We start from the raw sequence: 57671 nt of genomic DNA on the forward strand, positions 1-57671 counted from the left end.
CACGGCTTCGATCGCGCCGAGGCTGGCATCGTCCAGCGTCTCGACGCCGGTCATGCGGCGCGCCAGATCCAGCAGCGCGGAACGCTCCAGATGCGCGGCAAGTTCACCACCCTGGCTGGCCGCGAGGCCGGTCAGCGAACCGACCAGATCGCCATCGACGCAGAACGCCACGCCGCGGCTTTCGACCTGCCGGCACACGCCATCCGGCACCACGTCGGCGCCGCCGTCGGCAAGCACCTGCGCCGCGCTCATGGCCCAGGCATTCCACCACGCCTGCACCACGGCGCCCGCCTTCGCCATGACGGCGTGGCGGCGCGTTTCGCCCATCCAACCAAACGCCTTAGCCGCCACCGCCGCCTCCCGTGCTGGAATACAGCTGCTGCAGCATGCTGTCGGTCACGGTGAGCACGCGCGAGCTGGCCTGGTAGCCGCGCTGCACGATAATCATCTCGGTCAGCTCGCGGGTCAGGTCGACGTTCGACTGTTCCAGGCTGCCGCCCAGGATCTTGCCCAGATGGCCGGAGGTGGCCTTGCCGTAATTGAGCTTCACATCCGGCCCTGCGGTATAGAGCGCGCCGGGACCTAGCTGCAGCAGCTGCTCGTCGGCCACTTCGGCCAGCGCCAGCTGCGGGCCGGTCTTCTTCTCGTTGTCCGAGTAGGTGATCTGCAGCAGGCCAGCACTATCGAAGCTCACCTGCGACATGCCCACTACGGCGTGGCCGTCGACCGCATGCGCACCGATATTGGAGCTCGCGCCGGTAATCTGCGTCGCGCCGGAGAACCCGCCCGGCGTACCCGCATTGAAGGTCACCTGCTGGCTCGCGCCGTTGCCGCTGATGGTGACGTTGAAGCTGTTGAAACCCGGCGTCGGCGTACCGCTGGTATCGAAACGCAGCTCGCCGCTGCCGACCACGTTGCTGCCCTCCTTCACGGAGACTAGCCAGTCGTTGGCGGTGACGGCCTTGTTGTTGGTCAGCGTCACCGTCAGCGTGTGCAGGCCGCCGGAAGCGTCGTACACCTGCAGCCCGGTGACCTGCTGAGTGGTGTCGTTCGGCGAAAGATTGCCGCTGAAATTCACCGAGGTGGTGGCCTGCGGCGGCAGCGTCTGCAGATCGGCAATGCTGAAATCCGCCAGCCCGCCAGCATCGTTGAGCGCGGCCACGCGGTAGCCGGTGACGTCGTCGATCAGCTGGCCGCTGTCGTCGAAACGGAAATGGCCGCCCCGCGTGTAGAACAGATTGCCGTTGTCGTCCCGCAGCACGAACAGGCCCTTGCCCTGGATCGCCGCGTCGGTGCTGGTGCCGGTCTGCTGCGTATCGCCCTGGCCCAGGTCGGTCACGTCCTGCGACAGCTTGGTGCCGATGCCGTCGCCGGCGTTCTCGAAGAACGCAGCCTGGCCGCGGAAGCCCGGCGTATTCATATTGGAAATGTTGTTGCCGATCTTCTCCAGGTCGCGCGAGAAGCCCAGCAGGCCCGACAGGCCGTTGAACAGTGCTTGCATCATGGGCATGGCGCTATTCCTCAGGGCTGCACAAGGGTGATCTGCGACAGGCGCACGCCGGTCATCACGTTGCCGCCGCTGCTGGCGGTCACCGACAGCTGCACGCCGCCAGTGGTGAAGGACACGGCCGTGATCTTGCCGGCGGTGGTCGAACCATCCACGCCGGTGACCTGCACCGGATGGTTGAGCAGGCTGATCGACTGGTCGGTGGACTTCATGCTGAGCAAGTCCTGGATGCCCTGGTTCATCTCGCCATTGAGCTCGATGCCCTCGAACTGCGACAGCTGCAGCAGGAACTGGCTGTTATCCAGCGGCTGCATCGGGTCCTGGAACTGCAGCTCGCTGACGAACAGGCGGATGAAGTCCTCCTGGTTGATCGCCTTGTTGCTGACGCCCGAGGCGGTGGCAGGCGCGCCGAGGACGGCGCCGATCGAATCAACGGCCATGCGGTTCTCCCTTGCCGATATCCTGGTTAACGGCGCCTGCGCGCCAGATGTCCTGCCCGTTGAGCACGATGCGCTGCAACGGCTGGCCCGCACCGCGGGCGAATGAGTGCAATTGTTCGACCAGCGCGCGCTGCTGCGGCGCATCCAGGCGGTAGTCGCGGATCCACAGCGTGGCGGTGCCGTCGCTGAGGCGCACCATGCGGCGCGCCCATTCGGCGAAGTCGCCGCTGGTGCCGGTGCGCAGTGCGGTGGCTTCAACGGTAGCGCTGCTGTCTCGCTCGATCGGAATAGCCATTCCATCGGTGCGGATGGCAACCGCGTCGGCATCGCTGCCAACCGCCATAGCATCGGCTGATGCGTGTGGCACGGGCATGGCATCGGGTGTCGACGCCAACGCCAACTCCGGCGAAACGCCGCCGGCCGCATGGCCGTCCGCGCCGTCACGGTTGCTGTCGAGCATCGACAGATAACCGGTCGCATGCAGCCCCTGCGGGTAGATCCTTCCCGACATGCCCGCCATCGCCAGACGCACGTCGAGCGGTGCGGCGGCATCGTCGGCGCGAGGCTGAGCATGCTGGCGGCTTTGCGACAAACCATCGGCGCCGCTTTGCTCCGATGCGTGCGACGAACGCACATGCGCCTCGAAATCCTTGCGCGGATTCGGCTTGGGCGGAGCCGGCCTGGCAGGCAATACATCCGGCGTATTGAGCGGCAACAAAGGGTTCACTTCGCCGACTCCCTGCCTAGCCACAGATCCATCAGATCGGCGGCTGCCTTGGCTTCGACCGCCTGTTCTGCCTGCTCTCGTGCTTCGGTGGCGCGCTCGCCGGCCATATCTCGCCGTGCGCGGGCCAAGGTCCAGTCCTCCGAAGCTTGCCGGAGCGCCGTTTCGCTCTGCGCCAGCGTGTCGGTGCTGCGCGCAAGGACGGTTTCGGCGGCCATGGCCGCGTCCGCATACAGCGCATAGCGCGCCATATCCGCCGCAGGATGATGCAGGGCCGATTCGCGTGCGCGCTCGAAGGTCTCCAGCGTGGCTTCGTCGCGCTCCTTGATCTCGCGCGCGGCCTGCGCATCCGCATGCGCAGTGGCCAACTGCTGCCGCGCGCGTTCTTCGCGGAAGCGCTCCAGCGCGGCAAGACGGACCAGGGTCGCGGCGCGATCGCTCATCGGGCGAGGTTCCCCTGGCCATTCAGAATCGACGCCAGCGCCGCATAACCTTCGTGGCGATCCAGGCTGACGTCGGGCGTCTGCCGCAGGCTCTGCTCCAATGCCGGAGCCAGCTCGACGGCGCGGTCCAGCCGCGGATTGGCGCCGCGCTGATACGCACCCATGTCGATCAGGTCGCGCGAGGCTTCATAGGTGGCCAGCAGCGCCTGCGCTTCGGCCACATGCCGGCGCTCTTCCGCCGTGGTCAACCGCCCCAGCCAGCGGCTGACGCTGCGCAGGGGATCCACCGCCGGCAGCTGCCCGCGATGGGACAGATCGCGCGACAGCACGATATGCCCGTCCAGCAGCGCACGCATATGGTCGGCCACCGGCTCATTCATATCGTCGCCCTCGACCAGCACGCTGTAGACGCAGCTGATCGATCCCGAACCCTTGAGCGCACCGCCGCGCTCGGTCAGGCGCGGCAATGCATTGAAGACGGAAGGCGGATAGCCGCGCGACGTCGGCGGCTCGCCCGCGGCCAGGCCGATCTCGCGCTGCGCCATGGCGAAGCGCGTCACCGAGTCCACCATCAGCAGCACGTCCTTGCCCTGGTCGCGGAAGTATTCCGCCACCGCATGCACGGCATGGGTGGCATGCGCGCGCACCAGCGGCGGCTGGTCCGAGGTGGCTGCCACCACCACCGCATGGCGCATGCCCTGTTCACCCAGCGCCTGGGTGACGAAATCGCCAACCTCGCGCCCGCGCTCGCCGATCAGGCCGACCACCACCACGTCCGCGCGCACGTGCCGCGCCAGCATGCCCAGCAGCGTGGTCTTGCCCACGCCGGAGCCGGCGAACACGCCCATGCGCTGGCCTTTGCCCATCGGCAGCAGCGTGTCGACCACGCGCACGCCGGTTTCCAGCACCGTATCTTCCTCGCGGCGCGACAAGGGATCGATCGGCGCGCGGTAGACCTCGTAATGCGCTTCCGCGACCAGAGCACCCTTGCCGTCCAGCGGTGCACCGAACGCATCGACCACGCGCCCGAGCATGCCCATGCCCACCGGGATGCGCAGGCTGTGGCCCAGCGCACGCAGGCGATCGCCCACGCGCAAGCCCGCGGCCTGGCCCATCGGCATCAGCAGCACACGGCCATCGCGGAAGCCGATCACCTGCATCAGCAAGGCCTCGGTGCTGCCGGACTTCCGCAACTCGCACAGCTCGCCCAGATGCGCATCGGGGCCGATCGCCTCCACCACCAGGCCATTGCTCGCCACCACCTCGCCTTCGCGCACGAACGCGGGCAGCTGGCGCAATTGCTCGTGGAAACGGGCGACCAGGGCGCTCATGCGTGGGCGTCGCCGTCATGGAGTGCGGCGAGCAAGGCATGGCGCAGTTGCTGCGTGCGCACGTCGAGGCCCGCATTGAAGCGGCCTCGGCGGCTTTCCAGCACGCAGCTGCCCGCCTGCAGGCTGGCATCGGCGACAACGGGGATACCTGGCATCAGTGCCTGCAGCGCCGCCGCATCAGCTTCCGCCACGCGGACGCTGACCACCTCGCTGCCCAGCTCGCGGCGCGCTTGTTCGCACAAGGCCGCGACCAGGCTACGGTCCGCGGCCTTGTCGCCAAGCACGCGCAGCATCGCGGCATAAGCCATCTCGACGGCAGCCGACTCCGCCCAGCGGCGGTCTTCTTCCAGCGCGGCAGTCAATGCATCCGACACCGTGGCGAGGCGTTCGTGCTCGACGCGCAACGTCTGCTGCGCTTCATCCAACGCTGTCTTCGCCTGCTGCTCAAATTCAGTGCGCGCCTGCGCCGCGGCGGCCTCGAACTCCGTCCTCGCCTGGCGCAAGCCATCGCGATAACCCTGTTCGAAACCGAAGCGATGTTCCTCCGCGTCGGCCTCCTCCGGCATGATGCTGGCGAGCGTTTCGCCACGTTCCCCGAACGCGCGCGACTGTCCCTGCACGATATCGTGCCGTGACAGCCGGCGGGCGCCTTTGGTCAAATCCTGGCTCATAGCCACTCCGCGAAGCTACCGGCCTTGCCGGGCCATTGCGCCAGCGCTGCACGCAGCGAAGGCGGCAACGGCTGTATCAGGCGCGCGGCTTCTTCGCGCACCTTGCGGGCGCGCGTCACGCCGAGGCTGTCGAGGTCGACATCCCGATCTTCCGGCTGATGCGCAGCCAGCCAAAGCGCGATCCAGGCGGGATCGACCTGCTTCAAGGCGGCAGGCAGCGCAGCCTGCGTCACCGTCGCTTCCGTTTCCGCGGCCGCGATAGCGGGAGCCGGAATCTCCAGCTCGCCCAACTGTCCGCTCCAGCGCTTCAGTTCCGGCGAACGCAGCACCCTCTGCAACGCGCGTGCGTGCTCCACGGGCAGCTGCTTCAGCAGCCAGGCGCGGTCACCGGGATGCAGCGCCGCGAGCCGCGCGGCGGCTATGCGCAGGCCCTGGGTGTTCATGGACGCTCCGGTGCGTCGATCCAGCGGCGCACGTCCTGCAGCAAGCGCTCGCGCTCCGCGGCGGGCAGCCGCTTCGGCGAACGCAGGCGCGCCATGCCGACACCGGTGCCGAAACACAGCAGGCCCAGCAGGCCGGCCATCGCCCAAGGTGCGCCGGGCGGCAGTTTCGAAGACGCCGCAACCATCTCCGCCGGGCGTGCGCCGCGCTGGCTGGCCACGGGAGGCAGCACGATGGCGGTCTTCGGCGCGGCAGCTACCGCCGCGATATCCAGGCGGTCGCCGCGCTGCGCATCCAGACCGACCGCGGCACCGATCACCGAGGCCAGCTTGGCGCTGGTTACCTCGTCCACCGACGAAGGCAACATGATGCCCAGACTGATCCGCTGCACCTGCCCCGGCGCCACTTCGATCTCTTCCTGCTGGCGGCCGTGCGCGTATTCCAGTTCCGACTCGCCCGCGCTGCTCGCCGCACGGGCGGTGTCGCCCTCCGGGCCCGGTGCGCCATGCGTGTTCGACGTCTTCTGCCGCACCAGCAGTCCGTTGCCATCCTTGCCCTGCGCCAGCAGCGTGTCCTTCACCTGCTTGATGCGGTCGTAGTTGAGCTGCACGTTCACCGACACCGCGAACGAAGCCGATTCGCCCAGCGCCTCGCGCAACAGCGCTTCGACGCGCTGGCGCAGGCGCGTTTCCACGCGCGCCTGCTCCTCGCCGCTGTCGCCGGCCGTGCCACCCGACAAGATGGCACCGCCCTGCCCCAGCACCGTGACGGCATCCGGCGACAGACCATCCACCGCGGATGCAACGAGGCGCTGGATGCCGGTCACCTGCTTGGGCGCCAGCGAGCGCCCAGGCTGCAACGCCAGGCTGACCGAGGCCTTCGAAGGCGAATCCTGGCTTTCGAACATACCCGCGCGGCGCAAGGTGAGATGCACGCGCGCGGCCTGCACGTCCGGAATGGTGGCAATGGTGCGTTCCAGTTCGCCCTGCAGCGCGCGCTGGTAATTCACCCGCTGGGCGAACTCGGTCACGCCGAAATCCGAATCCTTGAACACCTCGAAGCCCACGCTGCCGCCGTGCGGCACGCCTTGCGCGACCAGCTTCATGCGCGCGTCGTAGACCGACTCCTCCGGCACCAGCACAGTGGCGCCGTCGTCGGCGAAGCGGTGCGGCACCTGCAGGCCATCCAGCGCGCCGGCGATTTCCGCGGCGTCGACCTGTTTCAACTCGGTGAACAGCACGCCGTAGCGCGTGCGCGTCGACCACCACGTCAGGCCGGCGGCCAGCACCACGATCAGCAGCAGGCCGATGCCGAATGCGAGGCGGCGCCCATGCGACCAGCTGCCCCAGAGCGAACGAAGGAATTCCATGGACGGCTCAGACCTGCATGCTGGTGATGTCGCGGTACGCCGCCAGCACGCGGTTGCGCACCTGCACGACGAACTGGAGATCGATGCGCGCCTTTTCCAGCGCGATCATCACGTCGTGCACCGGCAGGTCCGCGCCGGCGGCCAGCGCACGCGTCGCCTGGTCGGCGGCGTTGAGCTGCTGGTTGACGCCTTCGACGCCTTGGGCCACCAGACTGTCGAAGCCCGGCGCGGTCTGCACCGGCGTGGCGCGCGCGGAAGGAGCGATATCGCCGAGCGCGGCAAGGGGAGCAATGGGTTCGATCATCTCAGCGGCCTCCGATGCTCAACGATTTCAGCAACATGCCATGCAGCGTATTGAAGGCGCGGATATCGGCCTGGTACGCGCGCTGCGCGGACATCAGCGTGGCCATCTCCTGCGCCAGGTCGACGTCCGGGTACTGCACCGTGCCGTCCGGCCCGGCCAGCGGATTGGACGGATCGAGCACGGTCTGCCCGGCGCCATCCGCGCTGGACGCGCCGGCGGCAATGGCCGGCCCATCCACTTCGCGGGTGAACGCAGCCGCCTGCGCCGCGGCGCGCTGCTGCACCGGCATGTCGGCGGTGGCGATGCGCTGGCTGGCCGCCTCCATGCGCATGCGCTCGTAATCCAGGCCGGAACGCGTCACGGCGAACATGGCATCAAGACTCATGACTGCAGACTCATGACTGGTCTCCGCTGAGCGCCAGGCTCATGAGGGCGAACTGGCGCGTAGCCGCTTCCGACAAGGCCTGGTAGTGCGCGCTGGCCAGGGCCAGTTCGGTCACTTCGTGATCCAGGCTGAGCGAGCCGTCGGCGCTGTCGATGCGCTGCGAGGTAGTGCTGCCCAGGCGGGCCGAGGCAAGCGCGCCGGCATCGACGTCGCCACCGTCGGCAACCCGCTGCAGCAGGTCCAGCGCGTCGCCGAAGTCCGCGCGCTGCACGGTGCCGTCGGGCCGGTTGGCAAAGGCCACGTTGTGGCTGGCGATCTCCGCCCGCCGCTGGGCCATGTCCAGCGCAAGGCCGATGGCGCCGAGAGTGACATTGTGATCGGACATCCGTATTCCCCTTACTGGATGAGCAATTCGCCGCGCAACGCACCGGCCGCCTTGATCGACTGCAGCACGGTGATGACATCGCGGGTGGAAAGATGGATCGCGCGCAGCGCGGAAATCAGGTCGCCCACGGTGGCGCCGGTGGGCAGCTGCACCATGCGGGCATCGTCTTCGTTCACCTTGATTTTGGTCTGCGGCACGATGGCGGTGCGGATATTGCGCGAGGGATCGACAAACACGCCGTCGCCCGGCTGCGAAACCAGGTAGTCGGTCTTGATCGACACGCGCAGGTCGCCCTGCGAAATGGTCACGCTGGCCAGCTGCACGTCGCCGCCGGACACCACCGTGCCGGTGCGCTCGTTGACCACCACGCGCGCGACCTGGTCGGGCTGCACCATCACGTTTTCCAGCGCGGCGATGTTCTGCACCGCGCTGCTGGGCTGGCTGAAATGCACCACCACCTTGCCGGCGTGCGCGGCGCTGGCCTCGACGCCGGGCAGCGTGCGCTGCACCGCCTGCGCCACGCGCGAGGCGGTGGTGAAATCGGGCTGGTACAGAATCAGATTGATGGTGCCGCCCGGCCCCAGCGCACCCAGCGGCGCGGAACGCTGCACGGTGGCGCCTTCCGGTACCAGGCCAGCGGTGGGATGGTTCTTCTGTTCCAGGTTGCCGTGCGACTGCACCTTGTAGCCGCCGACCGAAATCGCGCCCTGGGCCAGCGCATAGACCTGACCGTCAGGGCCATCGAGCGGCGTCAGCAGCAAGGTGCCGCCGCCGAGGCTGCGCGCATCGCCGACCGAGGCCACCGACACGTCCAGCTTCTGGCCGGATTCCGCAAACGCCGGCAGCGTCGCGGTCACCATCACGGCCGCCACGTTGCGGCTGTTCAGATCGTCGGTGGACACGTTGACGCCAAAGTGGCTGAGCGTGTTCGCCACCGACTGCAAAGTGGCGTGGTTGCGGTTGGTATCGCCGGAGCCGGCCAGGCCGACCACCAGGCCGTAGCCGATCAGCGCGTTGTCCTGCACGCCTTCGGCGCGTGCGATTTCCTTCAGGCGCACGCCCACGAAGGTCTGCGTCTGCGCCGAAGCCGCGAACGCAGCCACAGCCAGCAGCACGGTACAGAGCCCGCGCCTCATAGCAACCCCAGCCATTTGCTGACCCTGTAGATGATGCTGCGCTTCTGCGGCTCGCTGACGTCGCCGCGGCCGGTGAATTCGATGTTCGCTTCGCTGATGCGGTTGGACAGGATGGTGTTGGAGGAGGAGATGTCCTCCGGCCGCACCGCGCCGCTCAGCGCAATGCGCTGCTTCTCGCCGTTGACCACCACCGATTGCTCGCCGCGGATGCGCAGGGTGCCGACGTCGTCGATGCCGGTGACCCTCACCGCGATCTGCGCCTGCACCGCGCCCGAGCGCGTGGTCTGCCCCGCGCCGCTGTCGCTGCCGGAAAGACCGAGATTGCCGTTGTAATCGTGATGCGTGGTGCGCAGGCTGCCGCCCAGACTCACGTTATTGGCCGAGTCGGTGTTCGCGGCGGCTGACGCGCGCGAAGTCTCCACCACCAGGATGGTGAGCGTGTCGCCCACGCGGTGCGCGCGGCGATCCTCGGCCAGGCCGCGGTAGGTGCGCGGGTCGATCATGCCGCCGCCGTCCTGCGCGCATGCGGCAGGCAGGCCGAGCAGCAGCAGGGTTGCGAATGTGTATTCACGGAACAACTTGCGCCACTCCCCGGTCCGTCACCGTCGCCTTTACGGGTTCGCTGGTACCGGCCACCTGCACTGGCACCGTCTCGCCCTTGTTCGCAGCGCGCATGGCCACGCCCGCGCGCTCCACCGTGATCCCGCCGTAGCTCGCCATCAGGCGTACCTGCTGGCGATTGTCGACGTCGGGCACGTCCTCGAAATCTTCGATGCTGGCCACCTGCCCCGCGCGCACCGGATGGCGCAGGCGCTTGCCTTTGAGCGCATCCGGCGAGGCCAGCGGCGCGGACGAGCCGAGCGCCACGTCCACATTGCGTTCTTCCAGCTGCAGTTGATCGGCCGGCAGCCGCTCGGCCACGTCGTCGCGATAAACCCAGGCCTGCCCCGTCGCCGACAGCGCAAAACCCACCGGCACTATGCGCAGCACGCGGCCGCCGCTGCGCACTTCCACCATCGCGGTGAAGCGTGCGCGCGGCCAGCGGCCGGCGATCGGCAGCGCGCGAAATTCCAGCGCGCCCTTGGCGGCCGGCAGATGTTCCGGACGCGTCGTCACGTCCAGCTGCACATGCTCGTAGCCATGGCCGAGGCGCTGCTCCACCGCCGCACGCGCAGCCGCCACCGCGCCATCCGCGGCGGCATCGCTGGCGCACGCGGCGGCCGGCGCCAGGCACGCCAGTGCGAACAAGCTGGCAAGGCGAAGGCTCATCGATTGAGATTGTTGATGGTGTCCAGGATCTGGTCGGTCGCCTGCAGCACGCGCGCATTAAGCTGGTACGCGCGCTGCGCCAGCACCAGGGCAGACATCTCGCCTACCAGGTCGACGTTGGAACCCTCGACATAACCCTGCGACAGCGTGCCGAAGCCCGCATCGCCCGGCTTGCCCACCACCGGGTCGCCCGAATCCGGCGTCACCGCGAAATTGTTGCCGCCGACCGAGCGCAGCGCTTCCGGCGCGGCGAACGTCACCAGCTGCAGGTTGCCGACCACGCTGTCCTTGGCGTCGCTGCCGAGCTGTGCGTGCACATCGCCATTGCTACTGACCGTGATATGGGTGGCGTCGGCGGGAATCTGGATGCCCTGCGCCAGGCGATGGCCTGCGGCGGTGACCAGATAGCCGTCGTTGTCCACCTTGAGCTGGCCGGCGCGCGTGTACAGGCGGCCGCCGTCTTCGCCGCTTTCGATTTCGAAGAAGCCCGCGCCCTGGATCGCCAGGTCCCAGGTGTTGCCGGTCTGCTGCAGGGCGCCGTCGATCATCACCGGCGCGGTCTCGCTGATGCGCGTGCCGGCGCCGAGCTGGTTGGCCGCAAGGCCTTGCTGCGCCTGCGCCGGCGTCAGCGCCGACACGTCGGTGAAGGCCACGCGCGAGCGCTTGTAGCCCGGCGTCTGCATATTGGCCAGGTTGTTGGAGATCACGTCGATCTGCTGCTGCTGCGAGTTGAGCCCGCTGGCGGCGATATGGAGTGCTTCGATCATGGCGTCCTCAGGAGTCCTTGCCGATCTGGTCGATACCGGCCACGAGAGCCGTGTGATAGGTGGAAATCGCGTGCTGGATGGAACTGGCGTGGCGCGACAGCTGCATCAGCCGCACCATTTCCTCGCCGGGGTCGACGTTGGAACCTTCGAGCGCGCCCTGGTGCACGCGCACATCGGCGTCCGCGGTGGCGCTGGCGGCGTACATGCCGCCACCCAGCGGCTGCAGCGTGGCGCCGTCGGCCACGTCGACCAGGGCCAGCTGCGCCACCACGTCCTTGCCGTCGTGGATGGCGCCGTCTTCGCCGATGGTTACGGCAGAACTCGAGAGCACGATGGGGCCGTCGGCGCCGAGCACCGCGCGGCCCTGCGCGTCCACCAGGCGTCCGCTGGCATCCAGCGAGAACTGGCCGGCGCGCGTCAGGAACACCTGCTCGTCGCCGGCGCTCACCTGGAAAAAGCCTTGCCCCTGCAGGGCAAGATCCAGCGGGCGACCGGTCTGGATCAGGGCGCCATCGCGCTGGTCCACGCGCGTGGGCGCCGCGCCCAACGTACCTTCGAAACCTTCGGCGCGCTGTACCGCGCGATAGCCCGGCGTGGTCAGGTTGGCCACGTTCTGGCTGAGCGTGCCTAACGCGCGCACGTCGGCGCTCAAGTAACGGGCAATCGAGCTGATGGGGTCGCTCACTGGGTCTCCTTATGCCGCGGCCGGCGCCGCCGCGGTGGGCGTCACGCTGCCGAAGGCCCGCACCACGATGGTGCCGGGCAGTTCGTTGATGCCGATCACCGCCACATGCGGCAGCGAGCGCTGGATCAGGGCGCGCACGTGCCGGCGCAGCAGCGACGGGCACAGCAGCACCGGTGAAAGGTTCTTGGCCAGCATCGCGTCGGACTGCCGGGCCAGGCTGCCCAGGAAGCCGTCGAGCATGTTCGGATCGGTCAACAGCATCGAATGCCCCTCGCGCTGGCGCGCCGCCTGCAGCATCGAACGCTCGAATTCCGGTGCAAGGGTCAGCACGTGCAGTTCGCCCTGTTCGTTGCTGGCTTTCTGGCAGATGCCCGCGCCCAGGCGCTCGCGCACCTTCTCGGCAAGGTCCTCGGCCTGCTTGCTCACCTTGCCGGCGTCCACCAGCACTTCGAAGATGGTTTCCAGCTGACGGATGCTGACCAGTTCGCGCAGCAGGATCTGCAGCACCTTCTGCACGTCCGTATAGCTCAGGACGGTGGGCACCAGTTCGTCGACCAGACCGGCCTGGCGTTCCTTCAGGCGCAGCGCAAGGCGCTCGACTTCGGCGCGCGTGAGCAGGTCCGCCGCGTGGCGCTTGGCCAGTTCGTTGAGGTGAGTGACCAGCACCGTATCCGGATCGACCAGGGTGTAGCCCGCGCCGCGCGCGTACTGGCGCGCATCCGGCGAAATCCATTGCGCCGGCAGTCCGTAGGCCGGATCGCGCGTTTCGCGGCCTTCCAGCTTGGGCCGCTTGCCGCCCGGGTTGATCGCCAGCACCGCGTCGAAATGCAGCTCGCCCTGCCCGATGCGGTTGCCGTTGAGCAGCACCTGATACTGATGTTCGCCCAGCGTGCCCGCGGTGGCTTCGCGCGTCATCACCGGCGGCAGCACGAAGCCGAAGTCCAGCGCGAACTGCTTGCGCAGGCTCTGCATGCGTTCGTTGAGTTCCGCCGCGCGGTGCTGGAAGACTTCCTTCACGGCCGCGCCCAGGCGCAGTTCGAGCGGGTCGATCTGCAGGCTGCGGTAGAAATCCTCTTCGCCCTTGGGCTTCGCTTCGGGCGTGTCCGCTTCGGTTTCCGCCGCGGATTCGGTGGATGCGCTACGCCTTGCCAGCCAGATCATCGCCGCGATGCCGGCCAGCACGAAGGCCACCGGCAAGACCGGCAGGCCGGGCAGCAGCATCACGATAAACAGCGTGATGCCCACCACCATCAAGGTGCGCGGGTTGGACAGCACCTGCTTGGCGATCTCGCCGCCCAGCTCCGCATCCGACGCGGCGCGCGTGATGATGATGCCGGTCGCCACCGCGATCACCAGCGAGGGAATCTGCGTGACGATGCCGTCGCCCACCGTCAGCAGGGTGTAGCGGTGCACGGCCTCGGTCCACGGCATCCCATGCTGGAGCATGCCGATGGACAGGCCGCCGATGATGTCGATCAGCAGAATGACGATGCCGGCGATGGCGTCGCCCTTGACGAACTTGGTGGCGCCGTCCATCGCGCCGTAGAAGTTCGCCTCGCGCTCGATCAGGGAGCGGCGGCGGCGGGCCTCGGCCTCGTCGATCAGCCCCATGTTCATGTCGGCGTCGATGCTCATCTGCTTGCCGGGCATGCTGTCCAGGGTGAAGCGCGCGGCCACTTCCGCCACGCGCTGCGCGCCGCTGGTCACCACCACGTACTGCACCACCACCAGGATCAGGAACACCACCAGGCCGATCACATAGTTGCCGCCCACCACATAGCTGCCCACCGCACCGATCACATGGCCGGCGCTGCCGCCGTTGAGGATCAGCCGCGTGGCCGACACGTTCAGCGCCAGGCGGAACAGCGTGGTGATCAGCAGCAGCGACGGAAAGGTGGAAAAGCTCAGCGGCGAGTCGGTGAGGAAGGTGATCAGCAGCACCAGCAAGGCGATGCTGAAGTTCACGATCAGCAGGAAATCCAGCAGCCCCGGCGAGACCGGCACGAACAGGATGGTGAGGATGAAGATCATCGCGCCGACCAGCGCGAGATCCCGCCTGCCATCCAGCAGCTGGCGCAGCAGCCCCTTCATGTATGCACCTTGTGGCCCGGGCGCGACATCACCCAGCGGTAGACGGCGCCGACCTCGCCATAGCGTTCGGCCGGCACGCTCTCGTCCAGCGCGCATTCGCGGAACAGCGCACGGGCCAGCGCCGGCGAGCGCACGATCGGCACGCCATGCCGCGCCGCCACCTGGCGGATGCGCGCGCTGAGCCAGCCGCTGCCCTTGGACAGCACCACCGGCGCGAGCATGCGCGAGCGGCGGTACTGCAAGGCCACCGCCACGTGCGTGGGGTTGGTCACCACCACGTCGGCGGACGGCACGCGCGCCACCGACTGGATGCGCTTGAGCATGTCGCGCGCAAGGCGGCGGCGCTTGGAGCGGATGGCCGGGTCGCCTTCGCGGCGCTTGTGTTCGTCCTTCAGCTCGCGGCGGCTCATGCGCAGCTTGCGGATGAATTCGCGGCGCGAGAACAGCAGGTCCAGCACCGCGATCAGGCCGAATACGAACAGCAGCCACTTGGCCAGATGGCCGAACAGATCCGCCAGCTCCGCCGGAATCGCCGCCGGCGCCGCGACCGCGGTAGCCATCAGCGGCTGCCACAGCGCATGCGCCATCCACGCCAGCACGGCGGCCAGGATGCCCAGCTTCAGCAGCAGGCGGCCCAGGTCCCACAGCGTGCGCAGCGAGACGATGCGCTTGAAACCCTTGACGGGATTCAGTCGCGAAGCGTCGGGCTTCAATGGCTGCGTCGAGAACATCGGCCCGGTCTGCAGCAGATTGGCGGCGATGGCGGCGATGACCAATGCAAAGATCGACGGCGCCAGCGCATGCCACACCGGCGCGAACGCACCGCCCAGCCAATGCCACAGTCCGGCGCCGGGCGCCGGCGCCGCGCCGGCCATCGCCAGCGAAGCGCGCACCGCATCGGCCATGGCGCGGCCGATGCCGGCCAGCCCCGCGATAAAGGCGAAGCAGAACACCGCCAGGCAGATCACCGCCGTCAGCTCGGTGCTGCGCGCGGCCTGCCCTTTCTCGCGCGCTTCCTGCAGGCGGAACGGCGATGGCTGTTCGGTCTTGTCCTGATCTTCGGCCATCTCAGCCCCGGACCATGGATTGCGCGCCGGCCAGGCCGTCCGCGAACAGCCGCCCCAGCAGCGCCGGCGCCAGGCGCAAGGAACCGGCCAGCAGCACCAGCACCGTCGCCACCTTCAGCGGCAAGGCGAGAAAATAGATATTCGCCTGCGGCATCGAGCGGCTGGCGAAGGCCACCGCGATATCCACCGCGAACAGGCCCAGCACGACAGGTAGCGTCACCATCAGGCCGAGCAGAAATTGCGAGCCGAGCAGGTTCAGCAGTGCCGTGAGCGAGGGCGCATGCGCTGCCGCGCCCAGCGGCACCCAGCGCACCGAGGCGACCAGGTGGCGCAGCAGCAGCAGATGGAAACCGAGCGCGAAGAAGGTGAGCGTGCCGGCCAGCGACAGCACCGTGCCGAGCAGCGAATCGGTGCCCTGCAAGGCCGGATTGAACAGGTTCGCCGAGGCCAGACCCGCCTGCACGTCGAGCATGCGTGCGGAGAAACCCAGCGACGCCATCGGCAGCATCACCGCCAGCCCGTAGCAGGCGCCGACCAGCAATTCGGAACAGGCCGCCAGCACCAGATCCGCCGGCATTGCCGACGGCGCGGCGATGCCGGTGAGCAGCCACGACAGCGCCAGCAGCAGGATCGCGCGCACGTGCAGCGGCGCCCACGCGAACGGCGTAAACGCCGGCATCAGCAAGACGGGGACGAAACGCAGCGTGGCCAGCATCCAGGCCACCACGGCAAGCTGCAGGCCGATCATGCCGATCCCATGCCTCCCGCCATGCCGATCACCTGCCGGGCGAATTCCACCACCACGGCCATCATCCACGAGCCCAGCAACAGGAACAGCGCCACCACCAGGATCAGCTTGGGGATGAAGGTGAGCGTCATCTCCTGGATCTGCGTGACCACCTGGAACACCGACACCAGCAGACCCACCAGCAAGGTGCCGAGCAGGATCGGCGCGGACACCTTCGCCGCGGTCAACAGCATCTGGGCCAGCAGGTGCATGCCGGTATCGGCGTCCATGCTCAGGCGCGTCCGGCCGGGCGCAGGCGCGCCTGCAGCTGCTGGATGAAATCGACCGGGCGGCGCGTGGTGTCGATGCCCGCTTCGGCCAGGATGCCGTCGACCATCGCCGCCGCCTCGCGGTCGCGCCCTTCCGCGCTCCACAGCAGGCTTTGCGCATAGCGGGCGTTGCGGCTTTGCGGGTCCAGGCGGAGTGCGCGCTTGATGTCGCTGCGCGCTTCGTCGGCATGGCCGTTCAGCGCATGCACCAGGGCGATGCCGCCGTGGGATTCACCGAAGTTGCGGTCCAGATCGAGCGCCTTGCTGAAATGCGCGTACGCCTGGGCCGGGTTGCCGAGCAGAAGATCGCACCAGGCCAGCGCGTGCCAGGTGCCGATGTGCTGGCTCATGCGGTCCGTGGCGCGGCTGAGAAAAGCATGCGCGGCAGGCACGTCGCCATTGAGCATCAACGCTTCACCGGCACCGGCGAGTGCGCGGCCGGCTTCCGGCTGCGTGGCCAATACCTGGGCGAAGGACTGGTAGGCGGACTGGGCATCGTGCGACCACAAGCCGAGCGTGCCCAGCGTGGTGAGTGCGTCCGATTGCGCGGCGTCGATGCTGAGCGCGTGCTGCGCGGCATCGCGCGCATCGGCCACCTGCGCCAGGTCGAGGTAAAGCATCGCCAGCAGGCCCCAGGCCTCGGCATGCCGTGGATGGTTCTGCACCACCGCGCCGGCGACGGCCGCCGCGGCTTCGTACTGCTGGCGGTGCTGCAGCAGGCGGGCATGCAGCAGGGCGATCGCCGGTTCATCGGGCGAGCGCGGCAAGACGGAGGCAAGTACGCGTTCGGCGGCATCGAGCCGGCCCGCGCCCAGCAGCGCGAACGCAAGATCGTGGCGAACGGCGACGCTGTCGGCGCCGGCTTCGAGGCAGGCCACCAGCGCATCCGCGGCCACCGCGAAGCGGCCACGCGCCAGCTCGCATCGTCCTGTGCGGAAAAGGAAATCCGGGCGTTCGCGCAATGCGGTCGGCACGCTGTCGAGCGTGCTTTCGGCCTCGTCGAGCAGACCATGGGCCAGCAAGGCATCGACCAGATCGATCACGATCAGGTCATTGCCCGGGTCCTGGCGATGGAAATCCCGCAGTTGGATCAGCCTGTCCATGGCGACCTCCCGTTTGACCACTCCCTGTCACGAACGGCGGCGCCCGCAGGCACCACGACGAACCGGTACGACACTTCCCCTCCAACGACCCTTTCCAAGGCCGGCACTGCGTCCCCTGAACAACCGCCAGATCCCTATCCATGCGGCACGCCAAATCAGCATAGGGGTGAAGGAAATGGCATAGCAAGATCAACTTTGTGGCGTTTTTGGTTCACAAATGACCGAAAGAAAATGTGATTTATATCGTGAAGAAAATGTCTAAGAAGCTCCGTTTATCGGGTGATTGATTCGGCAACTTCTTTTGCTTGTTATAAATTTTTGTGTCGTTATTTCTTGCGACCGCATCAGGGCGCGACGCCACAGATGAATGATTTCTTGCACCAGGCTTTCCTGTTTTAGCGACTTTGGGTCATTTGGGCATGGGCAGGGATTTCAGCACTTGTATGCAGTGCAGCAATCGACGGAACATCGCGCACGCGTGCAAAGCGCCCTTCCCCAAACAACTCCTGTCTACTGGAATATCAAGCCACGTCGCGGGGTTTCGCGGCCTCGAATTGGGCTGAAATTACGCGGCGATAATCGACAGAATTAATCCAGTAGAAAATACAAATAGCCCTTGAAATGACGCAAACAAACTTTCCCCAACGCCAGATTCGCGCGCTTTACAACGAGCACACGCTCCGCGTTTATCAGGCCTATTCCCACGCCATCGCCGACAGCGCCCTCGCCCACCAGACCTTCGTCTCGCCACCGTTCAAGCGCGAGCGCATGACGTGGATCAAGCCGTCTTTCCTATGGATGATGTATCGCGCCGGATGGGGTGAGAAAGACGATGGACAGCGGCGGATTCTCGCTATCGACATTACTCACGAAGGCTTTGCGTGGGCGCTTGCGCATAGCTGCCCGAGCCATCCGGAGCCAGGCATGAGTGCGGATGAGTGGGAGGAGCTCAAGCGGAGATCGCCAGTGCGGATTCAGTGGGATCCGGAGCGGGATCTGCATCTGAATCCGCTGGATTATCGGGCGATTCAGATGGGGTTGAGTGGGGAGGCGGTGGAGCGGTATGTGGGGGAGTGGATTCGGGGGATTGAGGATGTTACGTCGGAGGCGCGGGGGATTCATGGGCTTGTGCGCGAAAACCGGTTGCTTGAGGCGAGGAGTGCTTTGCCAAATGAACAGCCTTATTCGGGATGACTATTGACGATAAATGTACGGCCGCGACCGATTAGCAAACATTGCATCGCCGAAACAGCGCGCGCCGTACAAATATCCCATCCCTTCAAGCCTCGAACTCGGCCACCAACTCAGCCAAACAACCAGAGTCGCGCAAAACCCCGATTAATTCTTTTCAGAAATTTGACCACCCATTAGATCAAGAAGAATTTCATCCAGCCTTTCATCACTCAGCCCCGTCGCGGCGCCATCCGAGCTTTTTCGACGATTTCAATTGATCACTGTCACCATTACTGACGGCGAAACCCCATCAAAATCAGAATAGAGCAGATCGGCCAGCTCGGAATTTGTGCGCACCTGCTGCCGCTCAAGCAATGCCTTGAACGCTTGACTGGGCAACATCCCCGATCTTAGTAAATCTCTAATGGAACTCATATATTCACCAGACAGACAAAGGGGCCGGAGGTGGTTAAGCGCTTACTCGAAACGATGGCGCCATCTGACATGCCGTAAAGAAGGATGCTGATGTCGCCAGCTTTTGTCATCGCCAAATATCTGCATATCAGTTCATCGAAGAACTCAGCATGCCTCGCGGACTGCGCCTACTTGAAGTATGAGCGCGAGCTGGGAGACAAAGGGGCCGGGGGTAGTTAAGCGCTTACTCGACTCGCCGGAAGCGCTCGATATGAGGCAGCCGAAGTTGAGATTCTGGCCACCGCACTTAACTACCTCCGGCCCCTTATTGCGCCCCTTTATCATACACGTCCATTATTGCGCTTTTTCAGGTGGCTCTGGCTGACTCTCCGTCCAGTTCCAGCCCGTCTCGCTAATTATGAGGTCCTCAAAATCGCAAGATGCAGTAACAATCCTCCCCCCACTCCTGATTTGCCGAATGAGTGCCGCAACCCTCAACTGGAAACCCATAACCTGCTCATCCAACTCGTCCTCCGCCACTATTTCGACATAGTACTTCGATGCCTCAATAAAATCGTAAGGTTTCTTATTTAGCCGCGACGGGTCAAAGTCTTCATTATTGTAAACCAGCAAACTAACATTCATGCCCGAAAAAATATTCTTTCCAGATTCATAGACCGCCCCTTTTACCGCATCAATGACCTCATTCGTATCTATGTACAACATGCAAGAGAACTGATCCATTAAAACATCCCTAGAATCCGAACGATAAAGGCGTTTGCGGGCCATTATCAAAAGCGCCACCCTCTTGAATGACAGTAATTTGAACCTTGTCTTCCGGAATGTCTAAGGTTCGCGCAATAATTGCCTTCATCGCCGTCAGTTTTGCCTCACCCGCAAATATCCTACCGTTTTGGATGGCGGCGGTGCGAGACCTAAATTTAGCGCCCTTGGGTCAGGACTGCCGAATCGCTGGGCAACCAGTTCATCGAAACGCTCAGGGGAAACACGGATCCCAAAGTCAAAGTCCGAATTAGACAAAGGGGCCGGAGGTAGTTAAGCGCTTACTCGAAACGATGGCGCCATCTGACATGCCGTAAAGAAGGAGGCTGATATCGCCAGCTTTTGTCATCGCCAAATATCTGCATATCAGTTCATCGAAGAACTTAGCATGCCTCGCGGACTGAGCCTACTTGAAGTATGAGCGCGAGCTGGGTGATCAACGACTCCAAGCGATGGTCAAAAAGGGCTTGGGCAGCCAGCATCTGTACGGCCAAAGGGCCAGCCGTCAGCCTCAAGAGGCAACCGAAGTTGACATTCCGGGACTGCGTATAACTACCTCCGGCTCCTTATTCGCTCTTCAACGTCATGGCCTCAACCCCTTCAAAGCCCAGGTCCCGCAAGCGCTGAGCGAGTTCGATGGAGTAATCCAAGTAACCTCGCTCGTTTATAGACTTTTCAGTAAAAAAATTCTTCCCGAGTATGTCGAGAGCATCGTCAAGCTCGATGATCGACTGGCGAGTCCTATGCGTAAACTCGAGTATGTAGATGTCTGACACCTCACCCTCTGGAATTCCGAATAACACGAATTCCAACCCACCCGAATCGCCCACATAAGCAGGCACCTCTTCGAAGCGCCCCGTATCTTCCTTCTTCAGGTGTAAGCCCTTAAATGCAAGATCAATTTTTTTCGCAAGAAGAGAGAGCGGAAGCGAAGCCGGAAAGCTTACAGTCGCAATAAAATCATTCATACCGCATACCGCCCTTGTAATAAAATAGTACAACAAAGGGGCTGGAGGTAGTTAAACGCTTACTCGACTCGCCGAAAGCGCTCGATATGAGGCAACCGAAGTTGAGATTCTGACCACTGCATTTAACTACCCCCGGCCCGTTATTCCCTTATTGGGGGGGGGTACGTTCGTTCAAAAGACCAAGGAGGTATCAACTCAAGCGAAAGCCGCCGCCGTTAACACCTAGCCCCTTACCCTGTTTGGAACATAAGAAGAAGCCACCGAATGGCGGCTTCTTAACTAAACCTATTTGACGCCAAGCCTTTCATCGACCTCAATGAATCTCAACAGCTCGTCGAAAAAAGCAGTGAGGCCGTGATCAGCCTTAAGGTCGTCCCGAATATCTTTCATCAAGCCATAGAATTCGGCGAACTCACCAGCGCTTAGTTCATCTGCGCTGATCATGTTCATACCGAAATCATCTATAGACTCAAGAAGCCCCCTCGCTACAGGTGACGTCGACACGCGCGCACGAATTGCACTGGTAATGCGTGCAAAGTCTACCGTCCTTACGTCGAGCGATTTTTGCTTGCTAAGAATGATGGTTCCGGACATTTCAATGCACCAAATAGATGACTTTTTTCTGAGAAGACACAGGAAGATTGTTCACGAAATCAAACAACGTCCCCCGGTTCGTCGGCGTTAAGAAGCGGGTATCAAACGGCATCATATCAACGCCGTTAGGCGCGGCAAGCTTATCGGCAAACGATTGAGAGAACTTTGGGAATGTCTTATCAAAATACATATTGATCTTATCGGCCTGAGCAAAGCTATCTGGCGTAAGCTTGAAATCAATACGGGCCCCAGAGAAGTCCCCTGACGTCACCAGGTAGTCGGCACTCGTGCCGCTTGGGGCGCGCTCCAAAGTTCCACCCAAATAGTTTTCCATCTCAGCTGCTGCCCCAGCTTCGCCGGGCGCATACGCTGCTCTATCTCCGTCTATAACGTTCAAGCGTTGCTGGGCGGCGATGTCAACTGGATCACGCGCAAAAAGGGTAGTCGGCCCAGAAGGGTTCATTTGGAAACCAGTACGACCAATCGCTTCGGCGTTGCCAGCATCAGCAATCGTGTTTGGAACACTTCGAATTGTAATCCTCTGAGCCGAGTCTTCCGCAAAATCAAACTGCCACGCCCCCTCAGGCCTGGCCATCCAGGTATCCACCGTCGCCAGTTCCGCCTGCCTTTCCGACAGACTCATCGACGACGAGAACCATGGCCCACGTGCTGAAAGAACACTCTCCGCCAATACTTCCCTTACAGCCACCTGCCCGGCGCTCTCTAAGCCAAAGACGGGCGCCGTGACCACACTCACGCCCAGCTCCAAGCGGTCGTTCTTCACCTCCATACCCATGCGGGATCCTTGGGTAAACGGATTGATCCCCTGCAACGTCACGCCATTGTCTTCTGCCGTCAGCGCCGCCCAATAGTCTCCCAACCTCTTGAGGACTCCAGGTGCGGCAGTTAACCCGGGCATGGCCACTACGGGAACACCATTTGCATCTCGCGGCGTACTATGAGCCATCACCTCCGCGTTGTCGTACATCGCGTTCCAGGGCGTATAGGGAGTCGCCCTAAAGCTCGGCTCCTCGCTGCGACCCGTCAGGCTGGACACCAGATTCGACCACGGGAACGCCACGCCAGGCATGGGCATGGCTCCGACTTGCGGTTCCGTGCCCAAAGCAGCTTGCAGGCTGACCGGATCGCCGGATCCCAGGAAGGTATCCGACACATCAGTCGTCACGCTTACCCCCTCAAGCTCGCTTATCGCCGGCATGGCATAAGGAACCCCCTTCCAAGCCACGCTCGAAGCCCCACTCCAATCCGGCGTTCCGGTGAACCAGGTGTAGTTATCCCGACTTAGTCCGTCAAACGCATAGTTACCAGACTCTGCCGGCATAGCCGGACCACCAGCACCCACCCACGAGCCGTCCGGCGTCTCCAGGAAGTTCACGTATGGACCCGACGAACCATTCAGGTGCATGGCGGAGTAGGCAATGGCGCCTTCAGACGTGCGTACTTGATTTGCCACAAGCGCGGTATTCGTCACGCCATAGCCATTCCCAGGCGCTGCTTGTGCATAACGTTCATCCACGGCCGCAACCTGAGGAGAGTCATCCATCGCGCTCTGTGCTCGCAACTCATAAGCGAGCTCGTCCTGTCCGGCCTGAGAGTTCCATAGAGTGAGGGGATTCATGGAGTCATAAGCCGCGACCTGCGTAGGCAGGCCAATGGCAAGGCCACTTTGCCCACCTTGACCATTCCACCTCGACAGCGGATTCATCGGGTCATAAGCACCTCCGACCGAAACCTGCTGACGGGACGCCCCTGACGGCTCATCCGCCTGCGCGCGCAACGGGAACTCGGACGTCACCCCCATGGCTAACGCATTGCCCGCCACATCCTCACCGATCTGCTGCCAGCTCGGCACATGGTTGTCCCCCAGCGCGGACCCCGTCACTTTCCGCACCACATCGCCAAGGGCACGCGATTCAAGTCGCTGCAGATAATCGCTATCGCCGTATTGATTGATCCCCATACTGGCCACGGTGTCGCCCAGCGCGCCGCTCGTTCGATTCGCAAGACTGTTGGACACCAGCCCCGCCCAGCTGAAATGCGTCGGCTGGCCCGTGATCTTCGAAGCAATCACATCACCGGCATAGCTCCCCGCCCCCTGCAGTGCCTGCCCCCAGCCGTTCAACACCGGCTGCCCCGCGCTGTCCACGCCAGCGGTGAACGCCGTACTGCCCTGCAATCCAGAAGTCACGCCCGCCGTCGCCGCCGCACTCAACGCGCTTTGCCCGACCTCGCCCCAGCTGAAGCCCTGATGGACGCCGGTGATATCGCCGGCAATCTGACCGGCCGCGTTGCCGGCGGCCGCTGCCGCCGCGGCCGAGGCCACCGATACCGCCGCCGCCGTCGTTGCGGTCACTTCCACGCCGGCGGCAGCCAGCTGCTCATACAGAAAACTACTGACCTGGGGACCGGCGTAGTACGTCACGATCACCACCACCGCAATCACTACGATCATCGCCAACGCATTGCAATGATGCTGACTCGGCGGCGGCGGCGGCGCGATCGTCGGCAGACTCGGTGTGGTGCTGCCCGTGATATCACTCGGGTTGTACGGCTTGAACGTCGTCGCATCATTGACGTTCGTGCTCACCACCGGAATCGTCAGATCCTGGCCAATGCTCAAGTCATTGTCGCTACTCATGGCGTTCGCTTGAGCAATGACATACCAGAGACTGGCGTTGCCATAGACCGCCTGCGCAATGCTCTTAAGCGTATCCCCCGCCTGCACCACATACCCGCCCGGGCCACCCTCGCTACTACTGAACGCAGTAACCCGATCCAGCACATTCAAGGTGCCACCTTCGTCGTACTGGGCCACCTGCTCGCCCATCACATACACGAAGTGCTGGTTCTGATGCCCCGGATTCGCCCCCTGATCAATGGTCGAACCATTGGCCGTGCCATCCCGGCGGCTGACGATCTGCCCATTCCCGTCATACCCGAACACCCGCACCGTATCCCGCACCGTGCCGCCGGCATATTGCGTGTGCTGCGCGATGGCCACGCGGTTGCCGCGGCTGTCGTAATAGCTCTCGTCCGTGGTCGGACGTACGTTCGGCGTATTGGAGATGTTCTGGCCGGTGGTGGCGGCCTCCAGGTAGCTGTCCTTGCGCAGATAGGTGATGGTGTACTGGTCGACGCGTCCGCCCGCATCGCGGTACTGGTACGACACGACATTGCCCATCGCGTCGTAACCGGCCGAGGCATTGGCGCCGGCATAGACCACCGCGTTGTCGAGCGTCAGGCCGCCATACGTGGTGTCGTCCGGGCCCGGCAAGGTGGTGGGCAGGTTGTCCGTGCCCGAGCCGTCCCAGCCGCTGAGGCGCGTAAAGTTCTGCTGCTCGGCCAGGCGGCCGACGGAGTCGTACCGGCTGACCGTAGCGCCGGAAAGCCTGCCGCCCACATCCGCACCAGTGCCGGTGTTACCGTCGATGTCATCCGGATCGCCCTTGGTGTTCGGGCGCTGATCCAGCGTGGTGCCCAGCGCATAGAACTGGTTGATCACAAGCACGTGCCCGGCCGCGTCGTAGCTGCGCGTCTCCGCGATGCCGTTGAAGCTGCCGCCGGCGGTGATGTCCACCGCATAGTCCGCGCGCACCATTTCGTTGCGGTCGTCGTAGTGCGAGCTCTGCACCAGCGTGTGGCCAGCCGCGTTCACCGTGGTACGCGTGACCACATTGCCCACCGCGTCATAGCCAAGCGCATAAGAAGACGAAGATGCAGTGACGACGATATTGCCGTTCTGCAGCGCGCCCGCCGATACCTGCACGCGGTTGACGCCATCGTAGGTGTACCAGGCATCGACCGTGGTGCTGCCGCTGGTAGCCGTCACCTCGCGGCGGTTGCCCGCTGCGTCGTAGCGGTAGGTCTCGTCCAGCGTGGTGGTGCTGGTGAGCACGTCCGTCACTACCACGTGGCTGATGCGGTTGTGGCTGTCGTAGGTGGTCTGCGTCACCGTGTGGATCGACTTGCCGTTGCCGTCCTTGGTGACGACCTCCTGCCGCGTCTGGTTGCCGTTGGCGTCGTAGCTGTAGCTGTAGACCGAGCCGTCGGCGAAGGTCTGGGTGGCGAGCTGGCCGTTGGCGTAGTAGGTGTTGGTGGAGCTGTTGGGTGAAGTGGCGGCGGTGACGTAAGGCGGCACCGATGCGTTCTGCGGCGTCGGTGACCAGTTGTCGCTCTCGCCCAGCAACAGGCCGCTGGACTGGTCGTAGCTGTAGTTGTAAGCGGCGCCGCTCATGTCCACGTGATGGACGACGCGGCCGTAGGCATCGCGGTCCCAGGTCTCGCTGTCGCCATTGGCATTGATCTGGCTGACCAGGTTGCCGCTGCGGTCGTACACGAAGGTGTTCTGGATGACGCCCGTGGGTACCTGCGGGACGTACTGATAGTTCCACACCGCCGCGTCGAAGGAGGCCGCGCCGATGCCGTTGGCATAGCCAAAAACGGCCAATGCCGCATAAGCCGCGCCCGGAGGTGCCGACGCCGTGACGGAGGAGTTCTTCCAGGCACCGCGGCGATCCGTGCTTATGAGGTTGCCCTGGCTAGTGCTGATCAGGTTGCCGGATGCATCGAACCACTGGATGGCCACCGCACCCGCAGCAGCGGCGCCGGAAGGAGACAGGTACAGCGACACCTGCACCGACGCGGAAATGGTCTGCCCCGCCGTGACCGGTACATGGTCGCGGTTGACCATGTAGCCGCTGCCATTGCCGCCATAACCGCCGACCCAGGAACCGTTGGAGGTGTTGTCCTGCGTATGGATGGACCAGCCGGCTCCCTTGTCCCAGCCGCTGTCGCCGTTCTCGAAATCCGGATTGGTCGGCTGCGGGGTGAAGGTGCCATTGGGCAGGCTCACCACCAGCTGGCCATCCGGCGCGAGCATGATGGCGCCGGCCGGTGGCACGTAATCCATCGACACGCCGTAGCAATAGACGCTGCTGGCGATGTTGTAGTTGATCGCGTTGATCCCGAATCCCATCCAGGCCGCGCCCGCCGGAGCCGTCGCCGTCTGCGTGGAATAGCCGATGCCCCGCCCCGCGGAAAGGATGTCGTTGTTGTAAGGCGCGCTGATGAAATTGCCGTTGGCGTCGAACCAGAGGATCTGGACCGCTCCGCCGCCATGTTCGCCGATCACCTGGAACTGGCCACGGGCGGTGACCGTCTGCCCGGGCACCACCGGCACGCGATTCAAGTTGGTCATCGCGCCGGCGCCGCTGGCGGTCTGGCCCGAGAAGCAGGCGGTCGAGCCCACCGAAGACCAGCCTGGATCCGCCTGCCAACCGTTCAAGCCATCGCTGAAATTCGGATTGGTCGGCTGCTGCGTCCACGCCTGGCCGACCCCGCCATGCTGATTGGCCTGGCTGGCGGCGCGCTGCGCCGCATCCTGGCTCCAGATCACCCGGCCCTGGCTGTCGTAGCCGTAGTAGTTGGCGTGCTTCGCCGCATTGGTCGCATCGCCTGTCTGCAGATAGGCGGCACCCAGGCCGTCGTAGCTGATCAGGCGATTGCCGGCTTGATCCAGCACGTAGGCCTGCTGCCATACCGCAGAACGCGTAGTGCCGTCGGCCGACAGCTCGAAGTCGCCCTGCTGCACCGTGCGGCCGAGATTGTCGAGATTCTTGAAAGTGATATGGCCGGTACCGCTCTGCTCAGCCACCTCGCGGCCGTAGAGGTCATACGCGGTGTACGAGGCCGCGCCGGTGCCATCGACCGTCTTCACCACCTGGCCGACTGCATCGTAGATGGTGCGGGAAGTGTTGCCGTTCTCGTCGATCGACAGCGTCAGATTGCCATCGACGTCATAACCTGACGTCTTCACCGTGGTGGTGGTGGTGCTGTTGCCGTGAGCGTCCACCACCGCAACCGCCGCCCCCGTTTGGGTGAGGACCTGATTGCGTTCGCTATAGGTATAGGTCGTGGTCTGACCCGTTGCATCGGTGGAACTGACGACATTGCCCCAGCGGTCGTAGCTGGCGGCAAGCGCGGCATTGCTGCCGCTGGCGGCGCTGTTGCTGGGAGCTTGTACGGCAGTGGCGCGGCCGTCCAGGTCACGGGTGTAGAACGTTGTCGCCGTGCCCGTGCCGCCAGTGAGCGGCACGGTGTCGGTGATGAGCTGGCCGGCGAGGTTATAGCCGTAGGTGTGCACTACGCCCGTCTTCGGGTCGGTAACCGTTACCGCGCGACCCGCCTCGTCATAGACGGTAATGCCGTTCAGCGTGACGCCATCGCCGGTGCCGATCGCTTCGCCGAAGGCGTTGTAGGCCGTCGAGGTGGCGAGATCCGGCGCGAGGGCGCCAATGCGCTGCACGCTGGTCGACAGCAGATGGTCGTCCAGATCGTAGGTGCTGGTCGAAACGATATGGGTGGTGCTACCGTCGTTGCCATCCTGCGTCCAGAACGTCTGCCGCAGATGGCCGGCGTTGTCATAGGTCATGTACCTGGCCTTGCTGGAAGACCAGTCGACCAGCTCGCCCGAGCCCACGGTCAAGGTCGCCGTAGCGTGCCCCTGCCCGTCGTAGCGGGAATACGTCATCAAGGTCTGGCTTCCGTTCATGGAAGCCTGCATCGTCAGCAGACGATTGCCGAAGGCGTCGTAGTTATAGGTCACCCACTGCGAGGTGTTGATGTACAGCGAATCGCTGGTCAGATCCAGCGCAGGATTCGCCGCCAACAAGGCCTGCCAGTTCGACACGAGCACTTTTTCCTGCGGGCTGCTCACCAGCAGGATCCGCCCCAGCGCATCGTATTGCGTGGTGATCGTACGCCCGCCCTGCGTCGTCATCATGACCCGGCCTTCGCCGTCGTAGACGTAGCTGGTGGTCACGAAACCATGGACCGTGGCGCCGCTGGCATCGATGTAAGTGCGTAGGACCGATTCGCTGCTCTTCTGGCCCAGGCTGTTGTAGGTGCAGGTCGAGGTGCGATCGGCGCCCGATGCGCCGGGCAACGCGGGCGGCGCACCGCCAGCCACCAGGCCGGCCGTGGCGATGGGTGTCGCCCACTCGGTGATCGATACGGCATCGCCGTACGCGTCGTAGGTCCAGCTGGTGACGTAGCCCTGAGGATCGACCGAAACGGTCTTGTGGCCGAGCGCGTCGTAGTAATTGAACGTGGTCGCCCATACCGCGTCCCCGGAGGCGGGATCGCCCTCCACCAGGGTCGACTGGCTCGAGAGATTGCCGTAGGCGTCGTAGGTGTACGTGGTGACCGGCGAGCCGGTGGCGGTGCTGCCGTCGCTCCTGGTGTATGTCACCGCGGGCTGGGTGACGGCAACCTTGCGACCGAGGCGGTCGTAGGTGGTGACGATGGAGCGGTCGTCCGAAGACGTGGTGAGCTCGGACTGCAGCTGAGAGAGGGTGAGCGGATTGTCGGCGGACCAGGCGCCCTCCGACATTGCCTGAAGATCGAGCGCATTGGCGTAGCGCGTTACGACAGTCTGGTTGCCATGGACGTCGTACTGGTAGCCAGTGACATAGCCGCTCGCGTCGACGGTGTAGGCCAGGCGGTCGTCGGCCGTGTAGATCGCATAGGTGTGGCGGCCCGCGGCGTCCTTGGTGACCAGCAGATGGCTGTTGTCGTCGTAGGTGGCGTAGGTCCACTGACTGGTGGACGTTTCGTCTACGGCGTGAGTGGTTGGGTTGTAGATATTCGCAGGGGACTGGTCGACGGTCAGTACGCTATGGCCTTGATAGTCGTTGTTGTACTGGAGGTAACGCGCCGCATACTGGCCGTCATCCACCGTGGACCGTGTGAGAAAGCCATCTGCGTCGTACTCGTACGTGGTGACGATGGGGCGCCAGTCCATGGCGTATTGGCCATCGACGATACGCCCGACCACGACGGATGGACTCGTCTGCTGAATGAGGTTTCCGCTGCTGTCGTATTGATAGAGCCAGGTCTGGCCGTCCTTATTGGTAAAGGAGGTCTTGAGGCCCCGTGCGTCATAGGTATAGGTGCCGCTTACCGAGCCGGACAGTGAATCCAGCGTCTTGCTTACGTTGCCGGCTGCGTCGTAGACCAGGCCGCTGGCCCGGACATCCGATGCACCCGGGTTGGCCTGCGCGACAGCCGCACTCACTCCGCTCGCATCCCATGTGGAGGGCGCGATGGCGTTGGCGTAGGTCAGCGTCCAGGCCAGCCTCCCATCGCCGTCGTAGCGCTTTTCGGTGACGTAGCCATTGGCATCGATGCCATAGGCCTCCCGTCCGGCGCCATCGAAAACATGGCGGGTGATATGCGCGCCGCTCGTCGCCACGAGCTGTGCCACAGCGTCTGCACTGGTGCCGGCGTTGAACGCCGAGAGCGGCAGCAAGGCTCCGTAGGCGATATCTTCGATAGCGTTGCCATCGCCATCGTATCGATGCTCGATGACGGAGGCCTCACTGCTGGAAACCGCCCGTGCGGAGAAGCGCACCCGACCCATCGCGTCGTAGTAGGTGTACGTCACCTGGGCGGTGGACTCGCTTGCCCCCGCGGACTGGAGGGCTGTCGCGACATCCGCGGACGTAGCCGTTCCAGCGGCCAGTGCACTGGCAAGAGCACCTGCCGGGTGCAGGGCCGTGCCGTAGACGATCGTTTCCGTCACCTGCCCGGCGGCGTTGTAGCGGAGCTCCGTCACCATGCCACTCGGGTCGATGGTGAACTGCAGTTGGCCGGCGGTGTTATAGACCAGGTAGGAAACGGCATCGTCATCGCTCGTCGCCAGCTGTGGCTGGCGAGGCGTGGTCGAATCGTATTGATAAGAAGGAAGGAGATTCTTGTAGCGCCGGATGGACACAAGCTGGCCATCGGCGTTGTAGCTTCTCTGGGTCACCAGGCCGTATGGGGGCTGGGTTCCTTCGCCACCGTAGGTTTTGTCTCCCACGGGGTTGACCTGATAGATGAGCTGATTGGCTTCGTTGTAGAAGAAGTAAGGGTTGTAGCCATCGAAAGAAGTGCCCTGGGAAGTGACATTCCCATTGGCGTCGTACGTGGTGGATACGTCGTTCCTGCCGCCGGTATCGGGATAGGTGTCAGTCGCGCGCCCCAGCGCATCGTAGTTGTACTGAGTGCTGCCCTGCCCCGACAGAACCTGCGATCCCCCGCGCCATACCGTAGTGATGTCATTGGCCGCGTCGTAGTAATACTCCGTGCGCAGATTCAGATGATCGGTACCCGTGCCCGGGTCCTGGATCATCACCGCCAGCTTGCCGTTGCCATCGTAGGCGTAGGTGGTGAGAACACCGCTGGCATCCGTTTCGGCAATCTTCAAGCCGGCGCCGTCATAGGTGCTGACGACGCGCAGGTTCAAGCCATCGGGATCGACAGTCTTCACCACCACGCGTCCGGCGTCGTCGTAGGTATACGCGGTGACGTGGCCAGCCGCATCGACGGTGCGCACCAGGCGGCCATCGCCGTCGTAGCTGTTGGTCGCCACGCTGCCGTCGGGGTTGTCCATCTCCAGCAGCCGTCCGGCACCGTCGTATCGATACGTCGTGGTGTAGCCGGCCGCGCCGGTGGAAGCCACAACCTGCCCTTCACGATTGCGGGTCGTGCTGGTGACGATATTGCCAGGTGCCGTGACCACGACGCTGCGCAGGGCATCGTCGTAGGTATAGGTGGTCACCCGGCCCATGGCGCTCGTTTCGGCGATGACGCGGTCGTAGGCGTCGTAGTCCGTATGCGTCTCGCGCTGGAGACCATCCACGCTTTGGGCCTGGCTTATGCGGTGGCCGAGATGATCGTAGGTGTAGGTGGTAGTGACTTCGTTGCCATCCGTGGCGGAGATGAGTTCACCAAACGCGTCATAGTCGAATGCCACATTGCTCGGGCCAGGATCGGAGCTGTAGCGATCTGAAACGCTCCAGCCATTGCCTTCGACGCCATCGGACCGGCTGATCAGCAGCCCTCTTGCGTTGTATTCGTAATGGGAAATCCGGGAGTCGAACTGGTCGCTGGCCCAGATGCGCTCGCCGAAGCCGTTGTATTGGTAGAGGTAGACGTGCTCGTCGCCATTGCCGTCATAGGCGACAGTGGCCGTATGGCTGTCACCGACGCCGTTATAGGAGTAAGTGACGGAATATTGATCGCCCGAGATGACTTCGACCAGGTTGCCCAGCCCGTCGCGGACATACAGGGTGATCTGGTCGGGATTGTCGCCAGCCAGCTCGGCGGACTTGAATGCCTGCAGTTTCGCGATCGTCGGAGGATACCCGTCCGCCATTGAAAAGCGAGACGAATATACAATCGACGCAGAAATCTCGCCGAAAGCGTTGTAGTCCGTTTCGACGACCTCACCCATCAAGCCGTCGACGTCACTTTCCATACTATGGACCGTGTAATTGCGTCGACCTGCTGCGTCATAGACGTACCATGTGCGATTGCCAAGCGCGTCGGTAGCCAAGGTCTGGTGACCCGCCAGATCGTACTCATAGCGCGTCTCGATGCCGGCTCCATCGGTCTGCGACAGAATATTGCCTGAACCCCAACGGACCAGCGTGACCGTTCGGGCGTCGGCCGTACCGTCGGCCACGGTCGTCGACTTCAGCCGCCCGGCCAGATCGTAGCTGTAGCGGGTGACGGTGCCCTCTTCGTTCTGCTCGGTAGCCAATTGGCCGTACGCATCATAAGTGCGGCTACTGGAGCGGGATGAGGCGCCGACCAGAGCTGCCATCACACCGGCCAGGCTGTCGTCGGCAAGTCCACGCACGGAGCGGTTATAGCGCTGTTGCGTCAGCTGCTGACCATCGAGGTCATAGGTGTACTGCGTGAAATACTCGCCGTCGAACTCACCAACCACCTGGCCGAAGGCATCGAAGTACCTCTTGGTGGAGCGGTCGTCGTCGCTGGGCTGGATGATCAGGTTCTGCAGTACGTCGGCATTCGTTTCAGTATCCGCCTGCAATGCGTACGCATGTGTACCGACGAGATGGCCTGCCGCATCGTACTCATTGGTGGTCAGGTACCAATCGGCATCCAGCGCCCCGGTCAAGCGACCATTGGCGTCATAGTAGTAGCGGTTAACTCTCGGATTCGCGTTGCCGCCGCGATCGACCGCCATCTGTTGAACCAGGCGGCCGGCCGCATCGTAGTAGTACGAAGTAACCGAGCCATTGGTGTAGCCGCTGGACTGGGTAGAAGGGTCATTATTTTCGTCGTATTGCCAGGTGCCGCTTCCCACGGAATATCCATCAGTGACCGTCTGGACACGGCCCGCCGCGTCGTAGGTGGTGGCCACCACGCGATCAAGCAGAGGCTTTGCCGTCGGCAGCACCGACTGGAGGTTGACGCTGACGACACCATTAGCCAGCCAGCCGCTGGTACTGATCGTCGTGGCGTAACCGGTCTGATTGATAGCGCGGCCAAGGTCGTCCCGCGCATAGGCGATGATGGCACCTGCCGCATCCACCGTCGCTTCTACATTTCCGGCCGCGTCATAGAACGTGTAAGACGCATTGCCGAGCGGATCCACCACGGCGACCTGGCGGCCCGCCTGGTCGTAGACATACTGCGTGGTGCTGGTGGAAAGGGGCGTCTGCGTGCGTGGAACGATGAAGTCGAGCGACGAAGTAGTCGCCGTGCCTCCGAAGTACTGGGTTTCAAGCAGCGTACCGTACGATGTTTGCTTTACGACGCGTCCCGCCGCGTCGTAAGCGAACTGTGTAATGTGCCCGCCCGTCACGCCGTAGCCTTCCGCTACGGTGATGGAATAGACCACACGGCCGTTCGCGTCGTAGTACGTATAGGTGGCGTGTGCGTTGACATCGGCGTCGCCCGCTGCCGTCAGCGCGGCCTGCACATCGGCGATCTGGGCCGTTCCTTCGCTCAGGGCGAGCTTCAAGGCTGCACTTGGTGCTATCGGAGTTGCGTACGCCAGCTTCGCGCCGACCTGGCCAAGCGTGTTGTAGCGCGTCTCGGCCACATTTCCCAGTGGATCGATGGCGAAGCGCACGTGGCCGTCCGCGTCATAGACCACATAGGAGACATGGTCTGCGCCGGTCGCCGCGGCGGCAGCCAGTGTGGCACCGAGCGCCATATTGGAAGCGGTCGTTCCGGCAGCCAGTGCCGCGAGAGCCGCGGTGCTGACCAAGGCGCCATAGGCGTGCGTGGCTACTACGCGGCCGTTGGCGTCATACGACTGCTGGGTTACCGCCCCCATGGCCGAACCCGGCTGGCCTGCCGGGGTGATGGTGAAGACGGCTTCGTTGGCTTCGTTGTAGATCGTGTACGTCGTGGCGCCGTTGCCGTCGGTCGATGCGACGAGGTTGTCGTTGGCGTCGTAAGCGTACGTGGTGGTGATCTGGAGTCCTGTCGGATCCACGATCTTCCGGGTCAACCGGCCAAGGTTGTCGTAGACGTACTTGGTTGTGCTGGCTGCATCGGTGCCGCCAGCCACCGTGGTGGTCAATACGTGGCCGGCGCCGTCGTACGTATATGCCGTGACGAGTGCGGAACCACCAGACTGGGATCCCTCCGTCTTGCTCAGGACGTTGCCATCGGCATCGTAAGTGTAGCTGGTGATCGTACCGGCCGGGCTCGTCGTGCTGAGCAGGCGACCTTCGCCGTCATAGAGATTGGAAGTGGTGAGCGCAAGGCCTGCCGGGTCGACGGTTTCGCTGAGCAAGCGTCCATCGGCATCGTATATGTAGGCGACCTTGTGGCCAGTGGCATCGACGACCGTGCTCAGATGGCCATTCGCGTCATAGGTGTTGGTGGTGATTTTTCCGGCCGCATCCTTGGTGGTCAGCAGCCGGTTTTCGTCGTCGTAGGTGTAAGTCGTGGTATTACCGGCACTGTCTGCCGTACTCAGCGTATTGCCGAGCATATCCTTGGTGATCTGGGTAACGACGCCAGCGGGCGTCGTGATGGTGGTTACCAGGCCTGAGTCGTTGTACTGATAGGTGGTGACGCCACCGGCGGCGTCGATCTGCTTCACCACCCGGTCGTAGCGATCGTAGTTCGCCTGGGTCGTGCGGAGCTGGCCGTCGACGACCTGACTGGTTACAACCTGGCGAGACGAGACATCGTAGCTGTAGCTGATCGTCTGCCCACGTGCATCGGTGCGGCTGATCACCCGGCCGAACGCGTCGTAAGCCACTTGAGAAGTCTGGGATGCAGTGCCTCCGGCGTCGTCCGTTTCGCTGACGCGCTGCCCGCGCTGGTCATAGCGATACTGCGTAATTGAGCTATTGCTTGCGCTGGGCGTGCTGCCCGGGTTGCTCAGCTGGCTGGTGACCTTTACCAGATCGCCGAAGGCGTCGTACTCATTGGCAATGACGTAGCCGTCGCCATCGGTGGTCGAGGCCACCTGCCCATTGGCGGTATACACCGTCGCGATATGGTTATTGGCATCGCCAGCGGCGTTCGGCAACGCGGCAACCGCATCAGCCACCTGGGCCAGCGTCGCACTGCCCGCATTGAGTTCGGCCCCGGTTCCCGAGCCCCCGGTAATCAAGCTCAGCTGACTGGCATAGGCCGTGGTTGAAGTTGCCTCGCCAAAAGCGTTGTAGCTGTACGCAGTGACGCTGCCCAGCAAATTCGGGGTTCCGCCGCTCGACTGGCCCTGCACGCGATAAGCCAGGCGCCCAGCGTCGTCGTAGTAGTACCAGATGCTGTTGCCCTGGCCATCGGTGGTCTGCACCAATTGGCCATCCGCGTTATACGCATTCGTAGTGACAGCGCCGGTACCGTCGGTTGCCGTCAGCACATCGCCATAGGCGTCATAAGTCGCGGTGCGGGTGCTGTCATTCGTAACTACGAGATTATTGCCTTGCCAAACCGAGGACGTCGAATGTGTATTAAGTAAATTTCCCGCTCCGTCGTACGAATAAGTCACCTTCGTGGAAGCCGAGCCGTAGACGTAGTCCATCTCCACCAGACGATTACTTGCATCGTAATAACGATGCACAACTTTGCTTTCACCTTGCCTGTAACTGTTCAAGGTGAGGAAATCCGTAAAGCTCGGAATATTCGCGATCTGATCGGAAGTAAGCGGTGCTGAACCCTTCAGCTCCAAGAAGCGCGTGGTGTAACCCGGTATAAATGTCGTCTCAAGATGGGCATAAACCGTCAGGTAGCCGCCCGCATCGATCACACCGATCAAGCGATTCTGCCGATCGTAGTATTGGTGCGTCACTTGGTCCGAATTGCTGGCCGGCACGGCGGCCTGGATAGCTGAAAGTGCCGGGGCCCCACCAAGTGCTGCGCGCTGACCCGCTGTCAAAGGCGTCGCATAAGTCGTGAGGAGAGTCGGGTTGCCTGCATTATCGTAACTTGTGGTCGTCACGTATCCCGATGCATCAATGGTCGCAACTGCGCGATTGCCTACGTCATAGACCGTCTGCGTCAGGCGATCGCCACTGCTGTCCACCATGGCCGCATGCAGCGCCGACCATGTCACCGGTGTCGCGAGGACGCTCCGCTGCGTCGCGGTCAAGGAAGTAGCGTAAGCCTTGCTAGCCAGCACATTGCCCGCGCCATCGTAGGTTTTCGTTATGACATTACCCGCGGCGTCGATAGTCGCCACGAGCCTTCCGGCTTCGTCGTAGACCGAATCGGCAACTCGATCTTCAGCGCTCGCCGCAGGCAGCGGCAATGCCTCGGGTTTCGCTGCTGTCAATGCCCCGGCGCTGATCCATCCGGCGATGTTGATCGTGGTCGCGTAGGCAATTGCACGAACGATTCGTCCGTCGTTATCCCGCAGGTATTGCGTCACCGCGCCAGCGGCATCCACTACTCCGCTCGCCAGTCCGTCTGCGTCATAGAAGGTGAAGACAGCCCTTCCCGCGGGATCGATGGCGGCGACAGGCTGGCCTGCGGCGTCATAGAGATACGAAGTGATACGCGAAGCGTTTCCAGCGGCAGCCTGAGTTTGGCTGATCAGCTGACCTCTGCTGTTTCTAAGCTCGGTCGTCGCCAGGCCGTTGGCCTGGGTAATGACCACGGTGCTCAGGCTGTCCGCATATGCGTAGGTGGTGATTCCCGCGGAATCCGCAGTGCTGATCAGGCGCCCCAAACCGTCATATGCGTAACTGCTGGTGAGCGTCAGAGTATTGCGATCCGGCTCGGTTCTTCGGATGACCTGTAGCAGGCGACCGCTTGCATCGTAAACATACTCAGTGAAAACCGAGCTGTAGCCGACCAGGCCGGCAGTAATACCGCTGCCATCGCTATTTACCGCTCCCCAAGCCGTGCTCGAAGCGAGCAATCCGCGAACGTCGTAGGCGTATTGAGTAAGCGTGGTTTTTGCGAGCGTTGCTTGCACCGCACCGCTGGCCACCCAGGCCTGCAGATCGGCCAGGACAGGAGGCGTGCCCGTCGTCAGCGACGTCACGTCATACTGCGCCCCCAGATAGGTCCGCACAGCACTGACCACACTCGCCCCCGACGCAATCGTCGAATAATCCTGCTCCGTCACCGCCCCTACCGGATCGACCACAAAACACAGCCGATCACTGGCGTCATAAACGTAATACGTCGTCTGCGCCCCGCTCGCCGCCACATACCCCGGCTGCCCCACCGTTCCCTGCGCCGCCACCGCATACGTGGTCTTGGTAAGCACCTTCCCATCCGCGTTATAGGTGTAGCCGACGGTATGCCCCGTCGCATCCACCACGCTCAGCAGATTCCCGTCCGCGTCATAGCTGTACCGCGTCGACGCCCCATTGGCATCGATCGACTGCAGCAGGTTGCCGTTGGCGTCATAGCTGTACTGCGTCGTCGGATTCGCGCCGTTGACCGCCGGCTCCTTCACCTGCACGAGGCGGCCCGAGGCGTCGTAGCCGTAGCTCCACACCTGCCCCAGCCCATTCGTCACCGTGGTGACGTCGCCGCCCAGGTCGTAGCCGATATTCACCGTCTGCGCCGCGGCGCCGGTGCCCGTGGTGGCGCTGGCAAGGCGATAGACGCCGTTCGCATCCTGCACATAGGTGTAGCTCGCCACCGTGCCATCGCTCTGCGTGACGGAGGCGATGCGATCGCTGCTGCCGTCGTACGTATAGGTGGTGGTGTAGCTGCCGGTGCCGGCGCTGTTGGTATCCGATGCCAGCGTGGTGGTGACGGTGCTCAGGCGTCCCTGCGTGTCGTACGCGTAAATCACCTGTTGCCGCGTCACCGCCGTCGTCTGGCCCGGCGGGATCTCGGTGATGGAAAGGCCGGTGAGCTGGCCGGCGTCGTTGTAGGAAAGCGTGAGGGTGTCGCCATCGTCGGCGGCGATCTGCGACAAGCGGCCGCCGGTATAGCTGAAGCTGTAGCTCGCGCCAGTCTGCGTATTGGTCAGTTTCTGCAGCTGGCCATTGCTGTCGTAGGTTTCCTGCAGGCTGTGCGCGCTGTCGGTCCAGGTCCAGGTGGACGTGCCGGCGTCCCAGGCCAGGCGGTCTTCGGAGCCGCTCTGTCCGGTGCTGACATAGGCGCCAAGCGTAGCGTCGTAGGCGTAGGCGACGGCGGAGCCGTCGTCGTCCGTGCGTGTCACCGTGCTGCCGGCCGCATTGAGCGTGCCGCTCAATCCGCCGACATGGCGCGTGAAGCCGAGCAGCCAGCCGTGGTTGCTCGCCTGCTGGCTGTTGTATGTCCGCAGGAAGTTCAGCGGCGTGCCGTCGAACAGCAGCGATTCGTCCTGTCCCTGCAACACCAGGTTGCCGGACGCGATATTCGCGTACTGCATGCCATGGGCCTGCCCCAGCGAAGCGGCTCCGCCTTGCGTCTGGCCCAGTTGGCTCAGCGACGTGTTGGTGAGGCCCAGCCCATTCCCTGCGATGACAGCGACCATGCGTATCTCCCGGATAAAACATTGAGGAGGACGCGATTTCTTGCGTCCACTACAAGGTCAATCCAGGAGTTGGGGAAAAAGTTTAGGGCTGGATGCGAATTAGCTTCGCAAAACAGCGAAGCCGATTTTGTCGGACGGAGCTTGGAGGTAAGAAATTACATCGGAAAGCCACGCAAGCAACTGATTTAAAATAAATCACTGGCCGCGACCGAACTCAGAAGTCGTAAACCCCCGTCACCATCGCCATCCGCCCCTGCCGCACCGGCACGAAGCTCTGGTCGGCATTGACCGCATACAAGGTGCGGTCGAACAGATTGCGCAAGCCCAGCGTCAAGCGCCAATCCCCACCGTAGTAGGTGACATTGGCATCCACGCTCGCCTGCCCCGGCAGATCGAAATAGCCGCCGCCCTGCAGGCGCCCCACGCTGCGGCTGCGCGCGGAAACGCCCGCCGCCACGCCCCACGAGCGCAGCGATTCGCGCTGGAAGCGGTAGTTGGCCCAGGCGCTGAGCAAGTGCCGCGGCGCCGCCACCGGTTGCGTGCCATCGTCGTTGCGGATGTGCGCATGGGTGTAATTGAGCACGCCTTCCAGTCCGCGCGTGATCTGGCCGGTGAACTCCACTTCCACGCCGTGGTTGGTCTGACCGGGTCCAGGCGTGGCGAAGTACGGCGGCTCCGGCGCGATGTAATCCACGCTGTGGTCCAGCGTGATGCGATACCAGGCCACGTTGAGCCGCGCGCGCTGCTGGAACAGGTCGATGCGCGTGCCCGCTTCCCATTGGCGCGATTTCGCCGGCGGCAGCGGCTGGCCGTCCTCGCCCAGCAGCGAATTGGCCTGGAAGCCGGAGGTGTGGTTGACGTACAGCGCCACTTCCGGCGTCGCTTTGAACAGCACGCCCGCCTTCGGCACCCACTGGTTCTTGCGCAGGCGGCGCGGGCTGCCGTCGGCCCAGGACGTGGACAGCTCGTACGAGGTGCGCCGCAGCGCCAGCAGCACGTCCCAGCGTTCGCCCAGCGCGAGCTGGTCCTGCAGGAACAGGCCGGTCTCGGTGGTCCAGTCGCCGCCGCCCAGGGCCTGCACGAAGGCCGCGTCGTCGGTGCTCACGCGCGCACTCGGCAGCGCCGCATTGGTGAACAGGTTGTAGGACTGCGAAGGGCCCACCTTCAGCGTGTCGCGCTGGCGGTCGCGGCCGGCCTTGGTGCGCGCGTAGTCGACGCCCAGCACCACGGTGTGGGTGATGTCGCCCTGCTCGAACACGCCGGTGAGGTCGTTCTGCAAGGTGTAGAACGCATCCGAGTAGCGGAACGTGCGCGCGGTGGCGTCGACGTCGCCGGTCAGATAGCCGTCCGTCAAGGACCAGCCCTGCCCGCTGGTGCGCTGCTTCACGTACTGGCCGCGGCTGCGGAAGGTCCAGTGGCTGTCCAGGCCCTGTTCCAGCGTGAACACGGCGCGGTTGGTGCGATAAGTCGAATGGTCGCCGGGGTTGCCGGTCAGGATGCCGTACGGCGACATCGCGGCCAGCGTATCGCCGAGCAGCACCGTGTGGTCCGGCCCCGGCACGCGGTTGGTGACCAGCTCGTAGCCCAGGGTGAAGCGCGTGGCATCGCGCTCCCAGCCCAGCGATGGCGCGAAGTACGCGCTGCGCTGGCCGCGATAGCCCTGCGCGCTGCGGTCGGCGTGGTTGCCGGCGGCGACCAGGCGGTAGGTCCAGCCGCCGCCGTTGCCGAGCGCGCCAGCCAGATCCACGCCCAGGCGCGCGCCGTCGTAACGCCCCAGCGACCAGCTGAGCTGGCGCACCGGGTCGCTCTGCGGCCGCTTCATCACCACGTTCACCAGGCCGCCGAAATTGTTGTTGACCGAGGCGTCGCCGAGGATCGCCTCCGGCCCTTTAAGCACTTCGATGCGCTCGATGCCGATCAGCGGCGGCAGGTCTTCGGTGCGCGCGACGCCGTTGGGCATGCCGTCGGTCATGCCGTTGCCGGCGTTGAAGCCGCGGATGCGGAACAGCGCGGGGCCGTCGAAGCCGTCCATGTACTGCACGCCGGCCACGTTGCGCACGGCGTCGGCCACGGTCACCGCCTGCTGCGTGTCCATCAGGTCGCGGGTGACCACGCTCACCGACTGCGGCACCTTCGCCAGCGGCGTATCGGTGCGCGTGGCCGCGCTGGTGGAGCCGGCGCGGTAGCCCACGTCGCCGATCAGGGTGCCCTGCACCTGGATCGCCGCCAGCGAGGCGACGATCGGCACGCTGGGCTTGGCCTCCAGCAGGCTGCTGCGGTAATAGCTGGCCGCCACCGGCATGGGGCGGCGCTTGACCACCACGGTGCCGGCGTCCACCGCCTCGTACTCCAGGCCGGTGCCGCGCAGCAGTTCGGCCATGCCCTGTTCCAGCGTGAGCGCGCCGGCGGCGCCTTCGCTGCGCAGGTCCATGATCGCCTGGCCCGCGGTCAGCACCTGCACATTGGCCTGCTTGCCGAACGCGATCAGCGCGCTGGACAGCGGCTGGGCGGGAATCGCGAAGTCCACCGTGACGCGCGTCGGCGCGGGCTCCGCCCAGGCGGCGGCGATGGCGAGCGACAGCGCGAAGCTGCCGCCGAACCATGAAAGCGCGCGCCGAACCATGCGGTGTTCAATCCCCCCGGACTGCGATGTCCTAAAGGCCGAAGTCTGGCATGGGACGCCACATACACCAAGGCCGCGATTGTGAAGAGCGGCCCTGCCTTGCACAGGGGCTGCGGGCGGGTAGCGGAGGCGCATCGTCGCAACCCTTCGCCGGCGGGGAGTTGGCAAAGGCGCGCTCGCGTTCCATCCAGACCAAAGGCACGAGGCGGACTGGCGCCGCCACTACCCGCCCGCAGCCCCCGTGGAGGGCGCTGCGTTCAATGCCGCTCCGCGCTCGACAGCACCACGTGGTCGCCGAACGCGCTCACCTGCACCGGGAAGACCCGCGGCAAGGCCTCTACCCAGCGGTCGATCGCATCCACCCGCACGGTGCCGGTGAAGGTCAGCGCGCCCACGCGCGGATCGGCGATCTGCACCGGCCGGCGGCTGTAGCGGTTGATGCTGGCCACCACCACGAACAGCGGCTCGTTGACGAATTCCAGGCGGCGGCCGCGCCACGCGGTGGCGTCGTCCACCGCGATCGGGCCGATGGAGATGCCGCCGTTACCGGCCTGGGGGTCGTACAGCACCTGCTGGCCGGCCCCGGCTTCGAGCGCGTCCTTACCGCCGGGCACGCTCACGCGCACGCGGCCCTCGGTCACCGCCACCGCGACGCGGTCGCCGGTGCGGCGCACGTTGAACGCGGTGCCCAGGTCGCGGATCAACAGCGGACCCGCCACCACCTCGAACGGCCGCTGCTCGTGCACCACGCTGAAGAAGGCCTCGCCCTCGCGCAGCTCGATCTTGCGCAGGTCGTCGGCATAGCGCGCGGTAATGGCGGAAGCGCCGCCCAGGGCCACGCGCGTGCCGTCCGGCAGGGCCAGGTCGCGGTTCTGTCCCACCGCGCTGGCGTAGGGCTGCGCCTGCGGGCGGTAGATGCGGTCGAGCATGCGCCCGCCGAGCACCGCCAGCAGCAGCGAGGCCGCCACCGCGCCGAGCCACAGCGGCCAGCGCACGCGGCGCTCGGCGGCGCCGGCGAATTCGGCCACGAAGGCCTCGCGCGCATGGCTGTCGGCCTGGCCCAGGCGCTGGCTCAGGCGGCTGACTTCCTCGAAGGCGCGGGCGTGGGTGTCGTCCTCTTCCATCCAGGCCAGCCATTGCTCGATGGTGGCGTCGGAGGGGGCCTCGGCACGCAGGCGCGTCCACCATTGCGCGGCCGCCTGCGTCACGCGATCGCCCGCGCCGGCAAAAGTCATGGCCATCATGGCGTCTCCGAGGGTTGGATGCGCGCGCGGCAATGGGCCAGCGCGTTGCTGACGTGGTAGCGCACCATGCGCTCGCTGAGTTTCATGGTCTGGGCGATGGCGCCGAAGTCGCGCCCCTCGATCACGTGCATCACAAAAGCCTTGCTGGTCTTGGCCGGCAGCTCGCGCAGCGCGGCGCGCACTTCGCGCCACTGCTGCAGCGCCGAGGCATGCTGTTCGGGGATGGGCTGGGCGAACCAGTCGTCGTCCGGCGCGTCGGCCGGGGCATTGGCGCGCACGGCGCGCATGCGCAGCCGGTCCACCGCCAGGTTGGCGGCGATGCGGAACAGCAGGGCGCGCGGCGCGGCGATGGGGTCGGCGTCCTTCATCGCCAGCATGCGCACGTACACCTCCTGGGCCACCTCCTGCGCATCCGAGCGCGAATTGAGGCGGGCGGCCAGGAAGGCGACCAGGGTGCGGTTGTGCTCGCGGAACAGCGCGGCGATCTGCGCGGCGCGGTCCTCCGTGCCGGCGGACACCTCCGGCGGGGCGGCGTGCGGGCCCGGGCTATCCATGCGGGGCGCGGCCGTGCTGAGTGGGTCTGGCATTCATCAAGGCGCGGAACGTAGGTATGGCGGTGGAGATGAGCCTAGACGTTCGGCCCGGAGATTTTTGAAATCCGGGCGCCAGAGGCACACCAGCGCATGGCGTAGGTTGGGGTGAGCGCAGCGAACCCCAACAAACCCGGCAGGTCCCGAACCGCGCCCTAGGCCCGACGCCGCGCCGCCCGCGTCTTCGCCGCCTTCTTCGCCGCAGCCGAGCGCTGCGCCGCACTCTTGGTCCGCGCGCCCTTCTTCGCCGCGGCAGAACGCGACGACGACGACCGCTTCGCCGCCGCCCGCTTGCCCTGCTTCGCCAGCGACTCGTGCGACGCGGCCGAGTGGCCTTCACGCTTCAGCGCCGTCTTGGTGGCGCGCGAACGCTTCGCCGAAGTCTTGTGCGGATGCTTCGCCGCACGCTCGTCCTGCGCGGCCTTCTTGCGCGTGGCCTTGCTCGCCGATTTTTTCGCCGGCACCTTCACGCCGGCCCGGCGCGCTTTCGACAGGCCGATGGCGATCGCCTGCTTGGCCGAGCGGGCACCGTGCTTGCCCTCGCGCACATGTTCGATCTCCTCGTGCACGTACTCGCCGGCCTGCGTGCTCGGCGCCTTGCCTTGGCGCTTGTCGCGTGCCGCGGCTTTGCGGGTCTTTGCTTCGGGCATGTCGTGATACTCCGCGATGGCTCAGGTATCGACGGGTGTAGGCCAGGCGCCGTCGATATCGAGTCGACAGCACGTCAAGCGGATGCCTGCATCTCACGCTCGTTCAGCCGCGCGGCACGCGCGCACGCATGAACAGCGCATGCGCCGTGCGTGTACTTCTTTCATGCTCGCGAAAAATTTGCGCGACGAAAACATCAAGCGTTGCAGGCTAAGCACGCCACGACGCCGATTGCGCACATGGCACGGATGTTGCGGCGACGAAAGCGCGCGAGGCCTGCAGGCCTGCGCGATCCCCCTTCGGCCACACACAGAGAGAAGCCCATGACTTCCAAAGAGACGACAGGACAAGCAGCGCCTCTTCGCGGTTTTGCGCGGATGGACCCCCAGCGTCAGCGCCAGGTGTCATCGCTGGGCGGACGCACCGCGCATGCCCGCGGCAGTGCCCACGAATTCACCAGCGAGGAAGCACGCCTCGCCGGCCACAAAGGGGGCAAGGCGGTCAGCGAGAACCGCGAACACATGGCGGCCATCGGCCGCATCGGCGGCCGCCGCCTGCGCGCGCAGCGGGAATCCCAGCCCTCCTGAGCGTCCATCGCACGCCCCGGCCATCCCCACCCCAGAAGGATCGGAGAGCGTCATGCCTAAACGCAGCCTGTTCCTCACGGCCCTGGCGTCGAGCCTCCTCGCGCTGGCCTGCCTTCCGGCGGCCAGCGCGAGCGAAGGCTCGCCCGCCGATCAGGCCTTTCTCACCCGCGCCGCCGCAGCCGGCAGCGCCGAAGTCGCCCTGGGGCAGCTGGCCCTGCAGAAAACCAGCTCGCCGCAGACCAGGCAGCTGGCCCAGCACATCGTGTCCGACCACACCAAGGCCAATGAACAGCTGGTCGCGCTCGCGCGCCAGAAGCAGATCACCGTCGCGCCCGAACCGGACGCGGCCGCCAAGCAGAAGCTGGACAAGCTGCAGAAACTAGACGGCGACGCCTTCGACCGCACCTACGCGCAGGACATGGTCAAGGACCACCAGCAGGCCATCGCCCTGTTCACCAAGGCGTCGGCCAGCGCCACCGACAACGACGTCAAGCAATTCGCCGCGCAGACCCTGCCGGTGCTGAAAGACCATCTGCAGATGGCGCAGCAGCTGCGCAGGGCCGGCCGCGACGAAATGCAGGGTCCGGCCACCCCGCGTTCGCCGATGCAGGAAATGCCTTCCTCGACGCAACCGCCGCCGAGTAGCGGACCGCCCAGCAATGGGCACTGATCCATCCCTCTTTTAGCCATCCATCCGACCGGCGCCTGCGCCGGTCCTGGAGAATGTCATGAAGCATCGCCACCCCTATCCTTCCGGGCCGCAACGCGGCGGCTACGGTGCGTATGACGAAACATGGCGCGGGCCCGGCAGCGGTCCGTGGCGGGAAGCCGGCGGGCGCGCCGAAGGCCGCGGCGATCCCCGCAACCCGCAAGGGCGCCGCGCCGGACCCGGCTATCGCGACCACGACCGCTACGGCCCCCACAGCGACTACCTCTCCGCCACCGCCGAAGGCTATGGCGACATCGACGAAGGCTATCTGCCGCCCGCCTGGGACGAGGCCGGCCCGCAGCACGGCGGCTACCGCAACACCTTCGCCAGCGACACCGGCGGCTACGGCAGCGATCGCCCCGCGGACTGGCGCGAACGTTGGCAAGACGAATATCCGCGCGGCTTCGCCGGCTATGGCACCGACCGCGCAGGCCGCCTGCAGGGACCGCACGGCGTGCGCCGCGACTATGGCGACGAAGGCGGACGGCAACGCTTCGGCCAGGGCTACGGTTCACCCTCCGGAGGCGCCTCGTGGGGCGGCCCGCACTGGGACAATCCCCAATACCGCGACTACCAGGCCGACTACGGCCGCCGCCAGTACGCGCGCAGCCCCACCGACTTCATGGACGAGCGCTACCCGTTCGGCCACGACTACGGCGCCGGCCCCAGCCACTATCGCCAGGCACCGAAGGGCTATCAGCGCTCGGACGAGCGCATCCGGGAAGACGTCTGCGAACGGTTGTCGGAAGACCCGCGGATCGATGCGCGCGAGCTCGAGGTGAGCGTGCAAGGCGGCGTGGTCACGCTCGAGGGCACGGTACCTTCGCGCCAGATGAAGCACCTTGCCGAGGACTGCGCGGACCGCAGCTTCGGAGTGAAGGACGTGGAGAACCGGGTGCGGGTGGAGCAGCGGGATCATCGGGATGAGGATCTGCGCAGTTCGACCGCCGGCGCCGGGACGTATACAGGGGCGGCGCAGAAACACTGAAGCCCGTCATTCCGGCGCAGGCCGGAATCCAGTAGCGAGAGCCTCTCATGGAGCTTGTGCATCCACGATGCGGCTTTTGGACGTCCGTACGAAAATCGTACGTTGCCGCTACTGGATTCCCGCCTGCGCCGGAATGGCGGTCGAAGGCATCCAGCCGCCCAGCACCACGCACCGGTCCGCCAAAGCCCGCACGCTGGCACGGTGCGAAATCACCAGCAGCATTGTCTGCGGCAACCGCCGCTTCAGCATCGCCAGCACGTCGATCTCCGCCGCCGCATCCAGGGCCCCGGTCGACTCGTCCAGAATCGCCAGGAACGGCCTGCGCAGCAGCAGCTGCGCCAGCAGCAGGCGCTGCAGCTCGCCGCCCGACAGCTGGCTGGAACGATCGCGCAGTGCGAGATCCAGGCCCTGTTCGCTCGCGCGCAGGCGCCGGTCCAGCCCGACGTCCGCCAGCACCTCGTGCATGCGCTGCTCGCTGGCTTGCGGATCGGCCCAGCGCAGGCATTCGCGCACCGTTGCCTGCCACGGCCGCACGTGCTGGCTGACGAAGGCCGCGTGCCGCGCATGGCGCCGGTAAGCATCGAAATCGAGCGTGCGGCCGCCGATCTTGGCGGCGAAATCGGCCGGCTCGATCAAGCCGGCCAGCACGTCGGCGAGGCTGCTCTTGCCTGCGCCCGAATCGCCGGCGATCAAGGTCAGCTCGCCCGGCACCAGCACGATGTCGCGCACTTCCGCGCCATGCAGCGCCACCGCCGAGCGCACGCGCTCGATGCGCAAGACGGCCCCTTCCGGAAACGCCCCAGGCGCACCCGCGACCACCGCATCGCCGGCCAGCCCCGCGTAGCGCCGCCACAGCTCGAAGGCCGGCACCGCCGAGCGCAGCTGGCGGAAACTCTGCCGCGTCGACACCAGATACGGCAGCAGCCGCCCCAGCAGCAGGCTTACCGCGATCAGCGAGGCGCGCGCATCGCCCTGCAGCCGGTGCGCCAGCATGAACATCGCGGCGATGCCGGCGGCAGCGAGCAGTTCCAGCCATAGCCTGCCGGAGGCCAGCATGTCCTGCTGATGCTCGTAGCCGCGCGCCAGTTCGCGCGAGACATCGCCATACGCCGCCTGCTCCACGCCCTCGCGGCCGAACGAACGGATATGGCGCAGGCGCCGCGGAAAATCCTCGCTCAGCCAGAACAGCCGGGTCAGGTCCGCCACGTACTTGCGGCTGACCCGCGCCTGCTCCTGCCCGCGCGAACGCGACACCAGCACGCCCAGCAAGGCCAGCAGCGGCACGGCCAGCATCAGCATCGGCGAGATCCAGAACGCGAACGCCAGGCTGATCGCGCAGGTCAGGCCGGCCACCCACAGCTGCAGCAGGCCGCTGAAGCCCTGCATCATGATCTCGATGTTGTAGGTGAGCACGTTGGCGATCTCGGCCGAGGTCGCATCGGCCAGCGCGGCCAGCGGCGCGTGGATCAGATGACCGTGCACGCGGCGGCGCAGATCCGCGCCGTAGTCGCCGGTCAGGCGCGCGGCCAGCAGGGACGACCACCAGCGCAACGCCGCCAAGGCAAATGCCGCGGCAACGAAAGCCCCCGCCTGCACATCCACGCCGCGATGCAGATAGAAGCCGCTTTCGGCCCCCGGCGCACCGAGGCTGACCAGCGGCACCAGCAGCACCGCGGCAAGACTGCCGGCGAGTGCGGACGCCACCGACAGCACCACGTAGAACGCCATCTGCCACGCGTGCCGGCGTTCCAGCGTGTCGGCGAATGCCGCGGGCAGCAGCCGGTCGGTGAAATTGCGCGCGCTCATCGTTCCAGCCACGCCGATAGGGCGGCCACCGCTTCCTCGGGATGCCGCGCGCGCGCCAGCCGATGCACGCCCAGCCGCACGCACTGGCGGCAGAACTCATCCCAGCCGGGCAGGCCTGCCGCATAGGGCTGATCCGCGGCCAGCCGCGCGATCGCTTCGCTGGGCGGCAGCGGCGTCAACAAGCGTTCGGCCGGCCGCGCCGAGACCAGCACCACGCCTTTGAGTTGCAATGGCTCCGGCGCCAATCGCCCATGGCCGCCGCGCAGATCGACTTCATATTTCTCCACGCCGCTGCGGCGGCGGATCGTCGGCGAACGGCGAATCCAGTCGCGCACGCCCGCGTCGTCGACGAAGCGAAACGCATCGTCCGTCACATGCAGATAATTGGCCACGCCCGTCGCCCGCAGATAGTCCGGATGCACGAACACCGCATCCTCGGCGAGGAAATCCAGGCCACCCAGCAGGCTGTGCAAGGCCAGCGTCGACTTGCCCGCCCCGCTCTCGCCCAGCAGCAGCACGCCCTGCCCATCGCGCCCGACGCAGGCGCCATGCAGCGGCACCAGCCCCTGCGCGCGCTGCGCCAGCACGAACACGGCGAATTCCAGCAGCTCGTAGCGCACGTGGTACGGATGGCGCGCCAGCATCGCCGGCGAAGCCACCACCAGCGCCTGCCGCCGCGCCGGCGCGATCGCGGCGTAATGCGCCGCATCCATCACGCCGCACAGCAGCCCCGCACCGGAGCGCATATGCACCGGCGGCGGCGCGTCCAGGCTGGCGGCATCGGCCGGCTCGGCCAGCCGCAGCTCGATATGCAGCGCAGGCGCTGCCGCCGGAAAGCGATGCGCCGGCAAGCCGCCATACGCCGCCTCGATCACCTCCAGCCAGGCCTCGTCGTCGGCCTCGAACCGCACGTCCGCGCCGAGCACACATGCATTCACGGCAAAACGCCGCGCCGTCCGTTCGCCGAACGGATCGATCGCGGCGTCGTCGACCGGCGCGGGGCGCGCGGCAAGGCCCAGGTTGGTCAAGCGAAGGACTCCGTCGGCGGGGCTGTGGTCCGCGTCTGGCGTGAGTGCCGCCGCGGCGCCGGAAAGTTGCCTTGTCGCGCGCCACGCCCGGCTGCGGGCGCCGCTCGCAACCGAACCCGCGCGGCGCGGCACTCACGCCCAGCGACAACGGAACACCGCGCCCGCGCGGCACGCTCCCGGCGATCACAAGGCCCCACTCCATGCTCAGAATCCAGGTCAGCCACTCCTACTTCCTGCGCTACGACCGCAAGCAGTGGGAACGCGGCAAGCCCTACCCGCCCCTGGCCACCCTGCAGGTGGCTTCCCTGCTGTGGGACCTGGGCCACGAGGTGAGCCTGTTCGACGCCATGCTGGCCGAAGGCGTGGAGGACTACGCCGGCTCGCTCGCCGCCGCGGCGCCGGACGTGGTGGTCATCTACGAGGACAACTTCAATTACCTCACCAAGATGTGCCTGAACCGGATGCGCGAAGCGGCCTGCCAGATGATCGGCGAGGCGCGCGCGCACGGTGCGCGCGTGATCGTCGCCGGCTCCGATGCTTCGGACCACCCGGAAGCGTTTCTCGCCGCCGGCGCCGAGGCGGTGCTGGTGGGCGAAGGCATCGCCGCGCTGCTCGACCTGATCGGCCGGCTCAACGACGACCTGCGGATGGATATCGCGCCGTGGACCGCGGACCTCGCCGGCGTGGCCACGCTGTCGCAGGGCCAGCAGCGCCTGACCCGCATCGGCGCGCAGCCGCCGGATCCGCGCCTGGGCGGGCATCCGGCCTGGGACCTGGTGGACATCGAGCGCTATCGCACGCTGTGGCAGGAGCGGCACGGCTATTTCAGCCTGAACATGGCCGCTTCGCGCGGCTGCCCGTTCCGCTGCCACTGGTGCGCCAAGCCGATCTGGGGCAACCACTACAAGCAGCGCGGCCCGCGCGACGTCGCCGAGGAAATGATCTACCTCAAGCGCGCCTACGCGCCGGACCATATCTGGATGGCGGACGACATCTTCGGCTTCCACGTCGACTGGGTCACCCAGTTCGCCGAGCATCTGCGGGACGCGGACGGCTCGGTGCCGTTCACCATCCAGACCCGCGCGGACCTGTCCAGCGACCGCATGGTCGCGGCGCTGGCGCAGGCCGGCTGCGCCGAGGCGTGGATCGGCGCCGAAAGCGGCAGCCAGGCGGTGCTCGACCGCATGAACAAGGGCACCACGATCGCCGAGCTGCACAGTGCGCGCGACCGCTTCCGCCAGTACGGCATCCGCGTGGGCTTCTTCGTGCAGCTGGGCTATCTGGGCGAGCAATTGGAAGACTTGAAAGCGACGCGCGCGCTGATCGAACGCGCCGCGCCGGACGATATCGGCGTGAGCGTGTCGTACCCGCTGCCGGGCACCAAGTTCTACGAGCAGGTGAAGGCGCAGCTTGGGCGCAAGACGCATTGGCAGGACAGCGGCGACCTCGCCATGATGTTCCGCGGCGCCTACGACTCGGAGTTCTATCGGCGCGTGCGCGACCTGCTGCACGAACAGGTGGTGCTGCAGAAGGCGCAGCCGCGCAACCATCCCTCGCAGGACGCGCGGGCGCTGGCCGGACTCGACGCACGCTGGGACGCGCTGATGGCCGAGGAACGCCAGTACCGCCGCGCCGACGCCACGCCCGCGCACGACCTGGCCCTGCCCGCCGGCCGCACGGCCAGCGCCTGAAATGCCCGTGCTCGCCTTCCCCGCCGGACGCCTCCGCACGCCCAGGCCCGCGCCGCTGCCTCCGCTGAAGCAGGTGCGCGCCGGCCTGCGCCGCGCCACCGAGGCCTTGGCCGAGGAACTGGCCCTGGTGCGCCCCGGCGGCGTGCTGCCGGCGTGGAGCGAACTGGAATGGCGGCTCGCCACCGCAGCTGCCGTCGCGCACGGCGTGGCGCCGCTGCTGCATCGCTTCTCGACATGGCAGCGGGTGGAGTGGCGCCGTTTTCTGGACCGCCAGCGCCAGCACGTGGCGCAGCGCCATGTACGCATCGAAGCGCTGCTGCGGCGCATCGATGCTTCTTTCCGCGCCGCCGGCGTGCCTGTCCTCGCTCTCAAGGGGGCGGCCCTGCACGGTCTCGGGCTGTATGCGCCGGGTGACCGCCCGATGGCCGACATCGACCTGCTGGTGCGCGCCGGCGACGCGGACCGGGCGGCGGCACTGCTGTGCGGGCTGGGCTACACGGAAGCCTTCGCGCAGTGGAAGCACCGCGCGTTCAAGCCCGCCGCGGGCGGCGCGGTGGCGGGGCTGGGCGAGCATCGCGACACCGCGGTGAATATCGAGCTGCATACGCGTATCCACGAGCGGCTGCCGGCCTCGATCGTGGACATCACGCCGATGGTGTTTCCGCCGGGTCCGCGGCCGGGACTGAATCCTTATCCATCGAACGGCGCGCTGATGGCGCATCTGCTGCTGCATGCGGCCGGCAATATCTGCAGCCGCACCTTGCGCCTGCTGCACCTCAACGACATCTCGCTGCTCGCCACGCGGATGACGCTGGCGGACTGGGAAGTGCTGTGGTCCGCCGGCAACCCTTGGTGGGCCTTGCCACCGCTGCGGCTGGTGGCGCGCTATTACCGCAATGCGGTGCCGGCGGCGGTGCTGGCGCGTCTGCGGCGCGGCTGTCCGCCATGGCTGCGCGCCGCGGCGAAGCGGCAGACGCTGACGCGGGTGTCATGTTCGGACCTGTGGCTGCAGGCCTTGCCCGGGATCGAGTGGTCGCGCACGCCGGGCGAAGCGCTGCGCTATCTGCGGCATCGCTTCGTGCCGGACGAGGAGAGCCGGCAGGAGCGGCAGGATATGGCGCGGACGCAGTTGTGGCTGCAGGGACAGGCGTGGGTGACGCGTTCGCAGGCGCGGCGCTTGCTGCGGCGGCTGGCGGGGTCGGTGCCGCGGATGGATACGTTGTATGTGGTGCGCGCCGCGCTTGAGGCGCAGGAGTGAAACGCAAAGCGCAAGATGAAACTCGCCCCACCTATCTGCCCCCTCTCCCCTCCGGGGAGAGGGTCGGGGTGAGGGGCCGGGCGGAGCGATGAGCTGACGGTCATCTCGAGCTCGAGAGCTTTTCTTCGCTCCGTAGCAGCGCTGCCGCGAGCACCCGCCCCTCATCTGCCTGCCGGCATCTTCTCCCCGGAGGGGCGAAGAGTTCGATTAGGTGGGCTTCAACAAGCTTCGATACAAAGCCTCGAACCGCTCCGCCGTATAAACCGCATCCTCATCCACCGCCCGCCGCTGTGCCTCGTGCGCCAGCCGCAGGCGCAGTTCCTCATCCTCCAGCACCTGCCGCACCGCGCCGGCCAGCGCCGCATGATCCCCCACCGGCACCGCCAGCGCCGCCGCCGGCGACCACTCGGCCAGGTGGCCCACTGCCGTCCCCACCGTCGGCACGCCGGCCACCGCCGCCTCCAGCAACACCAGCGGCCCGGCCTCGTGCAGCGACGACATCACCAGCAGGTCGGCCGCTTCCATCAACGGCCGCAGTTCGCGCTGCGTCTTGAAGCCGAGAAAGCGCACCTGCGCGTCCAGATCGAGTGCGTGCCGGAGCCGCTGCATCTCGCCATCGAGCGTATCGACGCCGACGATGTCCATCTGGAATGCCACGCCTTGCGCGGCGAGCGCGGCCAAGGCACGCAGCGAGGTCGGCTGATCCTTCACCCGGTTGAGGCTCGCCACATGCAGCAGCCGCGCCGGCCCCGAGGCTCGCCGCCGCGGCGGCAACGGCGGCCACGCCGCCAAATCCACACCCAGCGGCAAACGCTGCGCCTCGATACCCAAAGCCTGCAGCGATGCCAGGATGGGCGCACTCGCCGCCGTCACCGCCGCCGCGGCGCGCAAGGTCACCGCCTCGCGCGCGCGGCTCACCCATCGCTGCCGCCCGCCATAACGGATCGCGGGCAAGGCGATCAATTCGCCACCGGCGATATGCACCAGGCCAGGGCGGCGCATCAGCTTCGCCGCCGCGATCGCCACCAGGCTGCAGGTGCCGGAGAAAATCGCCTGCACCGCATCGAAGGCCCCGCGCTGGTGCTCGGCCAGGATCGCCGCGATCGCCCGCAAACGCTGCCTGCCATCGCCGATGTTGTGGACCGTCGCACCACGCAGCATCCATGTCGCAGGCTTAGGCTCCTGCCGCAGCACGAACACATGCACCTCATGCCGCCGCGCCAGCTGCCCGATCAAGGCCAGAAACGCCGGAATCACCCGCTCCTCGCCGCCGCGGTCCACGCCGCCCGGCAAGACCAGCGCGAGCTTCATGCCGCCTCCCACGCCGCCGCGCGGGGGCGCCCGGCCAGCAAGGCGGCATAAGCCTCGGCCCAGCGCCGCCCCACCGCCGCGAACGACAGCTCGGCGTCGAAATGCGCGCGCACCTCGGCGCGCGTGGGGCCGGCCGCGGCCATCGCCACCAGCGCATCCGCCAGGCGTCCGGTATCGCCGCAAGGCCACAGGCGGCCGAGGCGGCCATCGCCGGTCAAGGCGCGGAACGAAGGAATATCGGTCAGCACCGGCACCGCGCCGCAGGCCATCGCCTCCAGCGCCGCGTAGCCGCAGCTTTCCGCGCGCGAGCCGGCGACGAAGATATCCGCCGCGCGCTGCAGCAGCTCGACCTTCTCGTGCGGCACCCGCCCCAGCAGATGCACGCGCCCGGCCAGCCAGGGATCGCGCGCGATGCGCGCCTGCACGGCCTCCCGCATCGGCGCGTTGCCGTAGGCGCACCACAGTTGCAGATCCGGCAGGCGCCGCGCGGCCAGCGCCACGCCGTCGAGTACCGCCAGGGGATCCTTGCCCGCCGCCAGATGCCCCACCCACAGCACGCAGGGATAGCCATGCAGGCCCGTGGCGTAGCGTGCCTGGGCGCGGTCGCCCGGCGTGAAGCGGCAACTGGATTCGGGGATCGCGAACACCCGTGTTCCGGGCCGGAAAAGCTTTGCCTCGACAAACGGCGCCGCCAGCGCCGGCGCGGTAAACGCCACGCCGGCGGCCGCCGCATACCAGCGCCGCCACGGCGCGCGCCGCCACCAGCCGGGCGGACGGTTGGCATGGTCCTGCAGCAGGATCGGCAGCCACGGCAGCCGCTTCGACAAGGCATGCGCCTGCGGCGCGAAATCCAGGCCGTGCACGTGCGCCAGTCCGGCGCCGGCACCCACCAGCGCAGCGGCAAGACGCCGCGGACCGTCCTTGCCGTCCAGCGGCAGAAAGCGGTACTCGACGCCTGCGCGCACGAATGCCGCCTCGCGTGCCGCATTCTGGATCACCGACACGCGCACGCCCGCCGAAGCCACCGCATCGGCGACATCCGCCAGCGTGTGCCAATGCACCGGCAGGTCGCCGGGTTCGATCTGCGGCGGCGCCGGCACCAGGTTGAGCTGGGCGATATGCACGCGGGGCCTACAGGCTCGACACCTGCGGCAGGCGCAGCTTCACCCAGCGGTTGGCCAGGTTCAGTTCCCACGGCTGGTCGTAGCGGCGATAGCGGTAGCGCCACGAGGCCATGGTGCGCAGGCCGTGTTTCGCCCAGCGCGGCGTGCGCATGTCCTGCACGGTGGGATAGCGGCAGCGCAGCACGGTAACGAAATCGTGGATGCGCTTGCGCATCTTGTCGGTCAGCCAGGGCGCATCGGCGTGGCAGGCATAGTCCACCCACTGCGGCTGCGCCCATTCTTCCGGCGTCGAGGGGAACACCACCGGCTCGCCGTTGAGATCCAGCAGCGGCATCGAGGCGCGCTTGCCGCGGTCGCTCTCGTGCTTGGCGCTTTCGGGCAGCGGCGTATAGACGTAGACGATGATTTCCGAGGCGGGGTTGATCCGCTTCAGCTCGCGGATGAACTCGAAGGTGTGCTCGGTTTCTTCTTCGGTATCCACCGGCGGCGCCACCATGAAGGAGAGCTCCGGAATCACCCCGTTGCGCCGGCACAGCTCGGCCACTTCCAGCGTCTGGTCCGGCCGCGTGCCCTTGCGGATTTCCTTGAGCATCTTGCCGCTGGGCGATTCGGCGCCGATATAGGCCATCTTCAGGCGGCTCTTGCGCACCAGCTTCCAGGTGCTCTCGGAAAGATTCAGCAGCGCATCGGCGCGCGCATAGCACCACCACGGCATTTCCAGCTTCGCCATCACTTCCAGCAGCGGGATCATCTCCACTTCGCGGTCGAAGAAGTTGTGGTCGAAGAACTGCACGGAATCGGCGCCAAGCTCGTACTTCAGATACTTCAGATCGCGCTCCAGCCGCTGCACCGCCGGCAGCGCGGTGGCGCCGCCGAACATGGCGTTGACGCCGCAGAAGGTGCAGCGGAAGCGGCAGCCCAGCGCGGCCTGGTGGCCGGCGGTGCGGCGGCCGAGGAAGGTGCGGGCCAGGTACTGCCGCGGATCGCCGAGCTTGTCGTACGGCAACTGCACCGAGGGATCGCCGGGCACGAAGTGGCGGTTCGGGTTGTGCACGTGCTCGTCGCCGCGCTTCCACGACAAGCCGGCCACCTTGGCCACCTCGCCCTGCCCGCCCAGCGCCGCGACCAGCTCGGCCATGGTCTGCTCGCCCTGCGCACGGATCGCGTAATCCACGTAAGGCGCGGCCAGCGCGGTATCGGTGTACAGCGTGGGGAAATAGCCGCCCCATACGATCGGCACCTGCGGGTGGCGCTCGCGGATCGCCTTGGAAAGCTCGATCGACGGCGCCAGCTGCGGCCCGCCCATCACGCTCAGGCCCACCGCGTCCACGCCGCCCCGGTCCAGCGCCTGCAAGGTGGTACGGATGAAATCGCGGTCGACATTGCCGTCGACGATGCGGCTGCTGCCGCGCCGGTCCAGCGCGGCGGCCAGGTTCAGCAGGGCCAGCGGAAAGCGTGCGCTGGAGCGCGCGGTAATGGTCGGGTTGATCAGCAGGGTATGGGGCATGGCAGTCGTCACCCGTGCCGGCGCAGGCGGAACACCAGCGCCACCGGCACGTCCAGGGCGATGGGATCGAAACGCGCGTTGGCGGGAATATCGGCGGGATCGAGCATGGGTTCGCGCACCTCCTCGATCGCCAGGTCCAGCGCCGCGCAGGCGCGGTGCCAGTGGCTGTACAGATGCGGCGTGTGCCGTACGGCGTAGCGTTCGCCGCCGGCCTTGAAGTCGCGCAGCCAGCCCAGCGCATGGCCGGTGGGATGGAAATCGCTGCACAGCAGGCTGCCGCCGGGTTTCGTCGCGCGGCGCAGTTCGGCCAGCGCGCGCGGCAGGTCGTCGATATGGCCGAGCACCAGGCCGCTGATGGTGAGGTCGGCGCGGGCATCCTCCACCGGCAGCTCCACCACGCTGCCGCGCAGCAGGGTCAGTTCGGTATCCGGACGCAGATCGGCCAGCTCGCCGTAGGCGCGTTCGAGCATCGGCAAGGAGAGATCCACGCCGGTCAGGCGCGTGGCGCCGCGGTGCGCGGCATGGCGCAGATAGCGGCCGCTGCCGCAGCCGGCATCCAGCACCGCCTGCTCGCGCAGGTCGGTGGGCAGCAGCGCGAGCATGGCGCGCTCCTCGGCCTGCATCACCGGGTTGTGCGCAAAGGCCGGGTAACTGGCGGCCCATAGCGCGTACGCGGCTTCGGGTTCGAGGATGAGGGGGCGGGTCATGCCTGCGCTCCCGCCAGCAACGAAGCCGCGCCGGCTGCGGCGAACGCCAGTCCTGGCTCCAGTGCCAGCAGCGCCGGATCCGCCAGTTCCTTCGCCAGCAGCTTGGGCCGGCCGTCGAGCATCACCGGCACCGCCTCCACGCCCGCTGCGTCGAACCAGCCGGCGAAATCCGGATCGGCGATGCGCGGCACGCCGCCGCGCACCACCGCGCGCAAGTCGGCGCGGCTGAGACCGACCAGGCTGTCGGCCACTGCGCCGCCCGCATCGGCCACGATCACCATGTCGGCGGGCGCACCGGGAACGAGGCGCCCATGTTCAGGCATGCGCAGCACATCGGCGCCCTGATGCGTGGCCATCGCCAGCAGTGCGTTGCTGTGCAGGCCGCCCACCACCGCGGCCACGCAGAGTTCTTCGAGCAGGTCGCGCGCGCCGCTCAGGCGCGAATCGCTGCCCAGCGCAAGGCGGCCGGCCGCCTGCAGCTTGCGCGGATCGAGCGTGCGGCCGAGCAAGGTGAGATTGCTGGCCGGACACCACACCACCGCGGCGCCGCTGGCGATCACCTTGGCGATGTCCTGCTCGCCGAGGCCGACGCCATGCGCCAGCACGGTGCGTGCATCGAGGCAACCCAGTTGCTCGAGTTGTGCGAGCTCGGCCCGCGCTACATCGTCCGTGCCTTCGGCCAGATGGATCAGCCACGGCGAACCGGCCGGCGTGGCATCGAAGCTCTCGCGCACCGGCGGGCCGTAAGCCCAGCCCAGCGCATAGGCCCAGCCATGGCCGCGCAACAGCGCCACCGGGAAATCCGGCGCATCCAGTGCTTCGTGCCAGGGATCGTGGTGCGCCACGCAGGTCACGCCGGCCAGCAGGTTCTTCAGTGCGCCGTGGCGCAGGCGCAGGTCCTTCGGCAACTGCAGCGCGGCCGCCACTTCCGGCGCGCGGAAATGCGCCTGGAACGCTTCGATCCAGGCGTAGCTGTTGGGAAACGGCTGTCGCCGCGGCAACGGCGGCACGGCATTGACGTGCAGATGCTCGTGCGCGTTGACCAGCCCCGGGAACACCATGTGTCCGCGCAGGTCGAGCGAAAAGCCGCGCACCGGTTGCGCTTCGGCCACGCGCCCGTCGCGGATCGCCAGCGGCAGGCGCGAGGTACCGTCCTCGCTCACCACCGTCCCGCCGTGCAGGATCGCGTCCACGCTCAGCGCCGGCGCATCACGATCAGGAAGTGATCGCCCATGTCGCGCAGCAGCGGCGCCGCGCCCCAGCGATCGTCGAGCAGGCCCAGCCGCTCGTAGCGCGCCGGGTGGCGCCGGTAGCGGTCCACCAGGTACGGCGGCGGCATGAACAGGCTCAGCGCGCGATAGCCCTCCAGCGCGAAACCTTCGGCAAAGCTGCGGTAGAACTCGCGCGGCAGGTAATAGCGGGTCCAGATGGTGTGGTAGTTCATGCCCACCGCGGTGGCGCCGCGCGCGGCGCGCACGGCCGCGCGGCGGAAGCGGCCGCGCCGCACGTAGTGCGCGATCTCCCACGGGCAGATCCGGCCGATCACCGAGAACACCAGATAACCGCCGGGGCGCACCAGGCGCGCGCATTCGGCGGCAACCGCGGGCAGGTCCAGCGCGCAGTTGAGCGGACCGAAGTTGGAATACATCCCGTCGAACGGGCCTTCGAACAGATCGCCGGTACCGCTGCCGATGCGCGCCAGCTCCTGCACCCCGATATGCGCGGCGCGCACGTCGCCTTCCATGCCCGCGGCGGCGGCGCGGTCGCGCGTACGCTCGACCATGCGCGGCGACCAGTCGGTGGCCAGCACGCGGAAACCGCGCTGGCCGAATTCCACCGCATCGATGCCGGTGCCGCAGCCCAGGTCCACCAGCCGCGAGCCCGGCGCGAACAGGCGCTGCACGGTGTCCCACAGGGTCAGCCGCATGCGCTGGATCAATTCGTTGTTGCCGCGCGGGCCGTCGTAGTCGGCGGCCACGCTG

44 protein-coding genes (2 of these 44 running past the window's edge) are annotated in these 57671 nt (G+C 65.9%); 6 read left to right on the plus strand and 38 right to left on the minus strand.

Annotation, left to right across the window (positions count from 1 at the left end):
- The 22 genes in view from FHW85_RS04110 to FHW85_RS04215 are tightly spaced (at most 17 nt apart) and all read right to left on the minus strand, a layout consistent with a single transcriptional unit that may run on beyond the window.
- On the minus strand, window positions 1-327 hold the start of the coding sequence (locus tag FHW85_RS04110; protein WP_167257247.1) for a FliM/FliN family flagellar motor C-terminal domain-containing protein. Its footprint begins 393 nt before the window's first position; the window shows 327 of its 720 coding nt (coding positions 1-327); it begins with the start codon at window positions 325-327; its stop codon lies off the left edge, out of view.
- A 13-nt stretch (window positions 328-340) separates the two neighbouring features.
- Window positions 341-1510, minus strand: coding sequence for a flagellar hook-basal body complex protein (locus FHW85_RS04115; protein WP_246866652.1), 1170 nt, complete (start codon window positions 1508-1510; stop codon window positions 341-343).
- A gap of 11 nt (window positions 1511-1521) precedes the next feature.
- Window positions 1522-1947 carry a flagellar hook capping FlgD N-terminal domain-containing protein gene (locus FHW85_RS04120; protein WP_167257246.1) on the minus strand — a complete coding sequence of 142 codons (426 nt, stop codon included), beginning with the start codon at window positions 1945-1947 and terminating at the stop codon, window positions 1522-1524.
- Complete coding sequence (locus FHW85_RS04125; protein ID WP_168647445.1) at window positions 1937-2674, minus strand: hypothetical protein; 738 nt, start codon at window positions 2672-2674, stop codon at window positions 1937-1939. The genes FHW85_RS04120 and FHW85_RS04125 overlap by 11 nt, the downstream gene beginning before the upstream one ends.
- On the minus strand, window positions 2671-3114 hold the full coding sequence (locus FHW85_RS04130; RefSeq protein ID WP_168647446.1) for a hypothetical protein: 444 nt from the start codon (window positions 3112-3114) through the stop codon (window positions 2671-2673). Before FHW85_RS04130 ends, FHW85_RS04125 begins: the two co-directional genes overlap by 4 nt.
- On the minus strand, window positions 3111-4445 hold the full coding sequence (locus FHW85_RS04135) for a FliI/YscN family ATPase (RefSeq protein ID WP_168647447.1): 1335 nt from the start codon (window positions 4443-4445) through the stop codon (window positions 3111-3113). The genes FHW85_RS04130 and FHW85_RS04135 overlap by 4 nt, the downstream gene beginning before the upstream one ends.
- Entirely contained in the window at window positions 4442-5116 is a 675-nt protein-coding gene (locus tag FHW85_RS04140; RefSeq protein WP_168647448.1) for a FliH/SctL family protein, read from the minus strand. Before FHW85_RS04140 ends, FHW85_RS04135 begins: the two co-directional genes overlap by 4 nt.
- On the minus strand, window positions 5113-5559 hold the full coding sequence (locus FHW85_RS04145; protein ID WP_168647449.1) for a hypothetical protein: 447 nt from the start codon (window positions 5557-5559) through the stop codon (window positions 5113-5115). The genes FHW85_RS04140 and FHW85_RS04145 overlap by 4 nt, the downstream gene beginning before the upstream one ends.
- Complete coding sequence (fliF, locus tag FHW85_RS04150) at window positions 5556-6926, minus strand: flagellar basal-body MS-ring/collar protein FliF (protein ID WP_168647450.1); 1371 nt, start codon at window positions 6924-6926, stop codon at window positions 5556-5558. The genes FHW85_RS04145 and fliF overlap by 4 nt, the downstream gene beginning before the upstream one ends.
- Window positions 6927-6933: 7 nt before the next feature.
- A complete protein-coding gene (gene fliE, locus FHW85_RS04155) occupies window positions 6934-7230 on the minus strand; it encodes a flagellar hook-basal body complex protein FliE (protein ID WP_167257239.1) in 297 nt (98 codons plus the stop codon).
- 1 nt (window position 7231) lies between these two features.
- Window positions 7232-7615, minus strand: a complete 384-nt coding sequence (locus tag FHW85_RS04160; RefSeq protein ID WP_167257238.1) for a flagellar basal body rod C-terminal domain-containing protein — start codon at window positions 7613-7615, stop codon at window positions 7232-7234.
- Window positions 7616-7625: 10 nt separating this feature from the next.
- Window positions 7626-8000 carry a hypothetical protein gene (locus tag FHW85_RS04165; protein WP_167257237.1) on the minus strand — a complete coding sequence of 125 codons (375 nt, stop codon included), beginning with the start codon at window positions 7998-8000 and terminating at the stop codon, window positions 7626-7628.
- An 11-nt stretch (window positions 8001-8011) separates the two neighbouring features.
- Window positions 8012-9115, minus strand: a complete 1104-nt coding sequence (locus FHW85_RS04170; protein WP_343203668.1) for a flagellar basal body P-ring protein FlgI — start codon at window positions 9113-9115, stop codon at window positions 8012-8014.
- 17 nt (window positions 9116-9132) lie between these two features.
- Window positions 9133-9714 (minus strand): flagellar basal body L-ring protein FlgH, encoded by a 582-nt coding sequence (locus tag FHW85_RS04175; RefSeq protein WP_167257235.1) that lies wholly within the window; start codon window positions 9712-9714, stop codon window positions 9133-9135.
- Window positions 9704-10405: a flagellar basal body P-ring formation chaperone FlgA gene (gene flgA / locus FHW85_RS04180; protein ID WP_168647452.1), complete on the minus strand. Its 702-nt coding sequence runs from the start codon at window positions 10403-10405 to the stop codon at window positions 9704-9706. The genes FHW85_RS04175 and flgA overlap by 11 nt, the downstream gene beginning before the upstream one ends.
- Window positions 10402-11172, minus strand: coding sequence for a flagellar basal-body rod protein FlgG (flgG, locus tag FHW85_RS04185; RefSeq protein ID WP_168647453.1), 771 nt, complete (start codon window positions 11170-11172; stop codon window positions 10402-10404). The genes flgA and flgG overlap by 4 nt, the downstream gene beginning before the upstream one ends.
- 7 nt (window positions 11173-11179) lie before the next feature.
- Window positions 11180-11857, minus strand: coding sequence for a flagellar hook basal-body protein (locus tag FHW85_RS04190; RefSeq protein ID WP_168647454.1), 678 nt, complete (start codon window positions 11855-11857; stop codon window positions 11180-11182).
- A 9-nt stretch (window positions 11858-11866) separates the two neighbouring features.
- Window positions 11867-13948 carry a flagellar biosynthesis protein FlhA gene (locus tag FHW85_RS04195; RefSeq protein ID WP_167257231.1) on the minus strand — a complete coding sequence of 694 codons (2082 nt, stop codon included), beginning with the start codon at window positions 13946-13948 and terminating at the stop codon, window positions 11867-11869.
- The gene (locus FHW85_RS04200) at window positions 13945-15015 is read right to left on the minus strand and encodes an EscU/YscU/HrcU family type III secretion system export apparatus switch protein (protein WP_168647455.1); all 1071 of its coding nucleotides are present in this window, start codon (window positions 15013-15015) and stop codon (window positions 13945-13947) included. Before FHW85_RS04200 ends, FHW85_RS04195 begins: the two co-directional genes overlap by 4 nt.
- Before the next feature lies 1 nt (window position 15016).
- On the minus strand, window positions 15017-15763 hold the full coding sequence (locus tag FHW85_RS04205) for a flagellar biosynthetic protein FliR (RefSeq protein WP_168647456.1): 747 nt from the start codon (window positions 15761-15763) through the stop codon (window positions 15017-15019).
- Entirely contained in the window at window positions 15760-16032 is a 273-nt protein-coding gene (locus FHW85_RS04210; RefSeq protein ID WP_167257228.1) for a flagellar biosynthetic protein FliQ, read from the minus strand. The genes FHW85_RS04205 and FHW85_RS04210 overlap by 4 nt, the downstream gene beginning before the upstream one ends.
- A 2-nt stretch (window positions 16033-16034) precedes the next feature.
- Complete coding sequence (locus FHW85_RS04215; protein WP_168647457.1) at window positions 16035-17174, minus strand: tetratricopeptide repeat protein; 1140 nt, start codon at window positions 17172-17174, stop codon at window positions 16035-16037.
- 621 nt (window positions 17175-17795) lie between these two features.
- Here FHW85_RS04215 and FHW85_RS04220 point away from each other — a divergent pair.
- On the plus strand, window positions 17796-18368 hold the full coding sequence (locus FHW85_RS04220; protein WP_168647458.1) for a DUF4291 domain-containing protein: 573 nt from the start codon (window positions 17796-17798) through the stop codon (window positions 18366-18368).
- Between the two features lie 747 nt (window positions 18369-19115).
- Here FHW85_RS04220 and FHW85_RS04225 read toward each other — a convergent pair.
- The 8 genes from FHW85_RS04225 to FHW85_RS04260 all read right to left on the minus strand — a co-directional run bounded on the left by FHW85_RS04225 (window position 19116) and on the right by FHW85_RS04260 (window position 42975).
- A complete protein-coding gene (locus tag FHW85_RS04225; RefSeq protein ID WP_168647459.1) occupies window positions 19116-19505 on the minus strand; it encodes a hypothetical protein in 390 nt (129 codons plus the stop codon).
- Window positions 19506-20110: 605 nt separating this feature from the next.
- On the minus strand, window positions 20111-20512 hold the full coding sequence (locus tag FHW85_RS04230) for a hypothetical protein (protein WP_168647460.1): 402 nt from the start codon (window positions 20510-20512) through the stop codon (window positions 20111-20113).
- A 285-nt stretch (window positions 20513-20797) separates the two neighbouring features.
- A complete protein-coding gene (locus FHW85_RS04235) occupies window positions 20798-21106 on the minus strand; it encodes a hypothetical protein (RefSeq protein ID WP_168647461.1) in 309 nt (102 codons plus the stop codon).
- A 1-nt stretch (window position 21107) separates the two neighbouring features.
- A complete protein-coding gene (locus FHW85_RS04240) occupies window positions 21108-37868 on the minus strand; it encodes a LysM peptidoglycan-binding domain-containing protein (protein WP_168647462.1) in 16761 nt (5586 codons plus the stop codon).
- Between the two features lie 214 nt (window positions 37869-38082).
- Window positions 38083-40491 carry a TonB-dependent receptor gene (locus FHW85_RS04245; RefSeq protein WP_168647463.1) on the minus strand — a complete coding sequence of 803 codons (2409 nt, stop codon included), beginning with the start codon at window positions 40489-40491 and terminating at the stop codon, window positions 38083-38085.
- A 257-nt stretch (window positions 40492-40748) separates the two neighbouring features.
- A complete protein-coding gene (locus FHW85_RS04250) occupies window positions 40749-41735 on the minus strand; it encodes a FecR domain-containing protein (RefSeq protein ID WP_246866653.1) in 987 nt (328 codons plus the stop codon).
- Window positions 41732-42289: a sigma-70 family RNA polymerase sigma factor gene (locus tag FHW85_RS04255; protein ID WP_168647464.1), complete on the minus strand. Its 558-nt coding sequence runs from the start codon at window positions 42287-42289 to the stop codon at window positions 41732-41734. Before FHW85_RS04255 ends, FHW85_RS04250 begins: the two co-directional genes overlap by 4 nt.
- Window positions 42290-42480: 191 nt before the next feature.
- On the minus strand, window positions 42481-42975 hold the full coding sequence (locus FHW85_RS04260) for a DUF6496 domain-containing protein (protein WP_167257374.1): 495 nt from the start codon (window positions 42973-42975) through the stop codon (window positions 42481-42483).
- 321 nt (window positions 42976-43296) lie between these two features.
- On the opposite strand from FHW85_RS04260, the gene FHW85_RS04265 reads away from it, so the two are divergent.
- The 3 genes from FHW85_RS04265 to FHW85_RS22170 are packed head-to-tail and all read left to right on the plus strand — an operon-like array spanning window position 43297 to window position 45257.
- On the plus strand, window positions 43297-43560 hold the full coding sequence (locus FHW85_RS04265) for a stress-induced protein (RefSeq protein ID WP_167257375.1): 264 nt from the start codon (window positions 43297-43299) through the stop codon (window positions 43558-43560).
- A 52-nt stretch (window positions 43561-43612) separates the two neighbouring features.
- Window positions 43613-44230 carry a DUF4142 domain-containing protein gene (locus tag FHW85_RS04270; protein WP_168647465.1) on the plus strand — a complete coding sequence of 206 codons (618 nt, stop codon included), beginning with the start codon at window positions 43613-43615 and terminating at the stop codon, window positions 44228-44230.
- A 58-nt stretch (window positions 44231-44288) separates the two neighbouring features.
- Entirely contained in the window at window positions 44289-45257 is a 969-nt protein-coding gene (locus FHW85_RS22170) for a BON domain-containing protein (RefSeq protein WP_210427706.1), read from the plus strand.
- Window positions 45258-45365: 108 nt separating this feature from the next.
- On the opposite strand, the gene FHW85_RS04280 is transcribed toward FHW85_RS22170, so the two are convergent.
- Window positions 45366-47063: an ABC transporter ATP-binding protein gene (locus FHW85_RS04280; RefSeq protein WP_168647466.1), complete on the minus strand. Its 1698-nt coding sequence runs from the start codon at window positions 47061-47063 to the stop codon at window positions 45366-45368.
- A complete protein-coding gene (locus tag FHW85_RS04285) occupies window positions 47060-48091 on the minus strand; it encodes a serine kinase (protein ID WP_246866654.1) in 1032 nt (343 codons plus the stop codon). The genes FHW85_RS04280 and FHW85_RS04285 overlap by 4 nt, the downstream gene beginning before the upstream one ends.
- 200 nt (window positions 48092-48291) lie before the next feature.
- Between FHW85_RS04285 and FHW85_RS04290 the strand changes: the two genes are divergently transcribed.
- The gene (locus FHW85_RS04290) at window positions 48292-49782 is read left to right on the plus strand and encodes a radical SAM protein (RefSeq protein ID WP_168647467.1); all 1491 of its coding nucleotides are present in this window, start codon (window positions 48292-48294) and stop codon (window positions 49780-49782) included.
- 7 nt (window positions 49783-49789) lie between these two features.
- On the plus strand, window positions 49790-51040 hold the full coding sequence (locus tag FHW85_RS04295; RefSeq protein ID WP_343203669.1) for a nucleotidyltransferase family protein: 1251 nt from the start codon (window positions 49790-49792) through the stop codon (window positions 51038-51040).
- A 207-nt stretch (window positions 51041-51247) separates the two neighbouring features.
- On the opposite strand, the gene FHW85_RS04300 is transcribed toward FHW85_RS04295, so the two are convergent.
- The 6 genes in view from FHW85_RS04300 to FHW85_RS04325 are tightly spaced (at most 8 nt apart) and all read right to left on the minus strand, a layout consistent with a single transcriptional unit that may run on beyond the window.
- Window positions 51248-52351: a glycosyltransferase family 4 protein gene (locus tag FHW85_RS04300; protein ID WP_168647469.1), complete on the minus strand. Its 1104-nt coding sequence runs from the start codon at window positions 52349-52351 to the stop codon at window positions 51248-51250.
- Complete coding sequence (locus FHW85_RS04305; protein ID WP_168647470.1) at window positions 52348-53475, minus strand: glycosyltransferase; 1128 nt, start codon at window positions 53473-53475, stop codon at window positions 52348-52350. Before FHW85_RS04305 ends, FHW85_RS04300 begins: the two co-directional genes overlap by 4 nt.
- Before the next feature lie 7 nt (window positions 53476-53482).
- Entirely contained in the window at window positions 53483-54982 is a 1500-nt protein-coding gene (locus tag FHW85_RS04310) for a radical SAM protein (protein ID WP_168647471.1), read from the minus strand.
- A gap of 8 nt (window positions 54983-54990) precedes the next feature.
- A complete protein-coding gene (locus tag FHW85_RS04315) occupies window positions 54991-55689 on the minus strand; it encodes a class I SAM-dependent methyltransferase (protein WP_168647472.1) in 699 nt (232 codons plus the stop codon).
- Window positions 55686-56882 (minus strand): amidohydrolase family protein, encoded by a 1197-nt coding sequence (locus FHW85_RS04320; protein WP_343203670.1) that lies wholly within the window; start codon window positions 56880-56882, stop codon window positions 55686-55688. The genes FHW85_RS04315 and FHW85_RS04320 overlap by 4 nt, the downstream gene beginning before the upstream one ends.
- Before the next feature lie 2 nt (window positions 56883-56884).
- On the minus strand, window positions 56885-57671 hold the 3' portion of the coding sequence (locus tag FHW85_RS04325; protein WP_167257384.1) for a class I SAM-dependent methyltransferase. Its footprint extends 74 nt past the window's final position; the window shows 787 of its 861 coding nt (coding positions 75-861); its start codon lies off the right edge, out of view; the stop codon is at window positions 56885-56887.

It is taken from the genome of Dyella sp. SG609 (assembly GCF_012275375.1).
Classification (GTDB): domain Bacteria; phylum Pseudomonadota; class Gammaproteobacteria; order Xanthomonadales; family Rhodanobacteraceae; genus Dyella_D; species Dyella_D marensis.

What these genes read in the sequence shown, in the direction of transcription:
- FHW85_RS04205 (WP_168647456.1), bottom strand. Translation starts at nt 15,763, where the DNA reads ATGATCGGCCTGCAGCTTGCCGTGGTGGCCTGGATGCTGGCCACGCTG.
- FHW85_RS04245 (WP_168647463.1), bottom strand. Translation starts at nt 40,491, where the DNA reads ATGGTTCGGCGCGCGCTTTCATGGTTCGGCGGCAGCTTCGCGCTGTCG.
- FHW85_RS04165 (WP_167257237.1), bottom strand. Translation starts at nt 8,000, where the DNA reads ATGTCCGATCACAATGTCACTCTCGGCGCCATCGGCCTTGCGCTGGAC.
- FHW85_RS04255 (WP_168647464.1), bottom strand. Translation starts at nt 42,289, where the DNA reads ATGGATAGCCCGGGCCCGCACGCCGCCCCGCCGGAGGTGTCCGCCGGC.
- FHW85_RS04250 (WP_246866653.1), bottom strand. Translation starts at nt 41,735, where the DNA reads ATGATGGCCATGACTTTTGCCGGCGCGGGCGATCGCGTGACGCAGGCG.
- FHW85_RS04215 (WP_168647457.1), bottom strand. Translation starts at nt 17,174, where the DNA reads ATGGACAGGCTGATCCAACTGCGGGATTTCCATCGCCAGGACCCGGGC.
- FHW85_RS04140 (WP_168647448.1), bottom strand. Translation starts at nt 5,116, where the DNA reads ATGAGCCAGGATTTGACCAAAGGCGCCCGCCGGCTGTCACGGCACGAT.
- FHW85_RS04310 (WP_168647471.1), bottom strand. Translation starts at nt 54,982, where the DNA reads ATGCCCCATACCCTGCTGATCAACCCGACCATTACCGCGCGCTCCAGC.
- FHW85_RS04260 (WP_167257374.1), bottom strand. Translation starts at nt 42,975, where the DNA reads ATGCCCGAAGCAAAGACCCGCAAAGCCGCGGCACGCGACAAGCGCCAA.
- FHW85_RS04130 (WP_168647446.1), bottom strand. Translation starts at nt 3,114, where the DNA reads ATGAGCGATCGCGCCGCGACCCTGGTCCGTCTTGCCGCGCTGGAGCGC.
- FHW85_RS04280 (WP_168647466.1), bottom strand. Translation starts at nt 47,063, where the DNA reads ATGAGCGCGCGCAATTTCACCGACCGGCTGCTGCCCGCGGCATTCGCC.
- FHW85_RS04220 (WP_168647458.1), top strand. Translation starts at nt 17,796, where the DNA reads ATGACGCAAACAAACTTTCCCCAACGCCAGATTCGCGCGCTTTACAAC.
- fliF (WP_168647450.1), bottom strand. Translation starts at nt 6,926, where the DNA reads ATGGAATTCCTTCGTTCGCTCTGGGGCAGCTGGTCGCATGGGCGCCGC.
- FHW85_RS04225 (WP_168647459.1), bottom strand. Translation starts at nt 19,505, where the DNA reads ATGGATCAGTTCTCTTGCATGTTGTACATAGATACGAATGAGGTCATT.
- FHW85_RS04120 (WP_167257246.1), bottom strand. Translation starts at nt 1,947, where the DNA reads ATGGCCGTTGATTCGATCGGCGCCGTCCTCGGCGCGCCTGCCACCGCC.
- FHW85_RS22170 (WP_210427706.1), top strand. Translation starts at nt 44,289, where the DNA reads ATGAAGCATCGCCACCCCTATCCTTCCGGGCCGCAACGCGGCGGCTAC.
- FHW85_RS04240 (WP_168647462.1), bottom strand. Translation starts at nt 37,868, where the DNA reads ATGGTCGCTGTCATCGCAGGGAATGGGCTGGGCCTCACCAACACGTCG.
- FHW85_RS04145 (WP_168647449.1), bottom strand. Translation starts at nt 5,559, where the DNA reads ATGAACACCCAGGGCCTGCGCATAGCCGCCGCGCGGCTCGCGGCGCTG.
- FHW85_RS04160 (WP_167257238.1), bottom strand. Translation starts at nt 7,615, where the DNA reads ATGAGTCTTGATGCCATGTTCGCCGTGACGCGTTCCGGCCTGGATTAC.
- FHW85_RS04230 (WP_168647460.1), bottom strand. Translation starts at nt 20,512, where the DNA reads ATGAATGATTTTATTGCGACTGTAAGCTTTCCGGCTTCGCTTCCGCTC.
- FHW85_RS04290 (WP_168647467.1), top strand. Translation starts at nt 48,292, where the DNA reads ATGCTCAGAATCCAGGTCAGCCACTCCTACTTCCTGCGCTACGACCGC.
- FHW85_RS04270 (WP_168647465.1), top strand. Translation starts at nt 43,613, where the DNA reads ATGCCTAAACGCAGCCTGTTCCTCACGGCCCTGGCGTCGAGCCTCCTC.
- FHW85_RS04115 (WP_246866652.1), bottom strand. Translation starts at nt 1,510, where the DNA reads ATGCCCATGATGCAAGCACTGTTCAACGGCCTGTCGGGCCTGCTGGGC.
- FHW85_RS04210 (WP_167257228.1), bottom strand. Translation starts at nt 16,032, where the DNA reads ATGGACGCCGATACCGGCATGCACCTGCTGGCCCAGATGCTGTTGACC.
- FHW85_RS04265 (WP_167257375.1), top strand. Translation starts at nt 43,297, where the DNA reads ATGACTTCCAAAGAGACGACAGGACAAGCAGCGCCTCTTCGCGGTTTT.
- FHW85_RS04315 (WP_168647472.1), bottom strand. Translation starts at nt 55,689, where the DNA reads ATGACCCGCCCCCTCATCCTCGAACCCGAAGCCGCGTACGCGCTATGG.
- flgG (WP_168647453.1), bottom strand. Translation starts at nt 11,172, where the DNA reads ATGATCGAAGCACTCCATATCGCCGCCAGCGGGCTCAACTCGCAGCAG.
- FHW85_RS04195 (WP_167257231.1), bottom strand. Translation starts at nt 13,948, where the DNA reads ATGAAGGGGCTGCTGCGCCAGCTGCTGGATGGCAGGCGGGATCTCGCG.
- flgA (WP_168647452.1), bottom strand. Translation starts at nt 10,405, where the DNA reads ATGAGCCTTCGCCTTGCCAGCTTGTTCGCACTGGCGTGCCTGGCGCCG.
- fliE (WP_167257239.1), bottom strand. Translation starts at nt 7,230, where the DNA reads ATGATCGAACCCATTGCTCCCCTTGCCGCGCTCGGCGATATCGCTCCT.
- FHW85_RS04135 (WP_168647447.1), bottom strand. Translation starts at nt 4,445, where the DNA reads ATGAGCGCCCTGGTCGCCCGTTTCCACGAGCAATTGCGCCAGCTGCCC.
- FHW85_RS04235 (WP_168647461.1), bottom strand. Translation starts at nt 21,106, where the DNA reads ATGTCCGGAACCATCATTCTTAGCAAGCAAAAATCGCTCGACGTAAGG.
- FHW85_RS04200 (WP_168647455.1), bottom strand. Translation starts at nt 15,015, where the DNA reads ATGGCCGAAGATCAGGACAAGACCGAACAGCCATCGCCGTTCCGCCTG.
- FHW85_RS04300 (WP_168647469.1), bottom strand. Translation starts at nt 52,351, where the DNA reads ATGAAGCTCGCGCTGGTCTTGCCGGGCGGCGTGGACCGCGGCGGCGAG.